The sequence below is a fragment of the Pseudomonas sp. NY15181 genome, from assembly GCF_048068055.1.
Lineage (GTDB): Bacteria > Pseudomonadota > Gammaproteobacteria > Pseudomonadales > Pseudomonadaceae > Pseudomonas.
On record NZ_JBLUPT010000015.1, the window covers coordinates 1 to 57,671 of the forward strand.

Annotated in this window: 44 protein-coding genes (1 of these 44 running past the window's edge); 20 read left to right on the forward strand and 24 right to left on the reverse strand. The window is 65.0% G+C overall.

Annotated elements, in window-relative coordinates; translation table 11 throughout:
* The 3 genes from ACNFBT_RS25365 to msrA form a co-directional block, all read left to right on the forward strand.
* Positions 1-111 (forward strand): 2-oxo acid dehydrogenase subunit E2 (locus tag ACNFBT_RS25365; protein WP_416747214.1); only part of this gene is annotated, 111 nt, incomplete at its 5' end.
* A gap of 269 nt (positions 112-380) precedes the next feature.
* Positions 381-3,080 carry a putative bifunctional diguanylate cyclase/phosphodiesterase gene (locus ACNFBT_RS25370; protein ID WP_416753468.1) on the forward strand — a complete coding sequence of 900 codons (2,700 nt, stop codon included), beginning with the start codon at positions 381-383 and terminating at the stop codon, positions 3,078-3,080.
* Between the two features lie 225 nt (positions 3,081-3,305).
* Complete coding sequence (gene msrA / locus ACNFBT_RS25375; RefSeq protein ID WP_416753469.1) at positions 3,306-3,953, forward strand: peptide-methionine (S)-S-oxide reductase MsrA; 648 nt, start codon at positions 3,306-3,308, stop codon at positions 3,951-3,953.
* A 201-nt stretch (positions 3,954-4,154) separates the two neighbouring features.
* Here the strand turns inward: msrA and ACNFBT_RS25380 are convergent, their stop codons facing one another.
* The gene (locus ACNFBT_RS25380) at positions 4,155-4,991 is read right to left on the reverse strand and encodes a 23S rRNA (adenine(2030)-N(6))-methyltransferase RlmJ (protein WP_416753470.1); all 837 of its coding nucleotides are present in this window, start codon (positions 4,989-4,991) and stop codon (positions 4,155-4,157) included.
* 133 nt (positions 4,992-5,124) lie between these two features.
* Between ACNFBT_RS25380 and ACNFBT_RS25385 the strand changes: the two genes are divergently transcribed.
* The 9 genes from ACNFBT_RS25385 to ACNFBT_RS25425 all read left to right on the forward strand — a co-directional run bounded on the left by ACNFBT_RS25385 (position 5,125) and on the right by ACNFBT_RS25425 (position 17,922).
* Positions 5,125-6,942: an acyl-CoA dehydrogenase gene (locus ACNFBT_RS25385; RefSeq protein ID WP_416753471.1), complete on the forward strand. Its 1,818-nt coding sequence runs from the start codon at positions 5,125-5,127 to the stop codon at positions 6,940-6,942.
* A 202-nt stretch (positions 6,943-7,144) separates the two neighbouring features.
* Positions 7,145-7,801 (forward strand): hypothetical protein, encoded by a 657-nt coding sequence (locus ACNFBT_RS25390; RefSeq protein WP_416753472.1) that lies wholly within the window; start codon positions 7,145-7,147, stop codon positions 7,799-7,801.
* A 101-nt stretch (positions 7,802-7,902) separates the two neighbouring features.
* Positions 7,903-9,645, forward strand: a complete 1,743-nt coding sequence (locus ACNFBT_RS25395) for a potassium/proton antiporter (RefSeq protein WP_416753473.1) — start codon at positions 7,903-7,905, stop codon at positions 9,643-9,645.
* An 83-nt stretch (positions 9,646-9,728) separates the two neighbouring features.
* The gene (gene mscK, locus ACNFBT_RS25400; protein WP_416753474.1) at positions 9,729-13,085 is read left to right on the forward strand and encodes a mechanosensitive channel MscK; all 3,357 of its coding nucleotides are present in this window, start codon (positions 9,729-9,731) and stop codon (positions 13,083-13,085) included.
* 58 nt (positions 13,086-13,143) lie between these two features.
* Complete coding sequence (gene selO / locus ACNFBT_RS25405; protein WP_416753475.1) at positions 13,144-14,604, forward strand: protein adenylyltransferase SelO; 1,461 nt, start codon at positions 13,144-13,146, stop codon at positions 14,602-14,604.
* A gap of 122 nt (positions 14,605-14,726) precedes the next feature.
* Positions 14,727-16,004 (forward strand): bifunctional O-acetylhomoserine aminocarboxypropyltransferase/cysteine synthase, encoded by a 1,278-nt coding sequence (locus ACNFBT_RS25410; protein WP_416753476.1) that lies wholly within the window; start codon positions 14,727-14,729, stop codon positions 16,002-16,004.
* 51 nt (positions 16,005-16,055) lie between these two features.
* Positions 16,056-16,490 (forward strand): thioredoxin TrxC, encoded by a 435-nt coding sequence (gene trxC / locus ACNFBT_RS25415; RefSeq protein WP_416753477.1) that lies wholly within the window; start codon positions 16,056-16,058, stop codon positions 16,488-16,490.
* A 104-nt stretch (positions 16,491-16,594) separates the two neighbouring features.
* A complete protein-coding gene (locus ACNFBT_RS25420; protein ID WP_416753478.1) occupies positions 16,595-17,038 on the forward strand; it encodes a YiiD C-terminal domain-containing protein in 444 nt (147 codons plus the stop codon).
* 77 nt (positions 17,039-17,115) lie between these two features.
* The gene (locus ACNFBT_RS25425; protein WP_416753479.1) at positions 17,116-17,922 is read left to right on the forward strand and encodes a universal stress protein; all 807 of its coding nucleotides are present in this window, start codon (positions 17,116-17,118) and stop codon (positions 17,920-17,922) included.
* A gap of 50 nt (positions 17,923-17,972) precedes the next feature.
* Here ACNFBT_RS25425 and ACNFBT_RS25430 read toward each other — a convergent pair whose 3' ends face one another.
* Both ACNFBT_RS25430 and ACNFBT_RS25435 read right to left on the reverse strand, forming a co-directional pair.
* Positions 17,973-18,740 carry a ParA family protein gene (locus tag ACNFBT_RS25430; protein ID WP_275608978.1) on the reverse strand — a complete coding sequence of 256 codons (768 nt, stop codon included), beginning with the start codon at positions 18,738-18,740 and terminating at the stop codon, positions 17,973-17,975.
* Positions 18,741-18,817: 77 nt separating this feature from the next.
* A complete protein-coding gene (locus ACNFBT_RS25435; RefSeq protein ID WP_416753480.1) occupies positions 18,818-19,726 on the reverse strand; it encodes a LysR substrate-binding domain-containing protein in 909 nt (302 codons plus the stop codon).
* A gap of 172 nt (positions 19,727-19,898) precedes the next feature.
* Here ACNFBT_RS25435 and ACNFBT_RS25440 point away from each other — a divergent pair, with 172 nt between their 5' ends.
* A complete protein-coding gene (locus tag ACNFBT_RS25440) occupies positions 19,899-21,218 on the forward strand; it encodes an MFS transporter (protein WP_416753481.1) in 1,320 nt (439 codons plus the stop codon).
* Between the two features lie 244 nt (positions 21,219-21,462).
* Entirely contained in the window at positions 21,463-22,854 is a 1,392-nt protein-coding gene (gabP, locus tag ACNFBT_RS25445; RefSeq protein WP_416753483.1) for a GABA permease, read from the forward strand.
* 331 nt (positions 22,855-23,185) lie between these two features.
* Here gabP and hemE read toward each other — a convergent pair whose 3' ends face one another.
* The 11 genes from hemE to ACNFBT_RS25500 form a co-directional block, all read right to left on the reverse strand.
* Positions 23,186-24,250 (reverse strand): uroporphyrinogen decarboxylase, encoded by a 1,065-nt coding sequence (gene hemE, locus ACNFBT_RS25450; RefSeq protein ID WP_416753484.1) that lies wholly within the window; start codon positions 24,248-24,250, stop codon positions 23,186-23,188.
* A gap of 228 nt (positions 24,251-24,478) precedes the next feature.
* Entirely contained in the window at positions 24,479-25,897 is a 1,419-nt protein-coding gene (locus tag ACNFBT_RS25455; RefSeq protein ID WP_017520506.1) for an FAD-dependent oxidoreductase, read from the reverse strand.
* Positions 25,898-25,924: 27 nt separating this feature from the next.
* Complete coding sequence (gltB, locus tag ACNFBT_RS25460; protein ID WP_416753485.1) at positions 25,925-30,370, reverse strand: glutamate synthase large subunit; 4,446 nt, start codon at positions 30,368-30,370, stop codon at positions 25,925-25,927.
* A 451-nt stretch (positions 30,371-30,821) separates the two neighbouring features.
* The gene (locus ACNFBT_RS25465; protein WP_416753486.1) at positions 30,822-32,519 is read right to left on the reverse strand and encodes an AAA family ATPase; all 1,698 of its coding nucleotides are present in this window, start codon (positions 32,517-32,519) and stop codon (positions 30,822-30,824) included.
* Between the two features lie 6 nt (positions 32,520-32,525).
* Positions 32,526-33,632 carry a 3-dehydroquinate synthase gene (aroB, locus tag ACNFBT_RS25470; RefSeq protein ID WP_416753487.1) on the reverse strand — a complete coding sequence of 369 codons (1,107 nt, stop codon included), beginning with the start codon at positions 33,630-33,632 and terminating at the stop codon, positions 32,526-32,528.
* Positions 33,633-33,682: 50 nt separating this feature from the next.
* Positions 33,683-34,201, reverse strand: coding sequence for a shikimate kinase AroK (gene aroK, locus ACNFBT_RS25475; protein ID WP_416753533.1), 519 nt, complete (start codon positions 34,199-34,201; stop codon positions 33,683-33,685).
* An 8-nt stretch (positions 34,202-34,209) separates the two neighbouring features.
* On the reverse strand, positions 34,210-36,351 hold the full coding sequence (gene pilQ / locus ACNFBT_RS25480; protein WP_416753488.1) for a type IV pilus secretin PilQ: 2,142 nt from the start codon (positions 36,349-36,351) through the stop codon (positions 34,210-34,212).
* 53 nt (positions 36,352-36,404) lie between these two features.
* Entirely contained in the window at positions 36,405-36,929 is a 525-nt protein-coding gene (gene pilP / locus ACNFBT_RS25485; RefSeq protein ID WP_416753489.1) for a type 4a pilus biogenesis lipoprotein PilP, read from the reverse strand.
* Positions 36,926-37,600, reverse strand: coding sequence for a type 4a pilus biogenesis protein PilO (gene pilO / locus ACNFBT_RS25490; RefSeq protein ID WP_416753490.1), 675 nt, complete (start codon positions 37,598-37,600; stop codon positions 36,926-36,928). Before pilO ends, pilP begins: the two co-directional genes overlap by 4 nt.
* Positions 37,597-38,190 (reverse strand): type 4a pilus biogenesis protein PilN, encoded by a 594-nt coding sequence (gene pilN, locus ACNFBT_RS25495; protein WP_416753491.1) that lies wholly within the window; start codon positions 38,188-38,190, stop codon positions 37,597-37,599. The genes pilO and pilN overlap by 4 nt, the downstream gene beginning before the upstream one ends.
* Entirely contained in the window at positions 38,190-39,254 is a 1,065-nt protein-coding gene (locus ACNFBT_RS25500) for a pilus assembly protein PilM (RefSeq protein WP_207882126.1), read from the reverse strand. Before ACNFBT_RS25500 ends, pilN begins: the two co-directional genes overlap by 1 nt.
* Before the next feature lie 185 nt (positions 39,255-39,439).
* On the opposite strand from ACNFBT_RS25500, the gene ACNFBT_RS25505 reads away from it, so the two are divergent.
* Positions 39,440-41,878: a penicillin-binding protein 1A gene (locus tag ACNFBT_RS25505; RefSeq protein WP_416753493.1), complete on the forward strand. Its 2,439-nt coding sequence runs from the start codon at positions 39,440-39,442 to the stop codon at positions 41,876-41,878.
* A gap of 240 nt (positions 41,879-42,118) precedes the next feature.
* Here the strand turns inward: ACNFBT_RS25505 and ACNFBT_RS25510 are convergent, their stop codons facing one another.
* The 8 genes from ACNFBT_RS25510 to tkt form a co-directional block, all read right to left on the reverse strand.
* A complete protein-coding gene (locus ACNFBT_RS25510; RefSeq protein WP_416753534.1) occupies positions 42,119-42,613 on the reverse strand; it encodes a M48 family metallopeptidase in 495 nt (164 codons plus the stop codon).
* A 50-nt stretch (positions 42,614-42,663) separates the two neighbouring features.
* On the reverse strand, positions 42,664-43,434 hold the full coding sequence (locus tag ACNFBT_RS25515) for a class I SAM-dependent methyltransferase (protein ID WP_416753494.1): 771 nt from the start codon (positions 43,432-43,434) through the stop codon (positions 42,664-42,666).
* Between the two features lie 37 nt (positions 43,435-43,471).
* Entirely contained in the window at positions 43,472-43,891 is a 420-nt protein-coding gene (locus tag ACNFBT_RS25520; protein WP_416753495.1) for a hypothetical protein, read from the reverse strand.
* A 69-nt stretch (positions 43,892-43,960) separates the two neighbouring features.
* A complete protein-coding gene (gene fba, locus ACNFBT_RS25525) occupies positions 43,961-45,025 on the reverse strand; it encodes a class II fructose-bisphosphate aldolase (RefSeq protein ID WP_152226796.1) in 1,065 nt (354 codons plus the stop codon).
* Between the two features lie 105 nt (positions 45,026-45,130).
* The gene (locus ACNFBT_RS25530) at positions 45,131-45,466 is read right to left on the reverse strand and encodes an MliC family protein (RefSeq protein WP_416753496.1); all 336 of its coding nucleotides are present in this window, start codon (positions 45,464-45,466) and stop codon (positions 45,131-45,133) included.
* A gap of 159 nt (positions 45,467-45,625) precedes the next feature.
* Positions 45,626-46,789, reverse strand: coding sequence for a phosphoglycerate kinase (locus tag ACNFBT_RS25535; RefSeq protein ID WP_416753497.1), 1,164 nt, complete (start codon positions 46,787-46,789; stop codon positions 45,626-45,628).
* 28 nt (positions 46,790-46,817) lie between these two features.
* Positions 46,818-47,864, reverse strand: a complete 1,047-nt coding sequence (epd, locus tag ACNFBT_RS25540; protein ID WP_416753498.1) for an erythrose-4-phosphate dehydrogenase — start codon at positions 47,862-47,864, stop codon at positions 46,818-46,820.
* Between the two features lie 92 nt (positions 47,865-47,956).
* Entirely contained in the window at positions 47,957-49,954 is a 1,998-nt protein-coding gene (tkt, locus tag ACNFBT_RS25545; protein ID WP_416753499.1) for a transketolase, read from the reverse strand.
* 223 nt (positions 49,955-50,177) lie between these two features.
* On the opposite strand from tkt, the gene ACNFBT_RS25550 reads away from it, so the two are divergent.
* The 3 genes from ACNFBT_RS25550 (at position 50,178) to ligB (ending at position 54,203) form a co-directional block, all read left to right on the forward strand.
* Positions 50,178-51,179, forward strand: a complete 1,002-nt coding sequence (locus ACNFBT_RS25550; RefSeq protein WP_416753500.1) for an ArsR/SmtB family transcription factor — start codon at positions 50,178-50,180, stop codon at positions 51,177-51,179.
* A gap of 17 nt (positions 51,180-51,196) precedes the next feature.
* Positions 51,197-52,387, forward strand: a complete 1,191-nt coding sequence (metK, locus tag ACNFBT_RS25555) for a methionine adenosyltransferase (RefSeq protein ID WP_275609001.1) — start codon at positions 51,197-51,199, stop codon at positions 52,385-52,387.
* A 148-nt stretch (positions 52,388-52,535) separates the two neighbouring features.
* Positions 52,536-54,203, forward strand: a complete 1,668-nt coding sequence (gene ligB / locus ACNFBT_RS25560) for an NAD-dependent DNA ligase LigB (protein WP_416753501.1) — start codon at positions 52,536-52,538, stop codon at positions 54,201-54,203.
* 5 nt (positions 54,204-54,208) lie between these two features.
* Here the strand turns inward: ligB and ACNFBT_RS25565 are convergent, their stop codons facing one another.
* Positions 54,209-55,513 carry a ferric reductase-like transmembrane domain-containing protein gene (locus ACNFBT_RS25565; protein ID WP_416753502.1) on the reverse strand — a complete coding sequence of 435 codons (1,305 nt, stop codon included), beginning with the start codon at positions 55,511-55,513 and terminating at the stop codon, positions 54,209-54,211.
* Positions 55,514-55,689: 176 nt separating this feature from the next.
* Between ACNFBT_RS25565 and ACNFBT_RS25570 the strand changes: the two genes are divergently transcribed.
* Positions 55,690-56,433, forward strand: a complete 744-nt coding sequence (locus tag ACNFBT_RS25570; RefSeq protein WP_416753503.1) for a metallophosphoesterase — start codon at positions 55,690-55,692, stop codon at positions 56,431-56,433.
* Between the two features lie 3 nt (positions 56,434-56,436).
* On the opposite strand, the gene ACNFBT_RS25575 is transcribed toward ACNFBT_RS25570, so the two are convergent.
* Positions 56,437-57,405: an alpha/beta hydrolase family esterase gene (locus tag ACNFBT_RS25575; protein ID WP_416753504.1), complete on the reverse strand. Its 969-nt coding sequence runs from the start codon at positions 57,403-57,405 to the stop codon at positions 56,437-56,439.
* Between the two features lie 137 nt (positions 57,406-57,542).
* Between ACNFBT_RS25575 and ACNFBT_RS25580 the strand changes: the two genes are divergently transcribed.
* On the forward strand, positions 57,543-57,671 hold the 5' end (the start) of the coding sequence (locus ACNFBT_RS25580) for a DUF1090 domain-containing protein (RefSeq protein WP_416753505.1). Its footprint extends 258 nt past the window's final position; 129 of the gene's 387 nt are visible here — the first part of the coding sequence; it begins with the start codon at positions 57,543-57,545; its stop codon lies off the right edge, out of view.

A 57,671-nucleotide genomic window follows, 5' to 3' on the forward strand; every position in this document is an offset into this window, starting at 1 on the left:
CTGCCGCTGTCGCTGTCCTACGATCACCGCGTGATCAACGGGGCCGCCGCCGCGCGCTTCACCAAGCGTCTGTCCGACCTGCTGGGCGATATCCGCACCCTGCTGCTGTAAGTGTTGTAAGGGGGAGGCTCCGGTCTCCCCTTCCTCTCGACGAGCACGCCACGCTCGTACTCTCCAGCCCTGCCGGACGGTGGGGCTTCTTTTTATCCGCACTATTCCGACCGCCGCCGCCCCTGCGCGCCCCTCGCCTCAACTTCGTCGTGTGACGGCCGATACAGTCCTGGCTTGTCAGCGCCCCACGCCTCATGCAAATCTTGCCAACGCCCATAGAATTCGGCCGAGGCAATGCACCTCGCCCGTACCTGGAAATCACGCCGCGCATGAAGAGTCATCCCGATGCCGCCAGCCGTTCGGTGGCCGAGGTTGTCACGCAACTTCCCGTCCCTTCGCGGCTGGGGCTGTTGCGCTTCGAGCGACTGAACGAAGCCAGCTGGACCCTGCTGTTCCTCGACCCGGGCTGCGAGCGCCAGATCGGCGTGCCCGCCCAGGACCTCTGCGGCATCCTCGACGCCCCCTACGCCAGCCTGATGGAGCCCGAGGCCCGCCACCGCCTGCATGAGCAGGTCCAGCAGCAACTGCTTCAGGATGGCCACTATCAGGTGCGCTACTGCCTGCACTCGCCGCGCGGCCCTTTGAACATCCTGGAAGTCGGCGAGGCCTTCCAGCAGCATGGCCGGCAACTGCTGCACGGCTACCTGCTGCAGGACGAAGGCGATGCCCAGGGCGCCGAGGCGGACCCACGGCTGCTGGATCTGGAAGCCCAGAACCTGCGCCTGAAGATGTCGCTGGAGATGTACCAGCGCTCCCAGGACGAACACCTGCAGCACCTGGTGCGCTCGCGCACCCAGCAGAACCTGATCGTGCGCCTGGCACGGCACCGCTACCTGTCCAGCGACCCACTGCTGGAAGCCGCACAGCTGATCGTCCAGGCTGCCTGCGAAGTCTACGACGTGGCCCGTGCCGGTATCTGGCGCCTGCATCCGGACAATCGCCTGGAGGCGGTTACCGTCTACCGTCGCGACATCGACCAGTACGAGAAGCCGCAGGACATCGACGCCAGCAGCTTCCCCCACTACCTCGACGCAGTCCACAGCGGCCGCGCCATCGACGCCCATAACGCCATCCAGGACCCGCGCACCCAGGAACTGGCCAAGCGCTACCTGCGTCCCCAGGGCGTCAACGCCATGCTCGACGCCACCATCCGCATCGGCGGCGAAGTGGTCGGGGTGCTGTGCCTGGAGCACGTCGGTGAAGTGCGCATGTGGCAGAGCGACGAGATCGCCTTCGCCGGCGAGCTGGCCGACCAGTACGCCCAGGTGCTGATGAACCACGAACGGCGCAACGTTTCCAGCGCCCTGCACCTGTTCCAGCGCGCCGTCGAGCAGAGCGCCAGCGCCTTCCTGCTGATCGACCGCGACGGGCTGGTGGAGTACGTCAACCCGAGCTTCACCGCCATCACCCAGTACGGCGCCGACGAAGTGCGCGGCCGCCGCCTGCCGGAACTCCCCGCACTGACCAACCTGGCGGAACTGCTGTTCGACGCGCGCTCCGCCCTGGTCAACCAGAACAGCTGGCAAGGCGAGTTCCGCAGCCGCCGCAAGAACCTCGAGCCCTACTGGGGCCAGCTGTCGCTGTCGAAGGTGCACGACGACAAGGGCGAGCTGACCCACTACATCGGCATCTACGAAGACATCACCCAGAGCAAGCTGGCCCAGCAGCACATCGAGAAGCTCGCCTACCGCGACAACCTCACGGGTCTCGCCAACCGGCACTTCTTCATCAGCGCCCTGGAAGAGCGCCTGCAGGCCGGCAGCCAGCATTCGCTGGGCCTGCTGCTGGTGGATATCGACAACTTCAAGCGGATCAACGACAGCCTCGGCCACCAGACCGGCGACAAACTGCTGTCCAACCTGGCCCGGCGCCTGCGCAGCAGCCTGAGCGACACCACCACCCTGGCGCGTTTCGCCAGCAACGAATTCGCCGTGCTGCTGGAGGAGTCCGTGGCCGGCCGCGGCGAGAAGATCGCCGAACAGATTCTCGACGTGCTCGACAAGCCGCTGTTCGTCGACAACCAGCTGATCAGCATCACCGGCTCCATCGGCATCGCCTACGCGCCGCAGCACGGCTACGACCCGCAGACCCTGATGAAGCACGCCGGCCTTGCGCTGCACAAGGCCAAGGCCAACGGCAAGCACCAGGTGCAGACCTTCACCGAGGCGATGACCGCCGAGGCCAGCTACAAGCTGTTCGTCGAGAGCAACCTGCGCCGCGCGCTGGTGCAGGACGAGCTGGCGGTGCATTACCAGCCCAAGCTGTGCCTGCGCAGCGGCCAGCTGCTCGGCCTGGAAGCGCTGCTGCGCTGGCAGCACCCGGAAAAGGGCATGATCCGCCCCGACCAGTTCATCAGCGTGGCCGAGGAAACCGGCCTGATCATCCCCATCGGCAAGTGGGTGATCCGCCAGGCCTGTCGCCAGGTGCGCGAACTGGCCGCCAAGGGCCTGGGCGAGCTGCACATCGCGATCAACCTGTCGCCCAAGCAGTTCAGCGACCCCGACCTGGTCGGTTCCATCGCCGCGATCCTCAACGAGGAAGGCATCCCCGCCGGGCAGATGGAACTGGAACTCACCGAAAGCCTGCTGCTGGACGCCACCGACGACACCCGCCAGCAGCTCGAGCGCCTGAAGAGCCTGGGCCTGACCCTGGCCATGGACGACTTCGGCACCGGCTACTCGTCGCTGAGCTACCTGAAGAAATTCCCCATCGACGTGATCAAGATCGATCGCAGCTTCATCAAGGACATCCCGGACAACCAGGACGACATGGAAATCACCTCGGCGGTGATCGCCATGGCCCACAACCTCAAGCTGCAGGTGGTCGCCGAAGGTGTGGAGACCGCCGCCCAGCTGGCCTTCCTTCGGCGCAACCGCTGCGATATCGGGCAGGGTTACCTGTTCGACAAACCGATTCCCGGCATCGACCTCTCCTCCAGCCTGCAGCGCTATCCCTGCCGCCCGAATTGAGCCCCGCAGCGAGGGCAAAACGCTGTAATCTTCCGCGAGTAGAAGAGTCTATTGCCGCCCATAGAGCCCGTTCACGATCTTGCGAGCTAGAGCAGAACAAGGCAAAAACAGGCGAGGACGCGGAGTTTACGAGCTGTAAATGAGCAGTCCGAGCCTGTTTTTAACGCAGTTATGCCGACGCGCAGCAGGTCGTGAACAGGCTCCTACTCAAAGGAGACGAATGCCATGACCCTGCGCTCGCAAATACTTGCCCACAAGCTGGAGCTGCCCAGTTCCGCCCAGGCCCTGCCGGGCCGGGAAAGCCCGATGCCAGTGCCGGAAACGCATTACGTCAATGGCCGCCCGCTGACCGCGCCCTTTCCCGCCGGCCTGCAGCAGATCGTGCTGGGCCTGGGCTGTTTCTGGGGCGCCGAGCGGCGCTTCTGGCAGCAGCCGGGCGTATGGGTGACCGCGGTGGGTTACGCCGGCGGCCTGACCCCGAACCCGACCTACGATGAGGTCTGCTCCGGCCTGACCGGCCACAGCGAAGTGGTGCTGGTGGTCTACGACCCGCGCGAGACCAGCATCGAGGCGCTGCTCAAGGTGTTCTGGGAATCCCATGACCCGACCCAGGGCATGCGCCAGGGCAACGACACCGGCACCCAGTACCGTTCGGCGGTCTACTGGTTCGACCAGGCGCAGAAAGCCGCCATCGAAGCCAGCCGCACGGCCTTCCAGAAGGAGCTGAGCGCCAAGGGTTACGGCGAGATCACCACGGAAATCCGCGAGGTGCCGCCGTTCTACTACGCCGAGGCCTACCACCAGCAGTACCTGGCGAAGAACCCCAACGGCTACTGCGGCCTGGGCGGCACCGGCGTGTGCCTGCCGGCGTAACAAAAGCCCCTCACCCTAACCCTCTCCCGCAAGCGGGAGAGGGGACCGTTCGGCGCAGGAGGAAACGACTCAGTCAGCCGGCACGGACAGCTCCCTCTCCCTGAGGGAGAGGGCTGGGTTGAGGGGTACACGCCGGCACAGCGTTTCAAGAGGAATAATGGTTGCTCCCACAAAAAAGCCCCGGCATTGCCGGGGCTTTTTTCATTCCGAGATCAGCCAGTCCAACTGCCAACTGCCCTCGCTTTGCGCCAGCGTCTCCGCCAGCCACGGCAGCAGGCCGCGCAGCTCCTCGTCCAGCGGCCACGGCGGGTTGGCGATGACCAGGCCGGAGCCGTTCAGGCGCTCGGACGTATCCGCCGGGTGCACGCACAATTCGGCACGCAGCAGCTTTGGCGCCGAGCTCTTCTCCAGACGCTGGTAGAAACGCTTGAGCTGGCGGCGGTCCTTGATCGGGTACCAGATGGCGACCACGGTCTGGCGCATGCGGCCGATGGCCTCGTCCAGCGCGGCCACGCAACGCTCCAGGTCGTCGCCCTGCTCGAACGGGGGGTCGATCAGCAGCACGCCACGCTTCTCGGACACCGGCAGGAAGGCGCGCGGCAGCAGCCAGCCATCGCCCTGGTGCACGGCGATGCGGCGCTCGCCGCCCATGTTGGCCTTGAGCAGGCGGCCGTCCTCGGGGTGCAGCTCATTGAGCAGCACGCGGTCCTGCGGGCGGGTCAGGCGGCGCGCAAGCTCCGGCGAGCCGGGATAGAACTCCAGGCCGCCGTCGGGGTTGAGGGCACGCACCACATCCAGGTAGTCCTGCACCAGCTCCGGCAGGTCATCGCGCTCCCACAGGCGGCCGATGCCCGACTCCCATTCGCCCGTGCGACTGGCTTCGTCACCCAGCAGGTCGTACAGGCCGACGCCCGAGTGGCTGTCGAGGTAGGCGAAGGGCGTGTCCTTGCGCGCCATCAGCGCGAAGATGCGCGCCAGGGCGATGTGTTTGAACACGTCGGCATGGTTGCCGGCGTGATAGGCATGGCGGTAGTTCATGGATGGCAGACTCCTCAAGGCGCGCAGTGTAGCCGTAGTCGAGGTGTTTTAGCCCTTTATCACGCTCGTGGATGATTCTGTGCGAGGTTCATTCACCAGACTAGACTGCGGCCATTCCCACGGAGGTCGATCCATGTCCGAGACCCTGCTCAGCTCCCGCAACCTCGCTTTCGAACTCTACGAAGTGCTCGACGCCGAGGCCCTGACCCGGCGCGATCGCTTCGCCGATCACAGCCGCGAGACCTTCGACGCCGCCCTGGGCACCGCCCGTAGCATCGCCGAGGAACTGTTCGCCCCGCACAACCGCAAGAACGACGAGAACGAACCGCAGTACGTCGACGGCGGCGCGGTGCTGATCCCGGAAGTGAAGCCGGCGGTGGACGCCTTCAACGAGGCTGGCTTCCAGAACGCCTCGCGCAGCTTCGAACAGGGTGGCATGCAGCTGCCGCACCTGCTCTCGCGCGCCTGCTTCGCGCACTTCCAGTCGGCCAACATCGCCACCTCGTCCTATCCGATGCTGAGCATGGGCGCCAGCCATCTGATCGAGACCTTCGGCAGCGACGAACAGAAGCGCCTGTTCCTGCAACCGATGATCGACGCACGCTTCTTCGGCACCATGGCCCTGACCGAGCCTCACGCCGGCTCCTCCCTGGCGGACATCCGCACCCGTGCCGAACCTGCCGCCGACGGCAGCTACCGGATCAAGGGCAACAAGATCTTCATTTCCGGCGGCGACCATCCGCTGTCGGAGAATATCGTGCACATGGTCCTGGCCAAGCTGCCGGACGCCCCTCCCGGCGTGAAAGGTATCAGCCTGTTCATCGTGCCGAAGTTCCTGGTCAACCCGGACGGCTCCCTCGGCGCGCGCAACGACGTGACCCTAGCCGGCCTGTTCCACAAGATGGGCTGGCGCGGCACCACCTCCACCGCACTGAACTTCGGCGACCAGGGCGAGTGCGTCGGCTACCTGGTGGGCAAGCCGCACCACGGCCTGGCCTACATGTTCCAGATGATGAACGAGGCGCGCATCGGCGTCGGCATGGGCGCGATCATGCTCGGCTACGCCGGCTACCTGTACTCCCTGGAATACGCCCGAGAACGTCCCCAGGGGCGCCCGGTGGACGCCAAGGACCCGACCTCGGCGCCGGTCTCCATCGTCCAGCACGCCGACGTGAAGCGCATGCTGCTGACCCAGAAAGCCTACGTCGAAGGCGCCTTCGACCTCGGCCTGTACGCCTCGCGTCTGGTGGATGACAGCGAAACCCTGCCCACCGAGGAAGAGCGCAAGCAGGCCCACGAGCTGCTCGACCTGCTCACCCCGATCGTCAAATCCTGGCCCTCGGAGTTCTGCCTGAAGGCCAACGAACTGGCGATCCAGATCCTCGGCGGCCACGGCTACACCCGCGAATACCCGGTGGAACAGTACTACCGCGACAACCGCCTGAACCCGATCCACGAAGGCACCCACGGCATCCAGTCGCTGGACCTGCTGGGGCGCAAGCTGACGCAGAACAACGGCGCCGGCCTCAAGCAGCTGACCCGCCTGATCAACCAGTGTTGCGCACGCGCCCAGGCGCACCCGTCGCTGGACAAGCTGCGCGAGCCGCTGGAACAGCTGATGGCGCGCCTGTCGGCGACCACCCTGAGCCTGCTCGGCGACCTGATGCAGGGCCGCGTGGCACAAGGGCTGGCCAACTCGGCGCTGTACCTCAAGGTGTTCGGCCACGCGGTGATCGGCTGGCGCTGGCTGGAGCAGGCAATCCGCGCGGAGGAAGGCCTGGCGCTGATCCAGAACGGTGCTGGCAATGCCGCCGACACCGACTTCTATCGCGGCAAGCTGCAGGCTGCGCGCTACTTCCTGACCTGGGAAGTGCCCTCCTGCCACCACGAGCTGGCTCTGCTCGAAGCCCGCGACGACACTTGTTCGACCATGCAGGACGCCTGGTTCTAGTCCTGCATGTCCCTCCAGCCCCGGCCACGTCCGGGGCTTTTTTTGCCTGCGGCCTGGAATGGCCGGCGCTCCAGCCACCGACTGGAATTTTTCCCTCATAAACTACGGAAAGAACCGACAAGCAGCACCAAACCAGCCGACAGCGAAACCAGGGTGGCATGCCGTTGAATAGCGCCCGCGCAACTTCACGACTGTCACGCCAATGGCCATGCACACCTCGATGTTCCCTCGCCTGTCCCGCAACCTGCCCGTTCTGCTGCCCCTGCTCGCCACCGCGGCCGGGCTGACCTGCATGGTCTACCTGCTGACCCCTGACTCGGCGGACGCACTCCCCGGCGACAGCCCTTTGCGCGCCCCCGCACAGTCGCTGAACCCAGCCCCCATCTACAGCGAACCCAGCACCGAAGCCCTCGAGCACGCCGACCAATACCTGAAGATCATCGACAAGGCGATGAGCGACGGGCTGGCCGTGCTGCGCGGCGGCGATGGCCAATCCATCGCCTCGCAGAGCCGCTACTTCAATGCGCTGGTCAATGCCGGCTACGCCCAGTTCGGCTCCTCCTACTTCGAGCCGCTGGGCAGTTGCGGCGTCGCCGGCAGTTCCGCACGGAACCTCTGGCATACGCAAATCCGCGCCGTCAGCGGCACCCGCCAGGAGAACCTGTCCGGCGAAGTGCACAAGGCCCTCGTCACCCTGCAACACGACCGGGAAGCCTGCCTCTCGGCGGTCCGGCTGGTTCCCGACGAGGCGCAGCAGTGGGCGCCCACGACACTCTCCGCCCTCAACCCGGTCCCCGCCTGGAACAACGCCTCACCCTGGTCGGAAATCGTCGCCGAACGAAGCTCAACTAACCTTTGACAGCCTTGCAAATCCGCAGGTTAGAATCGCTTGGCATGCGGCCTGCATCCTGATCCCCAGTAGCGTCGCCACTCCCCCATACCCCAGGAGGTCGACACACTTTGGATGCCGTGGCCATCAACAGCTATTTCCTGATCGCTGCTGTGCTGATCGGCATGAGCATTCTGGTCAGCTCGCTGTCTTCGCGACTGGGCATCCCGATCCTGGTCATCTTCCTCGCCGTGGGCATGGTCGCCGGCACCGACGGCCCCGGCGGCATCGGCTTCTCCAACTACCCCATCGCCTACCTGGTGGGCAACCTGGCACTGGCCGTGATCCTCCTCGACGGCGGCTTGCGCACGCGGGTCGTGAGTTTCCGCGTGGCGCTCTGGCCAGCGCTCTCGCTGGCCACGGCCGGGGTACTGATCACCGCCGGCCTGACCGGCATCGCCGCAGCCTGGCTGTTCAAGCTGAGCTGGATGGAAGGCCTGCTGATCGGCGCCATCGTTGGCTCCACCGACGCCGCGGCGGTGTTCTCCCTGCTCGGCGGCAAGGGACTCAACGAACGGGTCACCGCGACCCTGGAAATCGAGTCGGGCAGCAACGACCCGATGGCGGTGTTCCTCACCGTCACCCTGATCGACATGCTTGCCCACGGCGAAAGCGGCATGAGCTGGAGCTTCCTCTGGCACTTCCTGCGTGAGTTCGGCATCGGCTCGCTGCTCGGCCTCGGCGGCGGCTGGCTGCTGCTGCAGGTGATCAACCGCATCCACCTGGCCAGCGGCCTCTATCCGTTGCTGGTGATCAGCGGCGGCCTGCTGATCTTCGCCGTGTCCAACGCGGTGCACGGCAGCGGCATCCTTGCCATTTATCTGTGCGGCCTGATGCTGGGCAACCAGCCGATCCGCTCCCGCCACGGCATCCTGCACATGCTCGACGGCATGGCCTGGCTCGCGCAGATCGGCATGTTCCTCGTGCTGGGCCTGCTGGTCACGCCCCACGACCTCTGGCCCATCGCCCTGCCGGCGCTGGGGCTGGCGCTGTGGATGATTCTCTTCGCCCGCCCGCTCTCGGTGCTGGTCGGCCTGATTCCGTTCCGTGCCTTCCATGGCCGCGAAAAAGCCTTCATCGCATGGGTCGGCCTGCGCGGCGCGGTGCCGATCATTCTCGCGGTATTCCCGTTGATGGCGGGTCTGCCCAACGCCCAGCTGTTCTTCAACGTGGCCTTCTTCATCGTGCTGGTCTCGCTGCTGGTGCAGGGCACCAGCCTGCCCTGGGCCGCCAAGCTGCTGCGGGTGATAGTGCCGCCGGACCCGGCGCCGATTTCCCGCGCTGGCCTGGAAGTGCACCCGACCAGCGAGTGGGAGCTGTTCGTCTACCACCTGAGCAAGGAAAAGTGGTGCATCGGCGCCGCCCTGCGCGAGCTGAAGATGCCCGAAGGCACCCGTATCGCCGCCCTGTTCCGCGGCACCCAACTGTTGCACCCGTCCGGTAGTACCATCCTCGAGGCCGATGACATTCTTTGCGTAATCGGTCACGAGCATGACCTCCCCGCCTTGGGCAAACTGTTCAGCCAGGCACCGGACCGCGGCCTGAGCGCGCGCTTCTTCGGCGACTTCGTCCTCGAAGGCGACGCCCAGCTCTCCGCCGTGGCCTCGCTGTATGGCCTGAAGCTGGAAAACGTGGACGGCGAGCAGACGCTGGGCCGCTTCATTGCCCACGAAATCGGTGGCCAGGCGATCATCGGCGACCAGGTGGAATGGAACGGCCTGACCTGGACCGTGGCCGCCCTGGATGGGAACAAGATCCGCAAGGTGGGGGTCAAATTCCCCGAAGGTCGACCCGGCCCCGGCCTGTTCCTCTGACCGCCTACCGGCGCTCGCTTGCGGGCGCCGGCCAGCCAGCACTAACCTCACTCCACTTTTCGCACGAGCCGCTGATCGCGACCATGTCATTCCTGCTGCGTACCCTGCTTACCGTCGTCCTCCTGGGCGGCTCGCTCACCGGCCTGCCCGCGCTGGCCGCCGACAACACCCCGCCCAGCGCCGACCAGGTGCAGCAGAGCCTCGACGGCCTGGCCGACCGCAAGCTGTCGGATGCCGACGCCAAGCTGGTCAAGGCGAGCCTTGAGAACACCCTCAAGCTGCTGGCGACCAAGGATGACAGCGAGAAGCAACTGGCCGAACTCAAGGGGCGGCTAGCCGACGCACCCAAGCTGATCAGCGAGAACCAGAAGGCCCTGAACCGTCTCAAGGGCAGCAGCGACAAACCGGCCGCGCAGCGCTACGCCGGTTACAACGCCACCCAGCTGGAAATGCTGCTCAACGAGCAGTCCACCCAGTTGGCCGCCTGGCAGAAGGAGATGGCCGACGCCAAGGGCGATGCGCTCACGGCGCAAACCCGCCCCGAGCGCGCCCAGGCCGACCTGAGCCGGAACCAGACGCGCCTGCTGGAGATCGCCGGCCTGCTCAAGGCCGGCAAGGAAAGCGGCAAGCCGCTGGGTAACGAGCATCGCGACGAACTGCTGGCCGAGCAGGCCGCGCTCACCGCGCAGAACCAGCTGCTGCGTCAGCAGCTGGCGGGCAACAACCTGCTGCTCGACCTCGCCTCCAGCCAGCGCGACCTGTTGGCCGAACGCATCGGCCGTGAGGAGCACGAGACCCTCGAACTGCAGACGATGATCAGCGAGAAGCGCCGCGAACAGTCCGAGAAGACCGTCGCCGCGCTGTCCAAGGACGCCGACCAGGCCGCCGGCACCGACAGCCTGCTGAGCCAGGAGAGCGCCACCAACCTCAAGCTCTCGGACTACCTGCTGCGCACCACCGACCGCCTCAACACCCTGACCCGGCGCGACCTCGAAGCCAAGCAGCAGTTGGACAACCTCACCCAGGGCGAGCAGGCGCTGGACGAGCAGATCAACGTCCTGCGCGGCAGCCTGCTGCTGGCCAAGATCCTCTACCAGCAGAAGCAGTCGCTGCCGGTGATTAGGACCGACCGCGACCTGGCCGACGAGATCGCTGACCTGCGCCTGTACCAGTTCGAGCTGAACCAGAAGCGCGACGAGCTGAACAACTCCGAGGTGTACATCGACAACCTGCTGGCCCAGCAGCCGCAGGAAAGCATCACCCCGCAGTTGCGCAAGGACCTCTCCGAGCTGGTCAATACCCGCCTGGAACTGATGGAGCGTCTCAACCACGAGCTGAACGCGCTGCTCAACGAAGCGATCACCCTGCAGCTGAACCAGAAGCAGCTCAAGGAAACCGCCGACAAGCTGCGCGCCACCCTCGACGAGCAGATGTTCTGGATTCCCAGCAACCGCCCGCTGGACCTGTCGTGGTTCAAGATGACCCCGACTCTGCTGCATCACCAGCTGTCCGAAGTGCCCTGGGGCTCGGGCGTGAAGGAGCTGGGCGCAGGCCTGATCGACCGGCCGTTCCTCTTCCTGCCGCTGCTCCTGCTGGTCGCCGGCCTGCTGTGGAAGCGCCGGTTCCTCTACGACAAGCTCGAATCGCTGAACGACGACATCGGCCACTTCAAGCGCGACAGTCAGGCGCACACCCCCCTGGCCCTGCTGCTCGCCGTTTTGCTGGCGCTGCCCGGCACCCTGGCGCTGGCCATCGCCGGCCTGGCCCTGCTGCTCGACGCCCGCGGACAGAACGCCACCCTCGGCAGCGCCCTGCTGGAAATGGCGCAGGTCTGGCTGGTGTTCTACACCGCGCACCGCATCCTGCGTCCGGGCGGCATCGCCGAGCGGCACTTCCACTGGAGCCAGCCCCAGGTGCAGTTCCTCGGCAAGCTGATGCGCCGCCTGGGCCTGGTGGTGATGTCGCTGGTCGCGGTGGTCACCGTCGCCGAGCACCAGCCGGCGAGCCTCGCCGATGACGTGATCGGCATCGCCATCGTCCTGTTCGGCTACGCCGCAATGACCTGGATACTGGGCCAGCTGCTGTTCGGCAGCCCCTCCAGCGAGCGCCCCTCGATGATCAAGATGATCGTCGGCCTGGGCTTCACCGTGCTGCCGGTGGCGTTGTTCCTGGCGGTGGGCTTCGGCTACTACTACACCGCGCTCAAGCTCACCGACCGCCTCATCGACACCCTGTTCCTGCTGATGTTCTGGATGGTGGTGGAAGCCACCTTCGTCCGCGGCATGGGCGTGGCCGCGCGGCGCCTGGCCTACCAGCGCGCGATGACCAAGCGCCAGGTCCCGCCCAAGGAAGGCATCGAGGGCGGCGAAGTGGTGGAAGAGCCGACCCTGGGCATCGAGCAGATCAATGAGCAATCGATGCGCCTGATCCGCCTCGGCCTGCTGATCGGCTTCGTGGTCACCCTGTACTGGGTCTGGGCCGACCTGATCAGCGTGGTCTCGTACCTCGACAACGTCACCCTCTACCAATACACCAGCGGCACCGGCGACGCGGCGTCCACGACGCCGATCAGCCTGGGCGACTTCCTCATGGCGCTGGTGATCGCCGCGGTGACCGTCGCCCTGGCGCGCAACCTGCCCGGCCTGCTGGAGGTGTTGGTGCTGCAACGCCTGACCCTGGCCCAGGGCAGCGCCTACGCCATCACCACCCTGCTCTCCTACGCCATCAGCGGCATTGGCTTCGTCAGCGCGCTCTCCACCCTCGGGGTGAGCTGGGACAAGCTGCAATGGCTGGTGGCAGCGCTCTCGGTCGGCCTGGGCTTCGGCCTGCAGGCGATCTTCTCCAACTTCGTCTCCGGCCTGATCATCCTCTTCGAGCGTCCGGTACGGATCGGCGACGTGGTGACCATCGGCACGCTGTCCGGCACCGTCAGCAAGATCCGCATCCGTGCCACTACCATCACCGACTTCGACCGCAAGGAAATCATCGTCCCCAACCAGACCTTCATCACCGGCCAGCTGGTGAACTGGTCGTTGAGCGACACGGTGACCCGGGTGACCATCAAGATCGGCCTGGCCTACGAAAGCGACCTGCCCCTGGCGCGCAAGATCATGCTCGACGCTGCCCACGCCAACTCACGCATCCTGCGCGACCCGGAGCCGGTGCTGTACTTCACCACCATCAGCGCCAGCACCTTCGACTACGAACTGCGTTTCCACGTGCGCGAACTGGGCGACCGCAACCCGGCGGTGGACGAAACCCTGACCCGCATTGCCCTGGCCTTCCGCGAGAAGGGCATCGACATGGCGTTCAACCAGGTCGACGTGTTCGTGAAGAACCTCCAGGGTCAGGAAGCCCAACTGGTCATCGGCCAGCAGCCCTCTACCACGCCGGTTCAGCTCAAACCGGCGCAGGACAAGCCCGACGCGAGCAAGGCCTGAGGGTGGACGCCTCCGGATAAATCCGAGCACAATGCTCGGACTTATCCGGAGTCACCCAGTGAAAAAGCTCGACGAACTCGCCTTCGATAACCGCTTCGCCCGCCTGGGCGATGTCTTCTCCACCGAAGTCCTGCCCGATCCCATCGCCGACCCGCGCCTGGTCATCGCCAGCCCGCAGGCCATGGCGCTGCTCGACCTCGACCCGAGCGAAGCCAACGACCCGGTGTTCGCCGAAATCTTCGCCGGCCACAAGCTGTGGAACGCCGCCGATCCGCGGGCGATGGTCTACTCCGGGCACCAATTCGGCGCCTACAACCCGCGCCTGGGCGATGGCCGCGGCCTGCTGCTGGGCGAAGTGCTCAACGACGCCGGCGAGCACTGGGACCTGCACCTCAAGGGCGCCGGGCAGACACCCTACTCGCGCATGGGCGACGGCCGTGCGGTACTGCGCTCCTCGATCCGCGAATTCCTCGCCAGCGAATACCTGAACGCGCTGGGCATCCCCACCAGCCGCGCGCTATGCGTCACCGGCTCCAGCACCACGGTATGGCGCGAGACCAAGGAAACCGGCGCGATGCTGCTGCGCCTGGCGCCCAGCCACGTGCGCTTCGGCCACTTCGAGTATTTCTACTACACCAAGCAGGAAGAGCACCTGAAGACCCTGGGCGAGTTCGTCCTGCGCGAATACTTCCCGCAGTGTCAGGAGGCGGAAAAGCCCTACCTCGCCCTCTTCCGCGAAGTGGTCGAGCGCAACGCCGAGATGATCGCGCTCTGGCAGGCCTACGGTTTCTGCCACGGCGTGATGAACACCGACAACATGTCGATCCTCGGCATCACCTTCGACTACGGCCCCTACGCCTTCCTCGACGACTTCGACGCCAACCACATCTGCAACCACTCCGACGACACCGGTCGCTACTCGTTCAGCAACCAGGTGCCCATCGCCCATTGGAACCTCGCCGCTCTGGGCCAGGCGCTGACGCCCTTCGTCGAAGTCGATGACCTGCGCGCCACCCTGGACCTGTTCCTGCCGCTCTACCAGACGCACTACCTCGACCTGATGCGCCGCCGCCTGGGCCTGACCACAGCGGAAGATGGCGACCTGGAGCTGGTGCAAGCGCTGCTGCAGGCCATGCAGAAGGGCGCGGTGGATTACTCGCTGTTCTTCCGCCGCCTCGGCGAGCAGGCACCGGAGCAGGCGCTGGCGGTAGTGCGCGAGGACTTCGTCGATCTGGCCGCCTTCGACGCCTGGGCCGCCGAGTACAGCGTCCGCGTCGAACGCGAAGGCGGCAGCCAGGACGATCGGCGCGCGCGGATGCACGCGGTCAACCCACTCTACGTGCTGCGCAACTATCTCGCCCAGGAAGCCATCACCGCCGCCGAACAGGGCGACTACAGCGTGGTGCGCCGACTTCACGAAGTGCTGAGCAAGCCCTTCGAGGAGCAGCCCGATGCCGAGGCCTTCACCCGCCGTCCACCGGACTGGGGCAAGCACCTGGAGATCAGTTGTTCCTCCTGAGGCGGTTATAAGCTCAGCGAAAAGCGATCTAGCGGCGCCCCGGCGGTATTGCTCCCGGTCATTGACCAGGAGTCGGCGCCGCTCGCATCCTCGGGCCTTTCTGCCACAAGGATGCTCGAACAATGAAACTGGAAACCCTCGCCATTCATGCCGGCTACAGCCCCGACCCGACCACCAAGGCCGTGGCCGTGCCCATCTACCAGACCAGCTCCTACGCTTTCGACGACACCCAGCACGGCGCCGACCTGTTCGACCTGAAGGTCGCCGGCAATATCTACACGCGGATCATGAACCCGACCAACGCGGTGCTGGAGGAACGCGTCGCGGCGCTGGAAGGCGGGGTCGGCGCGCTGGCGGTGGCCTCGGGCATGGCGGCCATCACCTATGCCATCCAGACCGTGGCCGAGGCCGGCGACAACATCGTCTCGGTGGCCAAGCTCTACGGCGGCACCTACAACCTGCTCGCCCACACCCTGCCACGCTTCGGCATCCAGACCCGCTTCGCGCCCCATGACGACATCGCCGCCCTCGAAGCGCTGATCGACGAGCGCACCAAGGCGGTATTCTGCGAATCCATCGGCAACCCGGCAGGCAACATCGTCGATCTCCAGGCCCTGGCCGATGCCGCGCACCGCCACGGCGTGCCGCTGATCGTCGACAACACCGTCGCCACGCCGATCCTCTGCCGCCCCTTCGAGCACGGCGCGGACATCGTCGTGCACTCCCTGACCAAGTACATCGGCGGCCACGGCACCAGCATCGGCGGCATCGTCGTCGACTCCGGCAAATTCCCCTGGGCCGAGAACAAGGCCCGCTTCCCGCTGCTCAACACCCCGGACCCGTCCTACCACGGCGTCACCTACACCGAAGCCTTCGGCCCCGCCGCCTTCATCGGCCGCTGCCGCGTGGTGCCGCTGCGCAACACCGGCGCCGCCCTCTCGCCGTTCAACGCCTTCCTCATCCTGCAGGGCTTGGAAACCCTGGCCCTGCGCATGGAGCGCCACTGCGAGAACGCCCTGAAGGTCGCGCAGTACCTGCAGGACCACCCGCAGGTGAGCTGGGTGAAGTACGCCGGCCTCGCCGACCATCCCGAGCAGGCACTGGCGCTGCGCTACATGGGCGGGCGGCCGGCGGCGATCCTCTCGTTCGGCATCCGGGGCGGGCCGGAAGCCGGTGCGCGCTTCATCGACGCACTCAAGCTGGTGGTACGCCTGGTGAACATCGGCGACGCCAAGTCCCTGGCCTGCCACCCCGCCTCCACCACCCACCGCCAGCTCAACGACGAGGAACTGCAGAAGGCCGGCGTGCCGCGCGACATGGTGCGCCTGTCCATTGGCATCGAGCACATCGACGACATCCTCGCCGACCTCGCCCAGGCGCTGCAGGCTGCCGAGGCTTGAAACCCGGACCGCGAGGCTCCACCTTGGCGTCATAGCCTCTGGAGCCTCGCCATGTCCGAATCCCTGATCATCCCCTGCCCGCACTGCAACGGCCTCAACCGCGTGCCCGCCGAGCGCCTGGGCGACGCACCGCGCTGCGGCCGCTGCCAGTCGCCGGTCATCGTCGACCGCCCCTTCGAGCTGAACGAGGCCAGCTTCGCCGCCCAGGCCAAGGGCGACCTGCCGTTGCTGGTGGACGTCTGGGCCGACTGGTGCGGCCCGTGCAAGGCCTTTGCGCCGGTGTTCGAGCAGGCTGCCACGCGCCTTTCCGGCAAGGTGCGCCTGGCCAAGCTGGACAGCGACGCCAACCCGAACCTTTCCACGCGCTTAGGGATCCGCTCGATTCCCAGCCTGATCCTGCTGCGCAACGGCCAGGAAGTGGCACGCCAGAGCGGCGCCATGCCGCTGCCGCAACTGCTCGACTGGCTGGCCCGCAACGGTATCTGACGCCCCGCCCGCTGAGCGATCCGGTCAATCCGCGCGGTCATTGCCAGACCGCGCGGCGCAGCTAGTCTTGGGCAGACGATAAACAGGCGAAACGGAGCGCGCCCATGCCCTACCCCGAAGAATTCATCCGCCAGCTCACCGAAGAACACATCGCCTTCGTCAAGCGCACGGGCCTGAAGGCCGAGGTGCTGGAGCCGGGCCACGTGCGCCTGCGCATGCCGCTCAAGGGCAACGAGAACCACATCCACAACATGTACGCCGGCGCCCTGTTCACCGTGGCCGAACTGCCTGGCGGCGTACTCATGATGACCAGCTTCGACGCGCGACGCTTCTACCCGATCGTCAAGGAAGCCGGGCTGCGCTTCCTGCGCCCGGCCGCCAGCGACATCACTGTCGACGCCCGGCTCAGCGAGGACGAAATCCGCCGCATCGGCGAGGAGGCAACCAACAACGGCAAAGCCGACTTTGTGCTCGACCTGCAACTCAAGGACGAGGGCGGCACCGTCGTCGCCGAAAGCCACGCCGTCTATCAGCTGCGCAGCCGCTGACGACGGGCCGTTGTCCTGTATCAAGGTGAAATTTCCTACGTGGCGCGACAGTGAGAGCGCCACAGAGGGATGCCACCATGTACAGGAACCTGCTCGTCGCCCACGATCTCAGCGTGGAAGCGGACATCGCGGTGCGCCGCGCCGCCCAGCTGGCCCGCCAACACGGCGCCAGCGTCACGCTGCTGCACGTCATCGAGGAATACTTCCCCGACCGCATGATGGACACCGTCCGTGAGGCCGCCGAGGTCGCCCTGCGCGACGCCGCTGCGGCCAACGCCATCGCCGACTATCAACTGCTGATCCGCCAGGGCCGCGCCGCGACCGCCGTCACCCAGGCTGCGCAGGAACTCAAGGCCGACCTGCTGCTGATCGGCGCGCATCACCAGCAACTGCTCGAGCGCTTCGACGGCACCACCCTGGAGCGCATCGCCCGCCATTGCCGCGTGCCGATCCTGCTGGCGGTGGATGAATCCGCCGAACCCTACGCCCGGGCGTTGGCCGGGATGGACCTCTCGCTATGCTCCTGCCAGGCCTGGCGCGCCGGCTATCGCCTGCTACCCGCCGGCGCGGAACTGCTTGCGCTCAATGCCTACCAGCCGGGAAAGGCCGAGCGCGCCGACGAACATCTGGAGACCCAGCGCGCGCTGCTGCGTCAGACACTGCAGGACGAACGGGCACAGTTGCCGGCCGAAGGACCACAGTTGCTTTGCGCGGTGCAACAGGGAAACTTCCAGCAGGCGCTGGAGACGGCCCTGGGGGAATGGGCGCCGGACCTGCTAGTCCTCGGTAGCCGCAGCCGCGGCGCCATCGAGCAGGCCATGCTCGGCAGTTCGACCCGCTACTTCCTGCGCCGGCCGCCCTGCGACATTCTCATCTCACAGTGAGGCGGCGCTAAGCACGCTCCCCGGGCGGGAGCGCTTGATCCGCCGGAAACTCAGGCTTCCAGCAGGTTGTGCAGTTCGACGAACTGCTGGGTCAGCTTGTGCCGCGGATCGAGGAAGATCAGCGGCGTGCACGCCTGGTGCGATTCGCGCATCTTCACCGAGCTCATCAGGTACACCGGCAGTACCGGCAACTCCTCTTCCACCAGCTCATCCAGCAATTGCTGCGGCAGGGTGGCGCGCGGCTGGAACTGGTTGACCACGATGCCTTCGACTTCCAGGTCCTCGTTGTGGTCTTCCTTCAACTCCTCGATCTCCTGCAGCAGGCCGTAGAGCGCCTGGCGGGAGAAGCTGTCGCAGTCGAAAGGGATCAGGCAGCGATCGGCGGCGATCAGCGCCGAGACGGTGTAGAAGTTCAGCGCCGGAGGGGTATCCAGGTAGATCCGGTCGTAATCCTCGGCCAGCTCGTCCAGCAATTTGCGCAGCTTGTTGATCTTGTGCTTCTGCTCGAGCTTGGGCTGGAGGTCGGCCAGCTCCGGGCTCGCGGTGACCACGTGCAGGTTGTCGAAGGGCGTCTCGTAGATATCGACCTTGCCCTTGCGGCTGAAGGGGCCGGACGAGAGTGTCTGCTTGAAGAAGTCGGCGATCCCCACCGGCAGGTCCTCGCCGGTCAGGCCGGTGAGGTAATGCGTCGAGTTGGCCTGGGCGTCCAGGTCCACCAGCAGCGTGCGATACCCCTCCGCCGCACTGACCGCCGCCAGGTTGCAGGCGATGCTCGACTTGCCCACTCCACCTTTCTGATTGAACACCACGCGCCGCATGAGCCTGCCTCCGAAGCCATTCGAGTGTCCGGATTCTATGCAATGGCCATGACAACGGCGAGCCCTCCGTCGAACGGTCAGGCTTTCGCGTGCAAGACGGCTGCTTCGCGGGTCAGCAGATCGATGAAGGACTGCGCCAGCGGCGAGTGTTCGTCGCGCCGACGCACCAGCCACACCGAACTGGTCGCCCCCGGATCGAGCAGGGTGCGGTAGACCACGCCGTCCACCCGCGTACGTCGGAACGAGGCCGGCAGCATGGAAACACCCAGCCCGGCGGCCACCAGGCCGATGATGGTCATGGCCTCGCCGGCTTCCTGGGCGATGCGCGGGCTGAAGCCGGCCTGTCGCGACAGGGCGATCAACTGGTTGTAGAGGCCGGTACCGTAGCTGCGGGGAAAGAACACGAAAGGCTCGTCCGCCAGCGCGGCGATCTCCAGGCCGTCCTGGCTGGACTCGGCCAGCGGGTGGTCGGCCCGCAGCACCGCCACCAGCGGCTCGCTGAACAGCTCCACCGCCTCCAGGGTTTCCGGCAGCGCAATCGGCCGGATCAGCCCGACCTGCACCCGATCTTCCAGCAGGGCCTGCACGGCCTGGCCGCTGCTCAGCTCCTGCAGCTCCAGGTGAACGTCCGGGTAGGCCTGGCGGAAGGCCAGGATGCTGCGCGGCAGGGTCGAGGTGAAGGGCGCGGAGGCGGTAAAGCCGATCTTCAGCTCGCCCAGTTCGCCCTGGTGCGCTCGGCGCGCCAGCAGCACCGCGCGATCGACCTGCTGCAGCACCAGCCGCGCCTCGGTGAGGAACATCTGCCCGGCCTCGGTCAGCGCCACCCGTCGGTTGGTACGCTCCAGCAGGCGCGCGCCGATCTCCTCTTCCAGCGCCTGGATCTGCTGGCTCAAAGGCGGCTGCGAGATGCCCAGTTGCTCGGCGGCCCGGCCAAAGTGCAGCTCTTCGGCCACGGCGATGAAGTAACGCAGATGCCTCAGTTCCATGTCGCCACCATTGAGTCGAAGTAGATATCAAACAGGTCGATTAATATATTGGAAATAATAAAGACCGCTCCTTATCCTTGCCAGCACAAGCCCAATAACAACTCCAGAATCTTCTGTCATCCCCGCTGCACGGGCCTTTGTCGTCCCTGCGCGAGCCTTATCGAGGTGAGTTGTGAGTCAATCTGCGTTGCGGGCTCCAGAACCAGTCGAACCCGAGTTACTCAATGCCGCGCGCCAGGCGAATGCCAGCGTCGTCAGTGCCGTCGAAGAGATCGAGCGCTACATCGAGAAAGGCACCCCGGCCTTCATGCGCACCTCCCTGGCGCTGTTCGCCGGCGGCTTCGCCACCTTCGCCCTGCTCTATTGCGTCCAGCCGATGATGCCGGTGCTGTCCAAGGCGTTCAGCCTGACCGCCGCGCAGAGCAGCCTGGTGCTGTCCATCTCCACCATCACCATGGCCTTCGGCCTGCTGGTCACCGGGCCGATCTCCGACGCCATCGGCCGCAAGTCGATCATGGTCGCTTCGCTGATCCTCGCCGCCCTGTTCACCCTCGGCAGCGCAGTGATGCCGACCTGGCACGGCGTGCTGGTGATGCGCGCGCTGCTCGGCCTGTCGCTGAGCGGTCTCGCGGCGGTGGGCATGACCTACCTCTCCGAGGAAATCCATCCGCAGCACCTTGGCCTGTCCATGGGGCTGTACATCGGCGGCAACGCCATCGGCGGGATGAGCGGGCGGTTGATCAGCGGCGTGCTGGTGGACTACGTGAACTGGCACGCGGCGCTGGCCACCCTGGGCGTGCTCGCCCTGGCCGCCGCGCTGCTGTTCTGGCGCATCCTGCCCGAGTCGAAGAACTTCCGCCCCGTGCCGCTCAAGCCGCGCCAACTGGCCGAGGGCTTCCGTGGGCATTTCCGCGATGCCGGCATGCCCTGGCTGTTCCTCGTCGGCTTCCTGGTGATGGGCGCCTTCGTCACCCTGTTCAACTACATCGGCTACCGCCTGCTGGCCGATCCCTACCACCTGAGCCAAGCGGTGGTCGGCGTGCTCTCGGTGGTCTACCTGTCGGGCATCTACAGCTCCGCCTGGGTCGGCTCCCTGGCTGACCGTCTGGGCCGGCGCAAGGTGCTCTGGGCGATGATCGCACTGATGCTCAGCGGCCTGCTGATCACCCTGCTGCAACCGCTGGCGCTGGTACTGATGGGCATGCTGGTGTTCACCTTCGGCTTCTTCGGCGCCCATTCGGTGGCCAGCAGCTGGATCGGTCGTCGCGCACTGAAAGCCAAGGGCCAGGCGTCGTCGCTGTACCTGTTCAGCTACTACGTGGGCTCCAGCGTCGCAGGCACTGCGGGCGGGGTGTTCTGGCACCACTACGGCTGGAACGGCGTGGGCCTGTTCATCGCCAGCCTGCTGGCAGTCGCACTGCTGGTGGCGCTTCACCTGGCCCGTCTCGCAGTGTTACCGCGCGACCTTCCCGCACCGGCCAAGCACGGGTAGCCTCTACACACATCTTGTAAAACATATCCATAAACGACATTAGACGGTCGTACCAGGATAATTACATGCCTCCCTGCGACACCCCTCATGCGGGCGTTGTAGCACTTCTTCCCACTCTACGACTAAAGTCGTAACAAAATATGGCGCGATCCTTGCATCAAGAAAAACGCACGACTTGTTGGAATCCTGAAACGGACCTCGGCTCCCGCAGTACGCAATTCCCTCCTGTAGTTGTAGGTAAAGCATGAGCAGTACTCCTTCTTCCGGCCTTTCCCAGGGCCTGAAAAATCGTCACGTCACGATGCTTTCGATTGCCGGCGCCATTGGCGCGGGCCTGTTCGTAGGTTCCGGCCATGCCATCGCCGAGGCCGGTCCGGCGGTAATGATTTCCTATCTGGTCGCCGGCCTGCTGGTGGTTCTGGTGATGCGCATGCTGGCCGAGATGGCCGTCGCGCAGCCCGACAGCGGCTCCTTCTCCACCTATGCCGACCGCGCCATCGGCCACTGGGCCGGCTTCACCATCGGCTGGCTGTACTGGTGGTTCTGGGTCCTGGTGATCCCGCTGGAAGCCAACGCCGCCGCGGCGATCATCCACGCCTGGTTCCCCGGCGCGCCGATCTGGGTGCTGGCCTTCGTGATCACTTCCGCACTGACCGTGACCAACCTGTTCAGCGTGAAGAACTACGGTGAGTTCGAGTTCTGGCTGGCGCTGATCAAGGTCGTCTCGATCATCGCCTTCCTGATGCTGGGCTGCGCAGCCATCTTCGGCTTCTCGCCCAACAGCGAAGTTTCCGGCATCAGCCACCTGACCAGCGAAGGCTTCATGCCCAAGGGCTGGGGCGCCGTGCTCGCCGCGCTGCTGACCACCATGTTCTCCTTCATGGGTTCGGAAATCGTCACCATCGCCGCCACCGAGTCCAAGGACCCGGCCCAGCAGATCACCCGCGCCACCAACTCGGTGATCTGGCGTATCGCGCTGTTCTACCTGCTGTCGATCCTGATCGTGGTCTGCCTGGTGCCGTGGAACGACCCGCGCCTGGTGAGCATGGGCTCCTACCAGACCGTGCTGGAACACCTGCACATCCCATACGCCAAGCTGATCGTCGACATCATCGTGCTGGTCTCGGTGACCAGCTGCCTGAACTCGGCGCTCTACACTGCCTCGCGCATGATGTACTCCCTGAGCAAGCGCGGCGACGCGCCGAAGATCGCCCAGGTGACCAGCGTCAGCCGCACTCCGGTGTACGCCGTGCTGCTGTCCACTGCCATGGCCTTCCTCTGCACCTTCGCCAACTACCTGGCCCCGGCCGAAGTGTTCAACTTCCTGCTGGCCAGCTCCGGCGCCATCGCCCTGCTGGTGTACCTGGTGATCGCCCTGTCGCAGCTGCGCATGCGCAAGAAGCTGCTCGCCCAGGGCCATCAGCTGAAGCTGAAGATGTGGCTGTTCCCCTGGCTGACCTGGGCGGTGATCCTGTTCATCGTCGGCGCGCTGGTGATCATGCTGATCCAGCCGGATCACCGCATGGAGGTCGTCGCCACCACCCTGCTGACCATCGTGGTGGTCTGCTCGGGCCTGCTGGTGTCCAACCGCCGCAAGTCCCAGCGCGCCGCCGGCCTGGTGGGCGATGCTGCGTGATGCTCTCTGATGGGGCTTGATGCTCCATGAGGGAACGAAAAAGCCCCGCTGTGAAGCGGGGCTTTTTTATTGTCGAGGTGCACGGAATCAACCTGTAGGAGCGGACCCTGTCCGCGAAATCCCCCGCGGATGAATCCTCTCCCTTCGGGAAACTCCGGCAGCTTGCTCCTGCGTAGGAGCAACACGGTGCGCGATTCATCGGCAGGTCCGGCGCCCGGTCGGTTCGCGAGCAAGCTCGCTCCTACAGGGTGATGCCCAGTCCTTGCTCGCGAACCTAACCCGGAAAAGAAAAAGCCCCGCATCTGCGGGGCTTTTCATTCTGGCGTCAGGCTCAGTGATACTGCGCCGACAGCTCGTGCACCGCCTCGAAGAAGGCGCCGGCGTGGGCCGGATCGACTTCCGGAGTGATGCCATGGCCGAGGTTGAACACATGGCCATTGCCATTGCCGAAGGCGCCGAGGATGCGCGCGACTTCGGCACGGATGGCTTCCGGCTTGGCGTAGAGCACCGCTGGGTCCATGTTGCCCTGCAGGGCAACCTTGTCGCCGACGCGGACGCGGGCGCTGCCGATGTCACAGGTCCAGTCCAGGCCCAGTGCTTCAGCGCCGGTGTTGGCCATGGACTCCAGCCACAGGCCACCACCCTTGGTGAACAGGATCACCGGGACGCGGCGCCCATCGTGTTCGCGAATCAGACCGTCGACGATCTTCTGCATGTAGGCCAGGGAGAACTCCTGGTATGCAGCCGCCGACAGCGCGCCGCCCCAGGAATCGAAGATCTGCACCGCCTGGGCGCCGGCGAGGATCTGGCCGTTCAGGTAGTTGGTGACCGACTGCGCCAGCTTATCCAGCAGCGCGTGCAGGGCCTGCGGGTTGTCGTAGAGCATCGCCTTGGTCTTGCGGAAGTCGCGGCTGGAGCCGCCTTCGACCATGTAGGTGGCCAGGGTCCAGGGGCTGCCGGAGAAGCCGATCAGCGGCACGCGGCCGTTCAGCTCGCGGCGGATGGTGCGCACGGCGTCCATCACGTAGCCCAGGTCCTTCTCCGGATCGGGGATCGGCAGGGCGTCGATGTCGGCCTGGGTGGTCACGACCTTCTTGAAACGCGGGCCTTCGCCGGTCTCGAAGAACAGGCCCTGGCCCATGGCGTCAGGAATGGTGAGGATGTCGGAGAAGAGGATCACGGCGTCCAGCTGCGGGTAGCGGTCCAGCGGCTGCAGGGTCACTTCGCAGGCCATCTGCGGGTTCATGCACAGGCTCATGAAGTCACCGGCCTTGGCGCGGGTGGCGCGGTATTCCGGCAGGTAGCGGCCGGCCTGGCGCATCATCCAGACAGGGGTGACATCGACGGGCTGCTTGAGCAGGGCGCGGAGGAAGCGATCGTTCTTCAGGGCAGTCATAACGGCATCCGGAAAAAAAGTGCGGGCATTTTCGCAAAGCCCAAACGAAAAGGCACGGCGGGTGCCGTGCCTTTTGTCCATCGCGACAGTTTGTCGCTGCGACCCTTTGTGATTTAAGCGTCGCGAGCGACGCTCCGGCAAGGCGGAAACAGGCGAGGAAGTGGAGTTTGCTGCAGCAAATGAGCATTCCGAGCCTGTTTCCAACGCCGCCTGAGCTAGCGCAGCAGCTTAAACGCCGAGGTAGTCCAGGATGCCTTCGGCGGCGGTCCTGCCTTCGAAGATCGCGGTCACCACCAGGTCGGAACCCCGGACCATGTCGCCACCGGCGAAGATCTTCGGGTTGCTGGTCTGGTGCTTGAACTGCGCCGCGGCCGGGGCGATGACGCGGCCCTGGCTGTCGATTTCCACCTGGTGCTGGTCGAACCACGGGGCCGGGCTCGGACGGAAGCCGAAGGCGATCAGCACGGCTTCCGCCGGGATGATCTCCTCGGAACCCGGGATCGGCTCGGGGCTGCGACGGCCACGGGCATCCGGTTCGCCGAGACGGGTCTCGACCACCTTCACGCCTTCCACCTTGTCCTCGCCGACGATGGCGATGGGCTGGCGGTTGAAGAGGAACTTCACGCCCTCTTCCTTGGCGTTCTTCACCTCTTTGCGCGAGCCGGGCATGTTCTCTTCGTCACGGCGGTAGGCGCAGGTCACACTCTTGGCGCCCTGGCGGATCGAAGTACGGTTGCAGTCCATCGCGGTGTCACCACCACCCAGGACCACGACGCGCTTGCCCTTCATGTCGACGAAATCTTCCGGCGACTTCTCGAAGCCCAGGTTGCGGTTCACGTTGGCGATCAGGAAGTCCAGCGCATCGTGCACGCCGGGCAGGTCCTCGCCGGGGAAGCCGCCTTTCATGTAGGTGTAGGTGCCCATGCCCATGAACACGGCATCGTACTCATCGAGCAGTTGCTCCATGGTGACGTCCTTGCCGATCTCGGTGTTCAGGCGGAACTCGATGCCCATGCCGGTGAAGACTTCACGACGGCGCGAGAGCACCTGCTTCTCCAGCTTGAACTCGGGGATGCCGAAGGTCAGCAGGCCGCCGATTTCCGGGTTCTTGTCGAACACCACCGGGGTCACGCCGTTGCGCACCAGCACGTCGGCGCAGCCCAGGCCCGCCGGGCCCGCGCCGATCACGGCGACGCGCTTGCCGGTGGGTTTGACCTTGGACATGTCCGGGCGCCAGCCCATGGCGAAGGCGGTGTCGGTGATGTACTTCTCCACCGAGCCGATGGTGACCGCGCCGAAGCCGTCGTTCAGGGTACAGGCGCCTTCGCACAGGCGGTCCTGCGGGCACACCCGGCCGCAGACTTCCGGCAGGGTGTTGGTCTGGTGGGACAGTTCGGCGGCGGCGAGGATGTTGCCTTCGGAGACCAGCTTCAACCAGTTGGGGATGAAGTTGTGCACCGGGCACTTCCACTCGCAGTACGGGTTGCCGCAGCCCAGGCAGCGGTGCGCCTGGTCAGCCGCCTGCTGCGGCTTGAACAGGTCGTAGATTTCCACGAACTCGCGCTTGCGTTGGCGCAGGAGCTTTTTCTTCGGATCCTTGCGCCCGACTTCGATGAACTGGAAGTCGTTATTCAGACGTTCAGACATTTTCAGACCTCATCAAACTTCAGGCGCTTATTGCGGGTTGGCACGGGTGCTGGTCAGCAGGGAACCGAGGCTTGCGGCCTTGGGTTTCACCAGCCAGAACCGACGCAGGTAGTCGTCGAGGTTCTCCAGCAGATGTGCGCCCCACTCACTCGCGGTTTCCGCCACGTACTCGACCAGGACCTTGCGCAGGTGGCTGCGGTAGGCCTCCATCGCTTCGCCGCTGATGCGCTGGATTTCCACCAGTTCATGGTTCACGCGGTCAACGAAGGTGTTGTCCATGTCGAGGACATAAGCGAAGCCACCGGTCATGCCGGAGCCGAAGTTGTAGCCGGTCTTGCCCAGTACGCAGATGAAGCCGCCGGTCATGTATTCGCAGCAGTGGTCACCGGTGCCTTCCACGACCGCATGGGCGCCGGAGTTGCGCACGCCGAAGCGCTCACCCGCGGTACCGGCGGCGAACAGCTTGCCGCCGGTGGCGCCGTACAGGCAGGTGTTGCCGACGATGGCCGACTCCTGCGACTTGAACGGGCTGCCCTTGGGCGGGGTGACGACCAGCTTGCCGCCGGTCATGCCCTTGCCCACGTAGTCGTTGGCGTCGCCTTCCAGGTACAGGTGCAGGCCGCCGGCGTTCCACACGCCGAAGCTCTGACCCGCGGTGCCCTTGAAGCGGAAGGTGATCGGCGCCTTGGTCATGCCCTGGTTGCCGTGGACCTTGGCGATCTCGCCGGAAATCCGCGCACCGATGGAACGGTCGCAGTTGCAGATATCCAGCTCGTATTCGCCGCCCTTGGCGCCCGCGATGGCGTCACGGGCCAGCTCGACCATCTTCTCGGCCAGCAGGCCCTGGTCGAACGGCGGGTTCTTCTCGACTTCGCAGAACTGCGGTTTCTCGGCCGGGATCAGGTCGCTGCCCAGCAGCGGCGTGAGGTCGAGGTTGCCCTGCTTGGGCGTCTCGCCCGGGAGGATTTCCAGCAGGTCGGTGCGGCCGATCAGTTCTTCCAGGCTGCGCACGCCGAGCCTGGCCAGCCACTCACGGGTTTCGCTGGCGATGAAGGTGAAGAAGTTCACCACCATGTCCACGGTGCCGATGAAATGATCCTTGCGCAGCTTGTCGTTCTGGGTGGCGACGCCGGTGGCGCAGTTGTTCAGGTGGCAGATGCGCAGGTACTTGCAGCCCAGGGCGATCATCGGCGCGGTACCGAAGCCGAAGCTCTCGGCGCCGAGGATGGCCGCCTTGATGACGTCCAGGCCGGTTTTCAGGCCGCCGTCGGTCTGCACGCGGACCTTGCCGCGCAGGTCGTTGCCGCGCAGGGTCTGGTGCGCCTCGGCGAGGCCCAGTTCCCATGGGGAGCCCGCGTACTTGATGGAGGTGATCGGCGATGCGCCGGTACCGCCGTCGTAGCCGGAGATGGTGATCAGGTCGGCATAGGCCTTGGCCACGCCAGCGGCGATGGTGCCCACGCCAGGCTCGGACACGAGCTTCACCGATACCAGCGCCTGCGGGTTGACCTGCTTGAGGTCGAAGATCAGCTGGGCGAGGTCTTCGATGGAGTAGATGTCGTGGTGCGGCGGCGGCGAGATCAGGGTCACGCCGGGCACGGCATAGCGCAGGCGGGCGATCAGGCCGTTGACCTTGCCGCCGGGCAACTGGCCGCCCTCGCCGGGCTTGGCGCCCTGGGCCACCTTGATCTGCAGGACTTCGGCGTTGACCAGGTATTCCGGGGTCACACCGAAGCGGCCGGTGGCCACCTGCTTGATCTTCGAGCTCTTCAGCGTGCCGTAGCGCGCCGGGTCTTCGCCACCCTCACCGGAGTTGGAGCGACCGCCCAGGCGGTTCATGGCTTCGGCCAGCGCCTCGTGGGCCTCCGGCGACAGCGCGCCGAGGGAGATGCCGGCAGCGTCGAAGCGCTTGAAGATGGCTTCCAGCGGCTCGATCTCGTCCAGGCTCAGCGGCTGCTCGACAGTCTTCACCTTGAGCAGGTCGCGCAGCATGGAGACCGGACGCTGGTCCACCAGCGCGGTGTATTCCTTGAACTTGGCGTAGTCGCCCTGCTGCACGGCGGCCTGCAGGGTGTTCACCACGTCCGGGTTGTAGGCGTGGTATTCGCCGCCGTAGACGAACTTCAGCAGGCCGCCCTGCTGGATCGCCTTGCGGTTGTTCCAGGCTTCGTTGGCGAGCAGCTTCTGCTCGTTCTCGATGTCGATGAAGCGCGCACCCTGGATGCGGCTCGGGGTGCCCGGGAAGCACAGGCCGGTAACCTCGTCGGACAGGCCGATGGCTTCGAACAGCTGGGCGCCGCGGTAGGAGGCGATGGTGGAGATACCCATCTTCGACAGGATCTTCAGCATCCCCTTGGAGATGCCCTTGCGGTAGTACTTGAAGACCTCGTAGAGGTCGCCCAGCACTTCGCCGGTGCGGATCAGGTCGGCCAGCACCTCGTAGGCGAGGAACGGGTAGACGGCGGACGCACCGAAGCCCACCAGCACCGCGAAGTGGTGCGGGTCACGGGCGGTGGCGGTTTCCACCAGGATGTTGGAGTTGCAGCGCAGGCCGGTCTGCACCAGGCGGTGGTGTACGGCGCCGACGGCCAGGGCCGCGTGCACCGGCAGCTTGCCGGGGGCGATGTGACGGTCGGACAGCACCAGCAGCACCTTGCCGGCGCGCACGGCTTCCTCGGCCTGGTCGGCGATGTTGCGCACGGCCGCTTCGAGGCCGACGGACTCGTCGTAGTTCAGGTCGATGTGGTGACGGTCGAAGCCCGGACGCTCCAGGTTCATCAGGGTCCGCCACTTGGCCGGGGAGATCACCGGGGTGGTCAGGATCGCCTGGTTGGCGTGGTGCGGGGACTCTTCGAAGATGTTCTGCTCGATGCCCAGGCAGGTTTCCAGGGACATCACGATCGCTTCGCGCAGCGGGTCGATCGGCGGGTTGGTGACCTGCGCGAAGACCTGGCGGAAATAGTCGTACGGCGAGCGGATGCGCTTGGACAGCACCGCCATCGGGGTGTCGTCGCCCATCGAGCCGACCGCTTCCTGGCCCTGCTCGGCGAGCGGGCGCAGCACCTGGTCACGCTCCTCGAAGGTGACCTGGAACATCTTCATGTACTGCTTGAGCTGGTCGCCGTCGTAGCTGGCCACGCCCTGGTCATCGTCCAGGGTCGCCTGGATGCGCAGCGCGCTCTGGCGCAGCCACTGCTTGTACGGGTGGCGCGACTTCAGGCGGTTGTCGATGTCCTCGGTCTGCAGCAGCTGGCCGGTCTCGGTGTCCACCGCGAGGATCTGGCCCGGGCCGACACGGCCCTTGGCGATGACGTCCTCGGGCTTGTAATCCCACACGCCGATTTCCGAGGCGAGGGTGATGTAGCCGTTCCTGGTGGTGACCCAGCGCGAGGGACGCAGGCCGTTGCGGTCGAGCAGGCAGACGGCGTAGCGGCCGTCGGTCAGCACGACGCCGGCGGGGCCGTCCCACGGCTCCATGTGCAGCGAGTTGAATTCGTAGAACGCGCGCAGGTCGGCGTCCATGGTCTCGACGTTCTGCCAGGCCGGCGGAATGATCATGCGCAGGCCACGGAACATGTCCATGCCGCCGGTGACCATCAGCTCGAGCATGTTGTCCATGCTGGAGGAGTCCGAACCCACGCGGTTGACCAGCGGGCCGAGTTCGTCCAGGTCAGGCATCCACTCGTTGGTGAACTTGCCGCGACGGGCCTGGGCCCAGTTGCGGTTGCCGGTGATGGTGTTGATCTCGCCGTTGTGCGCCAGCAGGCGGAACGGCTGGGCCAGCGGCCACTTGGGCAGGGTGTTGGTGGAGAAGCGCTGGTGGAAGACGCAGATGGCGGTCTTCAGGCGCGGATCTCCGAGGTCCGGATAGAAGGCGGCGAGGTCCGCCGGCATCATCAGACCCTTATAGATGATGGTCTTGTGCGAGAAGCTGCAGACGTAATGGTCGGCGTCCTCGGCGTTGGCCACGGAGGAACGGCGACGGGAGCTGAACAGCTTGACCGCGAATTCCTGGTCGGACAGGCCTTCGCCACCGACGAACACCTGCTCGATCTGCGGCAGGCGCTCCAGCGCCAGGCGACCCAGGACGCTGGTGTCGATCGGCACCTTGCGCCAGCCGACCAGCTTCAGGCCGGCACGCTCAATCTCGCGATTCATGTTCGCGCGGGCGGCTTCGGCTTTCACCGGGTCCTGGTTGAAGAAGACCATACCGACCGCGTACTGGTCCGGTAGATCGGAGCCGAAGGACTCAAGGGCCACGGCGCGCAGGAACTGGTCGGGCTTCTGGATCAGCAGCCCGCAGCCGTCCCCGGTTTTCCCGTCCGCGTTGATCCCACCTCGGTGGGTCATGCAGGTCAGTGCTTCGATGGCGGTTTGCAGAAGTTCATGGCTTGCCTCGCCCGTCATATGGGCGATCAGGCCGAATCCGCAGTTATCCTTGAACGTCTCAGGATGGTACAGACCTGCTTTCATAGGGAACTCTCACCGGCAAAACTTTTTTAATTTCCAGGGTCTGCTGACGTTTCGCCATCGCCCTGTTTCGCCGTTGCTGGCTCGATTCCCGCGCACCCCAAAGGCACGGGCCGCATCTATCGTGCAGCGCCGTTCAAGCCCCTGGTTCACCTGGAATGACGTCAACCGCGTCGTTTGCCACGTCTTACCCTACGCGGCGGCGGTTGTGTCCTGGCCATGACGAAACGTCAGCAGACCCTCTATCAAGCACTTCGCCTGTCTACTCGCTCAAGCGGCAAGTTTCCGATAGGCAAAGGGAGGTCATTGTACACACGCAGAAAGCGACGTCACTTATTTTTTTGACGCACTGCCGACACCGAATGTCGCATTTCTGAAAGTTCAGCGCAAAAGAAAAAAGCCGAAACCCGGTGAATGGGTTTCGGCTTTTTCATTTTTGCGACATTGCGACTTTTCAGCGCGCCCCGGCGATGTCCTGCTGGATGCTGGAGAAGGGTCGCGCCCAGGGCTTGGAAGCCTGGATCTTCGCCGGCAGTTTCTTGATCGCGGCCTGAGCGGCGGCGCGGTCGGCGAAGCTGCCGTAGGTCACGACATAGAAGGGCTTGCCTTGCAGGCTCTTGCGGAAGTAGCGGTAGTCGCCACCGCCCTGCTGGCCGATGAAGGCCTTGGCGCTCGCTTCGGAGCCAGTACCCAGCACCTGTACGGAGTAATGCGAGCCGGCCTGGGACTGGTACCAGCTGCTGCCGCCGGCGCTGCCGGTGGCCGCTGCGGGCTTGCTGGCCGCGGCCGGTTTGGCGCTGGCAACGGTGCTTGCAGGCTTTGCGGTTGCCGGCTTGGCCGCCTGGGCAGGCTTGGCCGGAGCGGTGGCGGCAGGCTTGACAGGTTCCGGACGCGGAGTCGCGGCCTGGGTCGGCGCGGGCTTCGGAGTCGGTTGAGCCACCGGCTGCAACGGGGTCGACGCCGGCGGCACCGGATTCAGCGGAGTCGGGCCGTTGTTGGCCAGCGGGGTCACCGGCGGAGCGCTGGTCGTCACGGTCGGCGGAATGGCTGCGGACGGCATACCGCCATCGTCGGCATCTTCCTGGCCGCCAGCCTGAGCCATCGGCTCGCGAATCACCGGCTGGCTCTCGCCTACCAGGGGCAGCGGCAGCGGCTGATTGGAGCCGGCGAACTCGACCGACGGGCCGGCGCCCTGGGCGTCCGGCTGCGGCTGGACCCCCGGTTGCGGGGCAGCGCCGCCCAGTGGCAGTTGGGACGAGGTTTGCGCGGCAGTATTGTTCGCGGTTTCCGGCTTGCTGGTCTTACCCTGCATGAACCAGGCGGCAACGACGCCGATGGCGACCACACCGAGGATGGCCAGGTGTTTTTTCGGCAGCTTGAAGCCCGAGCCAGTCGCCTTGCGGGCACCGCCACGGTCAGCCAGCATCGCCTCGATCATGGCGTCGCGGGCGGTCTGGTTGATGGTGCCCGGCCAGCCGCCAGACTGCTCATGAATGTCGGCCAGCAGGTCGGCGGAAATAAGCTCGATCCCCTGCCCAGCACCTTCCAGTCGCTGTGCCAGGTACTCGCGGGTTTCTTCTTCGCTGTAAGGCTGCAGCTCAATGGCGTGGAAGCGCTCCTCGCCTTCGGACAGCACTTCCAGGCGCGACAGCAAGGCCGGCTCACCGAACAGGAATACGTGCAGACGCGCTTCGGTATTTCCGGCCGCCAGGAGCAGCAGCACTTCCAGTGCGTCGTCGCGCAACTGCTCGGCATCGTCCACCAGCAGGTAGACGTCCTGCCCGGTGATCGCCAGTTGGGCAACCTTCGCCAGTATGGGTTCGAGGCTGGTCTGGGTGATGCCCAGACCCTGGGCCAGTTGGCGCAGCAGCGTAGCTTCGTCGGTTACCGAGCGACCGGAGATGACCACGCTGGACACCGCGTCCTTGTTGGTGCTGGCCACCAGCGCCTGGCGCAGCAGCGTCTTGCCGCTGCCCAGTGGGCCGGTTACGGCCAGCAGTAGGTGGCTGTAGCGTGCCAGGTGGTGCAGCTGCCCCAGTACAGGCTTGCGCTGCGCCGGGAAGAACTTGAAGCCGGGAACCCGCGGTGCGAACGGGTCATGGCTGAACTGGTAGTGGGCCAGGAAGGCCTCGTCGGCATGCAAACTGGACATGGGACCTCAGTGTTCTCCTGCCTGACCGACCAGTGCCTGGTAGTCAGCGCGCAGTGTTTCTTCCAGAATCTCACGGGGGAATTCAGCGGTCACGACCGCAGCCCCCAGCCCTTGGAGCAATACCAGACGCAAACGCCCATCGAGCACTTTCTTGTCGACGGCCATGTGCTCGAGAAAATGCTCGGAATTCATTTCCTGCGGCGGAACGACCGGCAGCTTCGCGGCGGCCAGCAGGCGGATGCCGCGAGCACGCTCGGCATTTGTCAGCCATCCCAGCCGATGCGACATCTCAAGTGCCATCACGGTTCCCGCACCGACGGCCTCGCCATGCAGCCAGACGCCGTAGCCCATGTGGGTCTCGATGGCATGACCGAAGGTGTGACCCAGGTTGAGGGTGGCACGGACGCCGGTTTCCTTCTCATCGGCACCGACCACGCGAGCCTTGGCGGCGCAGGAGCGCTCGATGGCCTCGGTCAGCGCGGTCGGCTCCAGCGCCAGCAGGTCATCCATGTGCGCCTCCAGCCAGGTCAGGAAGGGTTCGTCGCAGATGAAGCCGTACTTGATGACCTCCGCCAGACCGGCAGACAGCTCGCGCGGAGGAAGGGTGCGCAGGGTGGTGGTGTCGATGACCACGGCCCGGGGCTGGTAGAACGCGCCAATCATGTTCTTGCCCAGCGAGTGGTTGATGCCGGTCTTGCCGCCCACCGAGGAATCCACCTGGGACAACAGCGTCGTCGGCACCTGGATGAAGTCGACGCCGCGCTGGTAACAGGCCGCGGCGAAACCGGTCATGTCGCCAATGACGCCACCGCCGAGGGCGATCAGTGTGGTCTTGCGGTCGTGGCGCGCGGCCAGCAGGCCATCGAATATCAGTTGCAGGGTTTCCCACTGCTTGTAGGCTTCGCCGTCGGGGAGCACGACCGTGGTGACCTTGTAGCCGGCCAGGGTCTTCTGCAGTCGATCCAGATACAGCGGCGCGATGGTTTCATTGGTGACGATGGCTACCTGGCGGCCGCGGATATGCGGCTCGAAGTAGCGCGGATCATCCAGCAGCCCTTCGCCGATATAGATCGGGTAGCTGCGATCGGCCAGATCGACGTTGAGTGTGCGCATGAAACCCCCAGGCAAGAAAGGGGACTAGGATACCGCAGATTGCAGCGCCGTTAATGGCGCTCCAACTCACGCAAACGCTCCAGTATCTCCAGAACCACGAGGCGTGGCGGCCGCTCGTCGGTTTCGATGATCACATCGGCGATCTCGCGATACAGCGGATCGCGCACCTGCATGAGGTCGCGGAGGATCTGGTCCGGATTGGGCTTCTGCAGCAACGGGCGATTCTTGTCGCGCGCGGTGCGGGAAATCTGCTGCTCGACCGAAGCGTGCAGGTAGATGACCTGGCCGCCGGCCTTGAGAATCTGGCGGTTGGCGTCACGCATCACCGCACCGCCGCCGGTGGCGATGACCATGCCACCTTCGGCGCACAGTTCGGCGAGCATCGACTGCTCACGCTCGCGGAAGCCCGCCTCGCCCTCGACATCGAATATCCAGGGGATGTTGGCTCCGCAGCGCTGCTCGATCTCTTTATCCGAATCCTTGAAAACGAGGTGAAGCTCTTTGGCGAGAAGACGCCCGATGGTGCTTTTCCCAGCTCCCATCGGGCCTACCAGAATCAAATTGGACACGACATTGATCAACGGCCGGCTGCAAAGGCCTGATTATTCATGATCCGCGGGGTAAGGAAAACCAGAAGCTCGTTCTTGCTGTCGGTTACCGTATCGCGACGGAACAGGCGTCCAATGAACGGAACGTCGCCCAGGAACGGAACCTTGTCGGTCGCCTTGGTCTGGGTGTTGGAGAACACACCACCGATCACGATGGTTTCGCCATCGTTCACCAGCACCTTGGCGTTCACCTCGTTCTTCTTGATTGGCGGTACGCCGTTGAGTGCGTTGGCGTAATCCGGCTCGTCCTTGTTGACCTTCACTTCCATGATGATGCGGTTGTCCGGGGTGATCTGCGGCGTCACTTCCAGGGCCAGCGCGGCTTCCTTGAAGGACACCGAGGTGGCGCCACTGGAGCTGGCCTCCTGGTACGGAATCTCCGACCCCTTGAGGATCTTCGCGGTTTCCTTGTCGGAGGTGACGACCTTCGGCTGGGAGACCACCTCACCGTTGCCACTCTTCTCCATTGCAGAGAGCTGCAGGTCTAGCATGGCGTGGTCGCTGAGGAAGCCGATACCGATACCCGATGTGCTGTTGGCGACACCCATATCAACGAACGGAACTGGTGCCACACCATCCTGTGCCTTGAAGTTGCCAATCGTATCGGTACCCGGCAGGAACAGCTTACCGTTGCTATCGACAGTACGGGCTCCATCCTTGCCGTAGAAATCCCAGTTCCCGGAGCTGAACGCGCCACCCCAGCGAACCCCCAGGCTCTTGCTGTAGTCCACGGCGGCTTCAACGATGCGCGCCTCGATCATCACCTGGCGAACCGGGATATCCAGCTGGGCAACGATGCGGCGCAGCTCATCCAGACGATCCTGAGTCTGGTAGGCGATGATTGCGTTGGTACGATCATCGACGGTGAGCGAGCCGCGATTATCCACACCCGCAGCCTGCGGAGCACCCGGAGCCCCTACACCGGTTACCGACTGGAAGAGTTTGGCGATGTCGGCAGCCTTGGCATAGTTCACCTGAATCAGCTCGCGACGCAGGGGGGCCAATTCGGAAATCTGCTTCTGAGCCTCGAGTTCCTGACGCTCACGCGCAGCGATCTCTTCCGCCGGAGCAACCAGCAGGACGTTACCCACCTTGCGCTTGTCCAAGCCCTTGGTCTTGAGCACCAGGTCCAGTGCCTGATCCCACGGCACATTCTGCAGACGCAGGGTAATGTTGCCCTGGACAGTATCGGACGCCACCAGGTTCAGATCGGTGAAGTCGGCAATCAGCTGCAACACCGAGCGCACGTCGATATCCTGGAAGTTCAGCGACAGCTTCTCGCCGGTATAGGCGAAGGTATCCTTCTTGTGCTTCTCGGCATCTTCCTGGGTCAGCGGCTTGATGCTGACGGTCATGCGGTTGTCGGTCTGGTAGACGAGGTAGTCATACAGACCGCTCGGCTCGATGGTGATGCTGGCCTTGTCACCCGCCGCGGAAGCATTGACGAACTGCACCGGCGTGGCGAAGTCCTTCACGTCCAGGCGCACACGCAGGTTGTCGGGCAATTGGGTACGCGGGAACTCCAGGCGGATCTTGCCGCCCTGCTCCTGGATGTCCGGACTGACAGTCGGATCGGACAGGTCGATCACGACGTTGCCTTCACCCTGTTCACCGCGCTGGAAGTCGATGTTGCGAATCGCTTTGCCCGCCGGCACGTAAGGCTTGGGCTGGGCGGGCTTGGCTACCGGAGCGGAGGCCGGCGCAGCAGAGGTGTAGGAGTTCGAAGTGGCACCCGCGCCACCGACCACGACGTACAGGTTCGAACCTTCCGATCGAGTGGTGTAAGGCACCAGAGTGGCCAGGTTGACGATCAGACGGGTGCGATCTTTCGCTTCAACCACCGTCAGGCTGCGAGCGTTGCCCACCCCCAGCTCGCGATTCTTGCTCCCCAGCTTGTTCTGCACACCCGGCAGATCCAGAGCGATGCGCGCCGGCTGCTCGATGGTATAGCCACGCGGCGTCGCCACCGGCCCGTCAAAGCCCAGTTTCAGCTCCACACGGTCGCCCGGCAAGGCTGCCACATCGACGCTCTGCAGGTTGGCGGCCAGCAATGCCGGCGCAAAAACTGCCGCGAGCAAGGAGATGCTCAGGCGGGAAAGCATTTTGTTCATCGTCTGAATCCGTCGTGCAGACTGCTGTTTGTTATCCATGTTCATCCCCGCCCTTAGGAGCGTTCCTTGAGGGCCAGGCTGCGCGGACGCTCGAGCCAACCACCCTCACCATCAGGAACGATTTCAATCACGTCGATCTTGCCCTCGCTGATCGCAACGATCTTGCCGTCGTTGCGCCCCAGGTAGTCGCCGATCCGTACCCGGTGCACCCCTCCCGCACCTTTCACGAGAGCGAACATCTGGTTATCCCTGGACAAGGTCCCCACCATCTCGAAGGTCTCGATATTGAAACCTTCCAGGAACTGCTTGACTCGGGTCTCGTCAGGCTTGACCACCTTGTTGCCCTTCTGCTTCACCGCCAGATCGATCTTCACCGGCGGCTGGAACGGGCTGCGCAATGCCGCGGCACTGTAGGTGAACGCTTCATACGGCTGGAACTTGGGCAGCGGCTCGATGGCCCCCTTGGGACGCGCACGGACTTCGTCCATATAGGCCTGCAGGTCGCTGAAGTCGCCTCCAGAACCACATCCATTCAAAGTCAGCAGCAGACAACTGCAAATTATCAGGCGCCCCCTCATTTCTTGGCTCCCGTTTTCGGGGCATTTACCTTTGCGCCCTTGTCGTTATTAACCTTCACACCCTTGTCGTTATAGCGATAGGTCTTGGCCAGGATGGTCATTCTCAGCCGGGACGTACTGTCAGTGCTGGCCGGTTTGATCTCGAAGTCGTGCAAGGTCACGATCCGCGGAAGGCTGGACACGCCGCTGACGAAGGTCGCCAGGTCGTGATAACCGCCCACGACACTGATCTGGATGGGCAACTCGATATAGAACTGCTGAGTCACTTCCGGCAGCAGCTTGATCTCCTCGAACTCGAGCCCACTCCCCAGGCCGGTGCGGGTGATGTCTTCGAGCAGCCCAGGCACTTCGGTGTCGCTGGGAAGCTGCCGCAGCAGTGCGCCAAAGGACTCTTCCATCTCCTTCATCTGCGTCTTGTAGGCCTCCAGATTGGCCGCCTGGAACGCCTTGGAGGAAAACTGCTGCTTGAGCGTCTCCTCTTCGGCGCGCTGCCGATCCAACTGCTCCCGCATGTCCTTCAGATGGAAGTTGTAGCCAAGCGCGAGGACCACGGCCATGAGCAGGATGCAGGCGATTACCTTGACCGCCGCCGGCCAGGAGCCGAGGTTGTTCAGGTCAAGATCGTTGATGTCGATCTTGCGCAAGCTCTCGAGGGAACTGGCCAGACTCATTTCTTGGCTCCTTGCGCAACGTTCTTCTGCTCCGGCTCTTCCGCTCCTGGCTGGGTCTGCAGAACCGTCAGCTGGAAGATGTTCGCCTGGTCCACCGCCCCCTGGGTCACCGCCTTCACTTCCGTCAGGTTCGGCGCCTTCAGCCACTCGGAGGCATCCAGGTTGCGCATCAGGTTGGACACCCGATTGTTCGACTCGGCCGCCCCTGCGATGGCAATGGATTTCCCAGTCATCTTCAGGTTGGTGAAATAGACGCCATCGGGCAGCGTGCGAACCAGTTGATCGAACACCCGGCCAATGATCGGGCGGTTGCCCTGCAGATCCGAGATGATCTTCATACGCTCCAGCAACTGCTGGCGGCGAGTCTTCAGCTCGCTGATTTCCTTGATCCGCGCATCGAGCACGGTGATTTCCTTGCGCAGGAAATCATTGCGCGCGTTCTGGTTCTCGATGGCCGCATTGAAATACTGGTCACCCAGGAAGACGAGCGCACCGGAGGCCAGCAGCACCGCCCCCAGAGTCACGAGGAAGCGCTGCTTGCGCTCCTCGCGCAGCTGTTCCCGCCACGGCAATAGGTTGATGCGAGTCATCAGTCGAAACTCCTCATCGCCAGACCGCAGGCAATCATCAGCGCCGGCGCATCACTGGCCAGCGCACCCGCATTGACCTTTCCGCTGAGCACCATGTCGGTGAAGGGGTTGGCCACGAGTGTCGGAGTACCGATCTTCTGCTGGATCAATCTGTCCAGGTCCGGAATGGAAGCCGTTCCGCCCGCCAGCAGGATGTAATCCACATCGTTGAACTGACCGGCCGCGAAGAAGAACTGCAGCGAACGGGAGACCTGCTGAACGACCGCGTCTTTGAACGGTTGCAGAACTTCACTGTCATAGTCATCCGGAAGACCGCCCTGCTTCTTGGCAAGACCGGCCTCTTCCACGGACAGACCATAGCGACGCTGAATCTCCTCGGTGAGCTGGCGCCCGCCGAACAGCTGCTCGCGCGTATAGATGGTGCGGCCGTGATGCAGCACGCTCAGCGTGGTCATGGTGGCGCCGATGTCGACCACTGCAACTGTGAGCTCGTCGGCATTGCCGCCCAACTGATCGCCAAGCAGACTGAACGCTCTTTCCAGCGCGTAGGCCTCGACGTCGACAACCTTGGCCGTCAAGCCCGACAGCGCCAGAGCCGCCTCACGCACTTCGACGTTTTCCTTCCGACAGGCGGCGAGGAGTACGTCAACGCGTTCGGCGTTCCGGGCGGAAGCGCCCTGGACTTCAAAGTCGATCGCGACCTCTTCGAGAGGATAGGGGATGTACTGGTCTGCCTCGATCTTGAGCTGGTTCTCCAGCTCGTCTTCCGAGAGACCGCCATCCATCTCGATGGTCTTGGTGATGACCGCCGAGCCGGCAACCGCGACCGCAGCCGTCTTCACGCCGGTGCGCGCCTTGGCGACCACACGTGACAACGCCTGGCCGACGCCCTCCAGCTCAGCGATGTTCTTTTCTACCACTGCATTGGGAGGGAGCGGCTCCACGGCGTAGGCCTCTACCTTGTAGCGGCCTCCCGAGCGGCTCAGTTCGAGGAGTTTGACCGAAGTCGAACTGATGTCTATCCCCAGCAGCGTGTTCGCTTTCTTATTGAATAGCCCTAGCACGACTGATTTCCTATCAGCATCCGAGACTTACGGACGATTTATGTTTCTTCACATTAGATACCAGACTTGACACCTGCGCAAATGGCTCGCCGGGAAAAAAACTGCTTATAATGTGATCAGCTTTTCCCTTTTTACCGCGCCATCCGCTTAACTCTTTCTTTTCTCTGGAAATCCAAGACCTTCCAATGCGCCTGCTGAAGTTTCTGTGGTGGACCTGCGTCACCATAATCTGTGGATTGCTGCTCAGTTTCAGCGGCGCCTACCTCTACCTCAGTCCCAACCTCCCGTCCGTGGAGGCTTTGCGCAACGTGCGTTTGCAGATGCCGTTGCGCGTGTACAGCAGCGATAACAAATTGATAGCAGAGTTTGGCGAGATGCGCCGCACGCCGATTCGCTTTGCTGAAATCCCCCAGGACTTCACCCACGCACTGCTATCGGCCGAGGATGACAACTTCGCCAATCATTATGGCGTGGACGTCAAAAGCCTGATGCGTGCTGCCGCGCAATTATTGAAGACCGGGCACATCCAGACGGGCGGCAGCACCATCACCATGCAGGTGGCGAAGAACTACTTCCTCACCAACGAGCGCAGTTTCTCCCGAAAGATCAATGAGATATTGCTGGCATTGCAGATCGAGCGGTCGCTGACCAAAGACGAGATCCTCGAGCTGTACGTCAACAAGATCTATCTCGGCAACCGCGCCTACGGCGTGGAGGCCGCCGCCCAGGTCTACTACGGCAAGTCGATCAAGGACCTGAGCCTGGCGCAGATGGCGATGATCGCCGGTCTGCCGAAGGCACCGTCGCGCTATAACCCGCTGGCCAACCCCGCACGCAGCCTGGAACGCCGCAACTGGATCCTGGAGCGCATGCTCAAGCTGGGGTTCATTGATCAGCCGCGCTACGAAGCCGCGGTCAAGGAGCCCATCGCGGCCTCCTACCACGTACAGAGCCCGGAACTGGCCGCCCCCTACATCGCCGAAATGGCGCGCGCCGAGCTGGTCGGCCGCTTCGGTGGTGACGCCTATACCGAGGGTTACCGCGTCTACACCACCGTGCGCAGCGACCTGCAGGACGACGCCAACAACGCGCTGCGCGATGGCCTCCAGGAATACGACCAGCGTCACGGCTACCGCGGTCCGGAAACCCGCCTGCCCGGCAAGACCCGCGATGCCTGGCGCCAGGCGATCGCCCAGCAGCGTCCGCTCGGCGGCCTTGAGCCAGCCATTGTGGTCCAGGTGGAAAAAAGCGGCGCCCTGGTAATGACCCGCGACGGCAAGGAGGAAGCCCTCGGCTGGGACGGTATGAAGTGGGCACGCCCCTTCCTCAGCAACAACAGCATGGGCCCGATGCCTCGCCAGCCGAGCGACGTGGTCCAGCCTGGCGACGTGATCCGCGTGCAGCGCCGCGACGACGGCGCGCTGCGCCTGGCCCAGGTGCCGGCCGCACAGAGTGCACTGGTCTCGCTGAACCCGCAGGACGGCGCGATCATGGCGCTGGTCGGCGGCTTCTCCTTCGAGCAGAGCAACTACAACCGTGCGACCCAGGCCAAGCGCCAGCCCGGCTCCAGCTTCAAGCCGTTCATCTACAGCGCCGCGCTGGACAACGGCTTCACCGCCGCCTCGCTGATCAACGACGCTCCCGTGGTGTTCTACGACGAGTACCTGGACAAGGTCTGGCGGCCGAAGAACGATACCAACACCTTCCTCGGCCCGATCCCGATGCGCGAGGCGCTGTACAAGTCGCGCAACATGGTGTCGATCCGCATCCTCCAGGGGCTGGGCGTCGAGCGCGCGCGCAACTACATCAGCCGCTTCGGCTTCAACAAGGACGAGCTGCCGCCGAACCTGTCGATGGCCCTCGGCACCGCGACCCTGACGCCGCTGGAAATCGCCTCCGCCTGGAGCACCTTCGCCAACGGCGGCTTCAAGGTTTCGCCCTACGTGGTCGAGCGCATCGAAAGCCGCGATGGCCAAGTGGTCTACCAGGCCAACCCGCCGCGGGTACCCAATGACGAGGCGCAGACTGGACAAGCCCAGGCCCAGGCTCAGCCCAGCGGAACCAACGAACTGGGCAACGACGACCCGAGCCTGGCCAAGACCACCATCGAACCGGCCGCCGCCGAGCGCATTATCGATGCCCGTACCGCCTACATCATGACCAGCATGCTGCAGGATGTGATCAAGCGCGGCACCGGCCGCCGCGCCCTGGCGCTCAAGCGTGACGACCTGGCCGGCAAGACCGGCACCACCAACGAGTCCAAGGACGCCTGGTTCTCCGGCTTCAACGCCGACTACATGACCACCGTCTGGGTCGGTTTCGACCAGCCCGACAGCCTCGGCCGCGCCGAGTACGGCGGTAACGTCGCCCTGCCGATCTGGATGCGCTACATGGGCGCAGCGCTGAAGGACAAGCCGTCGCACCTGCTGCCAGAGCCCGCCGGCATGGTCAGCCTGCGTATCGATCCGGTGACCGGCCGCGCAGCGGCTCCGGGCACACCGGGCGCTTACTTCGAGCTGTTCAAGAACGAGGACACGCCGCCCTCGATGAGCGAACTGGCACCGGGAAGCGCACCGGGAAGCGGCATGCCGGCAGAAGAAGAGGCACCGATCGACCTGTTCTGACTGACCGATAAAAGCCCCTCGCAAGAGGGGCTTTTACATTGAGAAGAATGATTCTCAAAGAATCATGGCATTTCGCCAAGGCATTGATTAATCTGCCACTTGCGGCGGCGAACAACCCCGGACGACCGACCCCATCCGGCGCGTCAGGGGCTTCCCGCAGCAACGCAACCGAGCGCCCAAATGCTGCGCAACCTGGGCGTGGTCTTGCTGCTCCCCTGGAGCCTGGGCCTCTTGCCTGTACTACTGAGGCAGATCGCGCCAGGTCAGGTAGACGCGTAAATCGAACTCAAGCTGGTGGTAACCCGGCAGCATGTGCTCGCACAGCTGGTAGAAGGCCTTGCTGTGGTCGCGCTCCTTCAGGTGTGCGAGCTCGTGGACCACGATCATCTGCAGGAACTCGGGTGCCGCGTCCTTGAACAGCGAGGCGACGCGAATCTCCTTCTTCGCCTTGAGCTTGCCGCCCTGTACCCGCGAAATCGCGGTATTCAGGCCGAGGGCACGCTGCACCACATCCAGCTTGTTGTCGTAGAGCACCTTGTCCACCGCGGGCGCAGTGCGCATGTACTGCTGCTTGAGGTCCATGGCGTAGGTGTAGAGCGCCTTGTCGCTCTGCACGTCGTGACGGCCGGGATAGCGGCGCTCCAGGTACTGGGCGAGGCGGTCCTGCTCGATGAGCTGGCGCACCTGATCCTGGAGCTGTTGCGGGTAAGCCTGGAGATAACGGAGCGGTTGCATGGGGGAGCGACTGGCGGGAAGTTCGGCCACCAGTCTACCTCATTCCCCGCTCAGCCCAGCGCGCGGGTGCTGTAGGCCTCGGTGCGGTAGGGGAAGGCCACCTCCGCGCGATCCTTCAGCGCCGGATGCGTGGCGATCAACTCCCGCAGCTGCTCGGCGACCCGCTGCTTCTGCTCGTCCGGCAGTGCGGCGATGAAGCTGACCGAGAGGATGCGCGCGACGACCACCTGCTCCGGTGGACCGATGTGCTGGTAGCTGAATTCGCGCAGACGCAACGGCGCGAAACGTGCTCCGGCAAAGGCCCGACGCCATTCGCCGGTATGGAAGCGCGGCGTGCTGCCCTCGTAGCGCTCGACGATGCGCGTCACCTCGGCGACCCAGTCGACCCTCTCGTCACGCACGTTCCAGACCAGCCCGAGATGGCCACCCGGACGCAGCACCCGATGGATATCGGCGAGCGCGCGCTCGTCGGCGAACCAGTGGAAGGCCTGTGCGCAGGTCAGCGCATCCACGCTCCTCGCAGACAGGGGAATCGCCTGGGCGGTGCCATTGAGCACCCACACTGCAGGTAAGGTCGCGCTCAGTTGCTCGCGCATGGCGGGCACCGGCTCGATTGCCGTGACCCGAGCGCCTGTGCGCTGCAGCAAGGCGGTGAACTTGCCGGTGCCCGCACCAAGGTCAACCACATCCTTGCCGGGGCCGATCTGCAACTCCTCGTCGAGCCAGCCCAGCAGCGCTTCCGGATAGTCCGGGCGCCCGTGGGCATAGGCTTTCGCTTCGCGGGCGTATCCCTCCCGCGCACTGCCATGTACATCCGTCATAGTGCCTCCAGAGCCAGCCCGGCCCGAGCGCAGATGCTCAGCGGAACCGGCAGGACTTGCCATCAAGATAGCTACGGTAGCAACTGAGCAGGCGTGCAGCCTTGATCCGACAACGCTTCTGCCGGCATTCACTGGAAAACTCGAAGCGGCCGCCATCGGGGTCGGCCAACTGGATGCGGATCGCCGGCCAGCCCTTCTTCGGCGCCTTCTCCGGAGTGCTGAGCACGCGGTTCTCGTTCTCCACCAGCGCGGCGCCCGCCTCGGCGTAGTCGAAGACAAACAGGAGGGTGCGCGAGGTCTTCAGCGTGCATTCTTCATGGGTCAGGCAGTTCTGCGCATCCACCGGCAGGATCACCGGCGGCTTAGACGGTGGCGCCGGCGATTGCGCCGGGCGCAGCGAACAGCCGGCCAGCATCACCAGCGACAGGGCGACGAGCCCGGCACGCAGCATCGACATGCCATCAATCTCCTTCTGGCGGATACGAAAGAGCCCCGCAATGCGGGGCTCTTGGCGAACAGGCCTGGATCAGTTGACCTTCGCTTCCAGCTCACCCTTGGCGTAGCGCTGGAACATGCCTTCCAGGGAAATCGGCTTGATCTTGGAGGCGTGGCCGGCGGTGCCGAAGGCTTCGTAGCGGGCGATGCACACATCACGCATGGCTTCGACGGTCTTGGCGAAGTATTTGCGCGGGTCGAACTCGCTCGGGTTCTTCGCCAGGAAGCGACGGATGGCGCCAGTGGAGGCCAGGCGCAGGTCGGTGTCGATGTTCACCTTGCGCACGCCGTACTTGATGCCTTCGACGATTTCCTCGACCGGAACGCCGTAGGTTTCCGGAATTTCACCGCCGAATTCGTTGATGATCGCCAGCCAGTCCTGCGGGACGGAGGACGAACCGTGCATCACCAGGTGGGTGCCAGGGATACGCGCGTGGATCGCCTTGATGCGGTCGATGGCGAGGATGTCGCCGGTCGGCGGCTTGGTGAACTTGTAGGCGCCGTGGCTGGTGCCGATGGCAATCGCCAGGGCGTCGACCTGGGTCTTCTTGACGAAGTCGGCGGCTTCTTCCGGGTCGGTCAGCAGCTGGCTGTGGTCCAGTACGCCTTCGGCGCCAACGCCGTCTTCTTCGCCGGCCATGCCGGTTTCCAGGGAGCCCAGGCAGCCCAACTCACCTTCCACGGATACGCCGCAGGCGTGGGCGAAGGCAACGGTCTGCTGGGTCACGCGGACGTTGTACTCGTAGTCGGCCGGAGTCTTGCCGTCTTCCTTCAGCGAGCCGTCCATCATCACCGAGCTGAAGCCCAGCTGGATGGAGCGCTGGCAGACGTCAGGGCTGGTGCCGTGGTCCTGGTGCATGCACACCGGGATATGCGGGAATTCTTCGATGGCCGCGAGGATCAGGTGGCGCAGGAAGGGTGCACCGGCGTATTTGCGTGCGCCAGCGGAGGCCTGCACGATCACCGGGGAGTCGGTCTTGTCGGCCGCTTCCATGATGGCGCGCATCTGCTCGAGGTTGTTGACGTTGAAAGCCGGAACGCCGTAGCCGAACTCGGCGGCGTGATCCAGCATTTGGCGCATGCTGATGAGTGCCATGGTTTTCGCTTCTCCCAGAAGTCGGGCTCGTTCAGTTATTCAAAAGCCTGCCCCAGGGGCAGGCGGTGTTCAAGTGTCCAGGCCTCGGCCTGGACAGTCGGCGCGTCAGCGCGCCTTGCAACCTCGGCCGATGAGATCATTGCTCTCGACCCAGTAGATCAGTCCCTGCTCGCCGGTGATGCTGAATCCGACCAGTCCGTCACTATAGAAAGCGCCAGCACCGCCGGGTTCCTCCTCCAGGTGATGAACCACGTCATCCTCGCCCAGGCGCAGGTCGACTACCGACTTGCTGACATCCACGTAACGCCAGATGACTTCGGCCTGGCTGTCGCAGGTCCAGCGATTCCAGCCTGTTTCCTTGCCGCCGGCACCACCGGACGAATGGCTGGAGCATCCAGCGACCAGTGACAGCGCGAGGGCCGGGACTACATAACGCAGCATCGGGCAACTCTCCCTTGAGGCGGCATACCCGCCGAGCATCCAATGTGCCAGCTTGCCCGGCCTACAGCAGGAACGCCAGCGCCGCCCACGATCAGACGGGGGCGGCGCTGTGCGGATGGGAGCGCGTCGACTGATCGACGGCTTCCGTCGGCGAACGCATCAGGCCTTGGCGCGCTGCTCCAGCACTTCGACGGCCGGCAGGACCTTGCCCTCGACGAACTCGAGGAAGGCGCCGCCACCGGTGGAAATGTAGGAGATCTGCTCACCGATGCCGTACTTGTCGATGGCCGCCAGGGTGTCGCCACCGCCGGCGATGCTGAAGGCGGAGCCTTCGGCAATGGCCTTGGCCAGGGTCTTGGTGCCTTCGCCGAACTGGTCGAACTCGAACACGCCCACCGGACCGTTCCACAGGATGGTCTTGGAGGTCTTCAGCAGCTCGGCGAACTGGGCGGCGGTCTTTGGGCCGATGTCCAGGATCATGTCGTCGTCGGCCACATCAGCGATGTCCTTGACGGTAGCAACGGCGGTCTCGGAAAATTCCTTGGCAACCACCACGTCCACCGGCAGCGGAACGCTGACCTTGGCGGCGATGGCCTTGGCGGTGTCGACCAGGTCCGCCTCGTACAGCGACTTGCCGACCTTGTGGCCTGCCGCGGCGAGGAAGGTGTTGGCGATGCCGCCGCCGACGATCAGCTGGTCGCAGATCTGCGCCAGGCTGTTCAGGACGTCGAGCTTGGTGGAAACCTTGGAGCCAGCGACGATGGCCGCCATCGGGCGCGCCGGGTTGCCCAGGGCCTTGCCCAGGGCTTCCAGTTCGGCGGCCAGCAGCGGGCCGGCCGCGGCGACCTTGGCGAACTTGGCTACGCCGTGGGTCGAACCCTCGGCGCGGTGGGCGGTGCCGAAGGCGTCCATGACGAACACGTCGCACAGGGCGGCGTACTTCTGCGCCAGCTCGTCGGCGTTCTTCTTCTCGCCCTTGTTGAAGCGCACGTTCTCGAACAGCACGACTTCACCCGGCTTCACGTCGACGCCGCCCAGGTAGTCCTTGACCAGCGGCACGGCGCGGCCCAGGGCCTTGGACAGGTAGTCGGCCACCGGCTGCAGGCTGTTCTCTTCGGAGTATTCGCCTTCGGTCGGGCGGCCCAGGTGCGAGCAGACCATTACCGCCGCGCCCTTCTCGAGGGCCAGCTTGATGGTCGGCAGCGAGGCCAGGATGCGCGCGTCGCTCTTGACCACACCGTCCTTCACCGGAACGTTGAGGTCTTCGCGGATCAGTACGCGCTTACCTTGGAGGTCGAGGTCGGTCATCTTCAACACGGTCATGACAGTCAGTCCTGTTGGGGCTGTTTGATTAACGTTCAGTAGCGGCGACGCGCAGGAAGTGGCCTGCTGTGTCGAGCATGCGGTTGGCGAACCCCCACTCGTTGTCGAACCAGGCCAGCACGTTCACCAGGCGGGGGCCGGAAACGCGGGTCTGGCTGCCATCGACGATGGCCGAGTGCGGGTCATGGTTGAAATCGCAGCTGGCGTGAGGCAGTTCGGTATACGCCAGCAGGCCTTTGAGCGGGCCTTCGGTGGCGGCCTGGCGCAGCACGCGGTTGATCTCCTCGGCCGATGTGTCGCGGGAGACCTGCAGGGTGATGTCCAGGGCCGAGACGTTCACCGTCGGCACCCGAATGGCTTTGGCCTGGATTCGCCCGGCGAGTTCCGGCAGCAGGCGTTCGATGCCGCGCGCCAGACCAGTGGACACCGGGATCACCGACTGGAAGGCCGAGCGCGTGCGGCGCAGGTCTTCGTGGTGGTAGGCGTCGATTACCGGCTGGTCGTTCATCGCCGAGTGGATGGTGGTGATCGACACGTACTCGATGCCCAGTGCTTCGTTCAGCAGCTTGAGCAGCGGCACGCTGCAGTTGGTGGTGCAGGAGGCGTTGGACACCAGCTTCTCGGCGCCGGTCAGGCCCTGCTGGTTGATGCCGAACACAACCGTGGCGTCGATGTCCGTCTCGCTGGCCATGGGCTGGGAGAACAGCACGCGCGGCGCGCCGGCAGACAGGAAACGTTCGCCATCGGCACGGGTGTGGTAGACGCCGGAGCATTCCAGCACCAGATCGACGTCCAGCGCGAGCCAGTCGATGGCCTCGGGCGTCGCCTCGCGGAACACCTTCACGCAGTCGCCGCCGATGTGCAGGCAGCCGTCGTCCACGCTCACCTCGCCGGGGAAGCGGCCGTGGGTGGAGTCGAAGCGGGTCAGGTATTCCAGGCTGGCCAGATCCGCCAGATCGTTCAACGCAACGATGGAGAAGTCAGCCTTGGCGCGGCGCTCGTGCAGGGCACGGAACACGCAGCGGCCGATGCGGCCGTAGCCGTTGAGGGCAACTCGGTAAGGGCGCTTGGACATTGTTATCCCTTGGTGATCTTCATAGGAGCAAGCCTGCTCGTGAATCGAGCGAAGCGTTTTCGCGAGCAAGCTCGCTCCTACAAGAACCGCGATCAGGCGTCGAGCAGCTCGGCGGCCACTTCCAGCAGGTTATCGACGGTGAAGCCGAAGTGCTCGAAGAGGGCGGCGGCCGGAGCCGATTCGCCGAAGGTGGTCATGCCGATCACGCGGCCTTCCAGGCCTACGTACTTGTACCAGTAGTCGGCGTGGGCGGCTTCGATGGCGATGCGCGCACCGACCTGCACCGGCAGTACGGCCTGCTTGTAGCCGGCGTCCTGCTGGTCGAACACGCTGGTGGACGGCATGGAGACCACGCGCACCTTGCGGCCTTCGGCGCTGAGTTTGTCGAAGGCCTGCACGGCCAGGCCGACTTCGGAGCCGGTGGCGATCAGGATCAGTTCCGGCTCGCCGTCGCAGTCCTTGAGCACGTAGCCACCGCGGGCCACGTCGGCCAGCTGGGCGGCGTCACGGGCCTGGTGCGGCAGGTTCTGGCGGGAGAACACCAGCGCGGACGGACCGTCGGCGCGCTCGATGGCGTACTTCCAGGCCACCGCGGACTCCACGGCATCGGCCGGGCGCCAGGTGTCCAGGTTCGGGGTCAGGCGCAGGCTGGCCAGCTGCTCGATCGGCTGGTGGGTCGGGCCGTCTTCGCCCAGACCGATGGAGTCGTGGGTGAACACGTACAGCACGCGCTGTTTCATCAGGGCGGACATGCGCACCGCGTTGCGGGCGTATTCCATGAAGATCAGGAAGGTCGCGCCGTAGGGGATGAAGCCGCCGTGCAGGGCCACGCCGTTCATGATGGCGCTCATGCCGAACTCGCGCACGCCATAGAACATGTAGTTGCCGCTGGCGTCTTCGGCGCTCACGCCCTTGCAGCCCTTCCACAGGGTCAGGTTGGAGCCGGCCAGGTCAGCCGAGCCGCCGAGGAATTCCGGCAGCAGCGGGCCGAAGGCGTTCAGCGCGTTCTGGCTGGCCTTGCGGCTGGCGATGGTTTCGCCCTTGTTGGCGACATCGGCGACGTAGGCCGCGGCCTTCTCGGCGAAGTCGGCCGGCAGCTCACCCGCGACGCGGCGCAGGAATTCGGCGGCGAGTTCCGGGTGCGCGGCCTGGTAGGCGGCGAAGCGCTGGTTCCACTCGTTCTCGTGGCTGGCGCCGGCTTCCTTGGCGTTCCACTCGGCATAGATCTCGGCCGGGACTTCGAACGGTGCGTGGTTCCAGCCCAGCGCGGCGCGGGTGGCGGCGATTTCGTCGTTGCCCAGCGGAGCGCCGTGGCACTCTTCCTTGCCCTGCTTGTTCGGCGAGCCGAAGCCGATCACGGTCTTGCAGCAGATCAGGGTCGGGGCGTCGCTCTTGCGGGCGGTGTCGATGGCGGTCTTGATCTCGTCGGCGTCATGGCCGTCGACGTTGCGGATCACCTGCCAGCCGTAGGCTTCGAAACGCTTCGGGGTGTCGTCGGTGAACCAGCCTTCGACCTCGCCATCGATGGAGATGCCGTTGTCGTCGTAGAAGGCGATCAGCTTGTTCAGGCGCAGGGTGCCGGCCAGCGAAGCCACTTCGTGGGAGATGCCTTCCATCATGCAGCCGTCGCCCAGGAAGGCGTAGGTGTAGTGGTCGACGATGGCATGGCCGGCGCGGTTGAACTGCGCGCCCAGCACCTTCTCGGCCAGCGCCATGCCCACGGCGTTGGCGATGCCCTGGCCCAGCGGGCCGGTGGTGGTCTCGACGCCTACGGTGTAGCCGTACTCCGGGTGGCCCGGGGTACGCGAGTTGAGCTGGCGGAAGTTCTTCAGGTCGTCGACGGTGACGTCGTAGCCGGTCAGGTGCAGCAGCGAGTAGATCAGCATCGAGCCATGGCCGTTGGACAGCACGAAGCGGTCGCGATCGGCCCACTGCGGGTTGCTCGGGTTGTGCTTGAGGTAGTCGCGCCAGAGCACTTCGGCGATATCCGCCATGCCCATGGGGGCGCCGGGATGGCCGCTGTTGGCTTTCTGGACGGCGTCCATGCTCAGTGCGCGGATGGCATTGGCTCGCTCACGACGGCTGGGCATCGCTGAATCTCCTGCGGGGGCTGCTTCGAAAGATCGAAGGGATGAAAAAGGCCAGCATTTTCGCCCAGCCAGGCCCTGTGGGGCAATGACAGATCGGCAGAAGGCTGATGCAGGGCACCCGGCCGAACCGGCCAACTGATCAAAAACCGCCCATCCGGCAATATCAAAACTTTTTGATACAGCTATTGCCCACACTTTGACCCACGACTAGACTGCGCGACCTATGAGCCTGCGCCTGCCCGAAATCCGCCACGACGACTGCGACCAGCTGGCTGCCCTGTGCAAGGCTGGTGGCGACCCGCTGCGGCTGAACGTGCTGCGCGCCCTGGCCAACGACTCGTTCGGCGTGCTGGAACTGGCGCATATCTTCGGCGTCCGCCAGTCGGGCATAAGCCACCACCTGAAGGTGCTGGCCCAGGCAGGGCTGGTGGCCACGCGGCGCGAAGGCAACGCGATCTTCTATCGCCGCGCCCTGCCCCAGGCCGACAGCCTCGGCGGCACGCTACACGGTGCGCTGCTCGAAGAGGTCGACAGCCTGGTGTTGCCGATCGATGTCAGTGAGCGCATCGCCAGCGTGCATGCCCAGCGTGCCGCGGTGAGCCGCACCTACTTCGCCCGCAGCGCGGAGAAGTTCCAGGCCACGCAGGACCTGATCGCAGGGCTGCCGCAATACCGCGAAAGCGTACTGGCGCTGCTCGACGCACTGAGCTTCGCCCCCGGCGCCACGGCGCTGGAAGTCGGCCCCGGCGACGGCGGTTTCCTCCCCGAGCTGGCCCGGCGCTTCGATGAAGTCACCGCGCTGGACAACAGCGCGGCGATGCTCGACATGGCGCGGCAACGCTGCGTCAGCGAAGGTTTGAACAACGTCCGGCTACGGCTGGCCGATGCCCTGCAGGACGCCGACGACGCGGCGGACTGCGTGGTACTGAACATGGTGCTGCATCACTTCGCCGCACCGGCGGAGGCCCTGAAGCAGCTGGCGCACCTGGTCAAACCCGGTGGCAGCCTGCTGGTAACGGAACTCTGCAGCCACGACCAGAGCTGGGCCCGCGAGGCCTGTGGTGATCTCTGGCTGGGGTTCGAACAGGAAGACCTGGCCCGTTGGGCCGATTCCGCGGGGCTCGCGCCCGGCGAAAGTTTGTACATTGGTTTACGTAATGGCTTTCAGATCCAGGTGAGGCACTTCGCCAAACCGGATTCGCGAAGCGTCCTCACCCACCGGTAAATGATAGGAACCGTTAGATGAGCGAATACTCTGTTTTCACCTCCGAGTCCGTCTCCGAAGGCCACCCCGACAAGATCGCGGACCAGATCTCCGATGCGGTGCTCGACGCCATCATCGCCAAGGACAAATACGCCCGCGTGGCCTGCGAAACCCTGGTGAAGACCGGTGTCGCGATCATCGCCGGTGAAGTCACCACCTCCGCCTGGGTCGACCTGGAAGAGCTGGTGCGCAAGGTCATCATCGACATCGGCTACAACAGCTCCGACGTCGGCTTCGACGGCGCCACCTGCGGCGTGCTGAACATCATCGGCAAGCAGTCGGTGGACATCAACCAGGGCGTCGACCGCGCCAAGCCTGAAGACCAGGGCGCCGGCGACCAGGGCCTGATGTTCGGCTACGCCAGCAACGAAACCGACGTGCTGATGCCCGCGCCGATCTGCTTCTCCCACCGTCTGGTGGAGCGCCAGGCCGAAGCCCGCAAGTCCGGCCTGCTGCCGTGGCTGCGTCCGGACGCCAAGTCCCAGGTCACCTGCCGCTACGAGAACGGCAAAGTGGTCGGCATCGACGCCATCGTGCTGTCCACCCAGCACAACCCGGAAGTCAGCTACAAGGACCTGCGCGAAGGCGTAATGGAGCTGATCATCAAGCACGTGCTGCCGGCCGAACTGCTGCACAAGGACACCCAGTTCCACATCAACCCGACCGGCAACTTCGTGATCGGCGGCCCGGTGGGCGACTGCGGCCTGACCGGCCGCAAGATCATCGTCGACTCCTACGGCGGCATGGCCCGTCACGGCGGCGGCGCCTTCTCCGGCAAGGACCCGTCCAAGGTCGACCGTTCCGCAGCCTACGCCGGCCGCTACGTGGCCAAGAACATCGTCGCCGCAGGCCTGGCCGAGCGTTGCGAGATCCAGGTGTCCTACGCCATCGGCGTGGCCCAGCCGACCTCCATCTCGATCAACACCTTCGGCACCGGCAAGATCAGCGACGAGAAGATCGTCCAGCTGGTTCGCGAGCACTTCGACCTGCGTCCGTACGCGATCACCAAGATGCTCGACCTGCTGCACCCGATGTACCAGCCGACCGCGGCCTACGGCCACTTCGGTCGCAACCCGTTCGAAATGACCTACGGCGACGACACCTTCACCGCCTTCACCTGGGAGCGCACCGACAAGGCCGCCGCCCTGCGTGACGCGGCCGGCCTGTAAGGTCCGTCCTCGGAAAAGCCCCGCCTCGGCGGGGCTTTTTCGTTTCCAGCGTCCGACACAACGCGCCGAATAATCCGCGCCCTCCTCGGCATCGCCCTCCCTGGGCAGCCTCTAGGCTGACGGTCTCCTCGCAGCACGGACGCTCGCCATGCCACGCCTGATCCTCGCCCTGGTGCTTTGCCTGCCGCTCACCGCCCCCGGCTGCCCGCAATGGACGCCCGAGCAGGCCGCCCATGAAGCACAGGCCCTGCAGACCCAGCTGGCGCAGTGGGAGGACGCCTATCACCGACAGGGGGCCTCTCCCGTCTCCGACGAGTTGTACGACCAGGCTAGGGAGCGGCTACGGCAATGGAGGGACTGTTATCCACAGCTCCCGACAACCGTCGATGCGCCACTGGCCAGCAGTGCCGGTGAAATTCGCCATCCGGCGGCCCATACCGGTCTCGACAAACTCCCGGATGCCGCAGCGGTGCGCGAGTGGCTGGCCAACCGCAGCGACCTGTGGGTACAACCCAAGGTCGACGGCGTCGCGGTCACCCTGGTTTATCGGGATGGGCAACTACACCGGGCAATCAGCCGTGGCGATGGCAGCAAGGGGCAGGACTGGACGGCTAATGCGAGGCAGATTCCCGCGATTCCCCAGCAATTGCCCGGCGAGCGCGGCCGGCTGGTGCTGCAGGGCGAACTCTACTGGCGCCTGCCGCAGCACGTTCAGGCCCGCCAGGGTGGCCAGGGCGCGCGCGGCAAGGCCGCCGGACTGATGGCGCGCAAGTCGCTCGGCAGCGAGGGCCAGGGCATCGGCCTGTTCGTCTGGGAGCTGCCGGACGGCCCGCTGGAGATGCCGGAGCGCTTGCAACGGTTGAGGCAACTGGGCTTTGCTGACAGCGCCGAGCTGACGAAGCCGGTCGCCGGATTCAGCGAGATCGAAGCCTGGCGCGAACGTTGGTACCGGCAACCGCTGCCCTTCGCCAGCGACGGCATCGTCGTCCGCCAGAGTCGGCGCCCTCCGGGCGAGCGCTGGAGCGCACGGACACCGGGCTGGGCAGTGGCCTGGAAGTATCCGCATCGACAAGCGCTGGCCGAAGTCCGCCGGGTCGAATTCAAGATCGGGCGCAGCGGCCGGGTAACGCCCGTGCTGCACCTGGAACCAGTGGAGTTGGACGGGCGCAGCATCCAACGCGTCAGTGCCGGCTCCCTGAAGCGTTGGCGCAGCCTCGACATCCGGCCCGGCGACCAGGTCGCCATCACCCTCGCCGGCCTGACCATCCCGCGTCTGGACGGCGTGGTCTGGCGCTCGCCAATGCGCAGCGACGTCGCAGCGCCAGCGGACGGACAGTACGGCGCCCTGACCTGCTGGCAACCAACGGCGGGCTGCGAAGAGCAGTTCCTTGCTCGGCTGGAATGGCTCGGCGGCAAACAAGGGCTCGCGCTGTCCGGCGTGGGCCCGGGCACCTGGCGGCGCCTGCAGGAAGCCGAACTGCTGCCGGGCATGCTCGACTGGCTGACGTTGACACCCGCTCAGCTGTCGCAATTGCCCGGCCTGGGCGAACGCAGCGCGCAGAACCTGCACCAGCAGTTCCAACTGGCCCGCCAGCGCTCATTCACGACCTGGCTGCGTGCGCTCGGCGCGCCCTCTGTCGACGCCCTGCCGGCGGGTGAAGACTGGACCGCCCTGGCCGCCCGCAGCGCGGAGCAGTGGCAGACGCTGCCGGGCATCGGCAAGGTGCGCGCCGCCCAGCTGGAAAGCTTCTTCAGCGCGCCGGACGTCATGCAACTGCGGCAACAACTGCATGACGTCGGCATCGCCGGTTTCTGAAAGACTCAGCGCATGCGGAACGCTTCCTGGTGGAAGCGGCCGCGTGGCATGCCCTGCCGGCGCAGATCACGCCGCAGCAACTCGGCCAATCCCTGCGGGCCGCAGAACCAGACGCTCGGCCAGCGCCCCTGGGGGCCGGGCTGGAGTTCGAGATCGCTGGCCTGCAGATGACCTTCGCTCTCGCTGTAGTGGATGCGCAGGTCGATGCACGGCAACACCCTGCACAGCTCACGCAGGCGACCCGCGTAGATCGCGTCCGAAGGGGCACGCACGCAGTACAGCAGGGTCACGTCCGGGCAGTCTTCGGGCTTGCCCTGCAAGGACTCCAGCCAGGCGAGGAACGGCGTGATACCGATCCCGCCGGCGATCCATACCTGGCGCCCGCCCTTGTCACGGCGGAAGTCGAAGCGGCCGTAGGGACCTTCCACTTTCACCGGGTCGCCCACCCGCAGGCTGTCCTGCAGGCGCTGCGTGTAGTCGCCCAGCGCCTTGATGCTGAAGCGCACCTCACCATTGCCCTGATCGGCGGACGACAGGGTGAAGGGATGCTGACCTTCCAGGCGGTCGTAGGTCAGGAAGGCGAACTGCCCGGCGCGATGCCGCCAGCGCCCCTGCAGCTTGCAGGTGACTTCCAGCATGCGCTCGCCGGGACGCTCGACCGCCACCACGACACCTTCATGGGTGCGCTTGCGACCGATCCGCCCGCCCAGCGACCAGAGCGCGCACAGGCTGCCCACGGCCGCACAGACCGCCACCAGCCAGCCGATCGGCTGCGCCCAGTAACCCGCCGGCGCCAGCACTACGGCATGGAAGGCCAGCACCAGGTAAACCACCGCGAGGGTTTTGTGCACGTAACGCCACAGGTGGTAGGGGAAGCGCTGCCAGAGCGTGATCACCAGCATCGCCGCCAGCAGCCAGGCGGACCATTCACCCAGGTCCTTGGCCGAGCCACGGAAGACGTCGAGGAACGTCTCCACCCGCGGCCCCTTGGCCGGCTTGGTGAAGAACTCCGCGAGCAGCGGCCCGCCCAGCTCCATCAGGTAGTGCAAGAGACCGAGCACGATGGCGAGGATGCCCGCCCACTTGTGCGCCTGGTACATGCGGTCCAGCCCGTCCAGCGGCCGCTCCAGCCACGCCGGACGCACCGCCAGCAGCAGGATGAGCGACATCAGGGCGAAAGCCGCGACACCGGTGAACAGGATGGCCTGCTTGCGGATGACCCAGATGTCCAGGGTGGCCGGCGGGTCGAGCAACAGGGCCAGGCCAAAGACCGCCGCGACGGCGGCCAGGATGATCCAGATGAGTTTCATGGCGGTCCTCCCAGACTGCTTTTCCAAGCGGAAACTGAAGGATTCCTCTGAATCATCCCTTAATTTCGTAAGGGATCTATCCCATGACTGGCCATGCCATGACACAGGTCAAGGGCTGGGCAATCCCGGCAAGCCGCGCGCAGAATGAACACCCTCCAGATGCTTCGTGACCGACCATGCGCCTGCGTATCCTCTCCGACCTTCACCACGAACATTTCCCAGGTGGCCGTACGCTGCCCGAGGCGTCTGCCGATGTGGTGATCCTCGCCGGCGACATCCACGAGCACCTCCAGGGGCTGCACTGGGCGCGCGAGGCGTTTCCCGACACCGAGATCGTCTACGTCGCTGGCAACCATGAGTTCTACCACTCCGACCTGCCGGAGCTGACCCAGGCCATGCGCAACCTGGCGCGGGCGCTGGATATCCATTTCCTGGAGAACGACGCCGTCGTGCTGGGGGACGTACGCCTGCTCGGCGCGACCCTGTGGACCGACTTCCAGCTCTACGGCGAACGCAGTGCGGAACTTGCCTTCGAACAGGCGCGCCTGCTGATGCCGGACTTCCGTTGCGTGGATTACTTCACCCAGCCCTTCACCCCGGAAATGAGCCGCGACCTTTGCGAAGCCTCCTGTGAATGGCTGGCGACCGAGCTGGCGCAGCCCTTCGCCGGCCGCACCGTGGTGGTCACCCATCACGCGCCCTGCGGCCGCTCGATCCCCGAGCCCTATGTCGGCGACAGCCTGTCGCCGGCCTTCGCCTCGGACCTCGAATCCCTGGTGGAGCGCTGCGACCTGTGGGTGCACGGGCATGTCCACGAGCGGGTCGACTACCGCATCGGCAATGCCCGGGTGGTGGCCAATCCCGGCGCCTATCCGGGAGAGGACAGCGGCTTCGATCCGCGCTGGGTGATCGACCTCTGAGCCTCAGTGCGGCAGTTCGCTGAAGAACCGCCAGATCTCCGCCGGGCCGTCCAGGTCCGGATCGGCCAGCCCCAGCAGGCGCGGCGGTCGATACACCGGCTGGGGCAGCAGGTGCCCGCCACCGTGCACCGTCACCAGCTCCACCGGCGCCGCGCCAGCCACGCTCCAGCGTTGCCGTTCCGTCCAGATCGGCCCGACCGAGGTCAGCCGGTCCAGGTCAGGCTGGCCGCTCTGGCCATTTCGCCGCGCCAGCTCCAGGGCGGATTCCTCCGCCGACAGCACTCGTCCCCGGTTGCCGAAGCCGAACAGCGTCACCACGCCACCCGCATAGGGGTTGATCGGGTCTCGCGTGCCATTCATCAACAGGGTTGCCTTGGGTTGCTGCGCGGACTGACAGGCGTCGTTGTCCGCGCTTGGCAGACTGGCGGCGACGGCGGCCACGCCATCGACCTTGTCGGCGGCTTCGGCCGCCATGCGCAGCGCCATCTGCCCGCCATTGGAATAACCGGCCACGAAGACCCGCGCGGGGTCGACCCTGCGCTCGCGCTGCAGGCGCACAATCATCGCCGAGAGGAAACCGACATCGTCGATGTTCAGGCGCCGCGCACTGTAGGTGGCGGCCTTGCGGCAATCGTTCCAGTGACCCTCGACCCCGTCGGGGTAAAGCACCAGGAAACCGTCGCGGTCCGCCAGCGCATCGAAACGATAACCGCTGTCACGGCGCATCCGCTCGCCGTTGCTCATGGAGCCGTGCAGCACCACCAGCAGGGCCGGCCGCTCGGCAAGCTGGCGCGGCGCATAGAGCACATAGCTGCGCCGCCGTTCAGCCAGGCGGATCGAGGAGTCCTCGCTGGTCCCGCTCAACGCAGGCCGCTGCCTCAGCTCCCCCGGCAGGTACCACCAGGCGCCCACCAGCAGCAGCGTCACGAGCAACGCGATGAGCCCCTGCACGACGCGAATTGCGATACGCATGGCGTCTCTCCTCGCCCGCTCCACGGGCTTCGTGAACGTCGGCCTTGTTCCAGGACATCACGCGCGGTGCCACTCCATGACAAACTCTAGCCGTCACATTCGAACGTCTTAGTCTTTGGTAACCCAGGAATCCGAAAATGTTCCGAAGCTCTGCCCTGATGGCCACCCTCCTCTCCCTCGGCTGCACCACGCCGCTGCTGGCCGGCGAACCGCTGACCGGCTGCGCCGCCAAGCAGGACGCCATTGAACGCCAGCTCGAAGAGGCC

Coding starts and splice junctions, on each gene's coding strand:
- fba (WP_152226796.1), bottom strand. CDS start 45,025: ATGGCACTCATCAGCATGCGCCAAATGCTGGATCACGCCGCCGAGTTC.
- gabP (WP_416753483.1), top strand. CDS start 21,463: ATGAGCAGTACTCCTTCTTCCGGCCTTTCCCAGGGCCTGAAAAATCGT.
- ACNFBT_RS25370 (WP_416753468.1), top strand. CDS start 381: ATGAAGAGTCATCCCGATGCCGCCAGCCGTTCGGTGGCCGAGGTTGTC.
- ACNFBT_RS25430 (WP_275608978.1), bottom strand. CDS start 18,740: ATGCGGCGCGTGGTGTTCAATCAGAAAGGTGGAGTGGGCAAGTCGAGC.
- ACNFBT_RS25570 (WP_416753503.1), top strand. CDS start 55,690: ATGCGCCTGCGTATCCTCTCCGACCTTCACCACGAACATTTCCCAGGT.
- aroB (WP_416753487.1), bottom strand. CDS start 33,632: ATGCGCACACTCAACGTCGATCTGGCCGATCGCAGCTACCCGATCTAT.
- ACNFBT_RS25390 (WP_416753472.1), top strand. CDS start 7,145: ATGGCCATGCACACCTCGATGTTCCCTCGCCTGTCCCGCAACCTGCCC.
- ligB (WP_416753501.1), top strand. CDS start 52,536: ATGCCACGCCTGATCCTCGCCCTGGTGCTTTGCCTGCCGCTCACCGCC.
- ACNFBT_RS25515 (WP_416753494.1), bottom strand. CDS start 43,434: ATGACGGATGTACATGGCAGTGCGCGGGAGGGATACGCCCGCGAAGCG.
- ACNFBT_RS25425 (WP_416753479.1), top strand. CDS start 17,116: ATGTACAGGAACCTGCTCGTCGCCCACGATCTCAGCGTGGAAGCGGAC.
- gltB (WP_416753485.1), bottom strand. CDS start 30,370: ATGAAAGCAGGTCTGTACCATCCTGAGACGTTCAAGGATAACTGCGGA.
- ACNFBT_RS25575 (WP_416753504.1), bottom strand. CDS start 57,405: ATGCGTATCGCAATTCGCGTCGTGCAGGGGCTCATCGCGTTGCTCGTG.
- ACNFBT_RS25505 (WP_416753493.1), top strand. CDS start 39,440: ATGCGCCTGCTGAAGTTTCTGTGGTGGACCTGCGTCACCATAATCTGT.
- trxC (WP_416753477.1), top strand. CDS start 16,056: ATGTCCGAATCCCTGATCATCCCCTGCCCGCACTGCAACGGCCTCAAC.
- ACNFBT_RS25465 (WP_416753486.1), bottom strand. CDS start 32,519: ATGTCCAGTTTGCATGCCGACGAGGCCTTCCTGGCCCACTACCAGTTC.
- metK (WP_275609001.1), top strand. CDS start 51,197: ATGAGCGAATACTCTGTTTTCACCTCCGAGTCCGTCTCCGAAGGCCAC.
- ACNFBT_RS25535 (WP_416753497.1), bottom strand. CDS start 46,789: ATGACCGTGTTGAAGATGACCGACCTCGACCTCCAAGGTAAGCGCGTA.
- ACNFBT_RS25550 (WP_416753500.1), top strand. CDS start 50,178: ATGAGCCTGCGCCTGCCCGAAATCCGCCACGACGACTGCGACCAGCTG.
- ACNFBT_RS25410 (WP_416753476.1), top strand. CDS start 14,727: ATGAAACTGGAAACCCTCGCCATTCATGCCGGCTACAGCCCCGACCCG.
- pilQ (WP_416753488.1), bottom strand. CDS start 36,351: ATGAACAAAATGCTTTCCCGCCTGAGCATCTCCTTGCTCGCGGCAGTT.
- ACNFBT_RS25565 (WP_416753502.1), bottom strand. CDS start 55,513: ATGAAACTCATCTGGATCATCCTGGCCGCCGTCGCGGCGGTCTTTGGC.
- epd (WP_416753498.1), bottom strand. CDS start 47,864: ATGTCCAAGCGCCCTTACCGAGTTGCCCTCAACGGCTACGGCCGCATC.
- tkt (WP_416753499.1), bottom strand. CDS start 49,954: ATGCCCAGCCGTCGTGAGCGAGCCAATGCCATCCGCGCACTGAGCATG.
- ACNFBT_RS25435 (WP_416753480.1), bottom strand. CDS start 19,726: ATGGAACTGAGGCATCTGCGTTACTTCATCGCCGTGGCCGAAGAGCTG.
- ACNFBT_RS25420 (WP_416753478.1), top strand. CDS start 16,595: ATGCCCTACCCCGAAGAATTCATCCGCCAGCTCACCGAAGAACACATC.
- ACNFBT_RS25520 (WP_416753495.1), bottom strand. CDS start 43,891: ATGTCGATGCTGCGTGCCGGGCTCGTCGCCCTGTCGCTGGTGATGCTG.
- mscK (WP_416753474.1), top strand. CDS start 9,729: ATGTCATTCCTGCTGCGTACCCTGCTTACCGTCGTCCTCCTGGGCGGC.
- pilP (WP_416753489.1), bottom strand. CDS start 36,929: ATGAGGGGGCGCCTGATAATTTGCAGTTGTCTGCTGCTGACTTTGAAT.
- ACNFBT_RS25380 (WP_416753470.1), bottom strand. CDS start 4,991: ATGAACTACCGCCATGCCTATCACGCCGGCAACCATGCCGACGTGTTC.
- pilO (WP_416753490.1), bottom strand. CDS start 37,600: ATGAGTCTGGCCAGTTCCCTCGAGAGCTTGCGCAAGATCGACATCAAC.
- msrA (WP_416753469.1), top strand. CDS start 3,306: ATGACCCTGCGCTCGCAAATACTTGCCCACAAGCTGGAGCTGCCCAGT.
- ACNFBT_RS25530 (WP_416753496.1), bottom strand. CDS start 45,466: ATGCTGCGTTATGTAGTCCCGGCCCTCGCGCTGTCACTGGTCGCTGGA.
- pilN (WP_416753491.1), bottom strand. CDS start 38,190: ATGACTCGCATCAACCTATTGCCGTGGCGGGAACAGCTGCGCGAGGAG.
- ACNFBT_RS25510 (WP_416753534.1), bottom strand. CDS start 42,613: ATGCAACCGCTCCGTTATCTCCAGGCTTACCCGCAACAGCTCCAGGAT.
- ACNFBT_RS25455 (WP_017520506.1), bottom strand. CDS start 25,897: ATGTCTGAACGTCTGAATAACGACTTCCAGTTCATCGAAGTCGGGCGC.
- hemE (WP_416753484.1), bottom strand. CDS start 24,250: ATGACTGCCCTGAAGAACGATCGCTTCCTCCGCGCCCTGCTCAAGCAG.
- ACNFBT_RS25385 (WP_416753471.1), top strand. CDS start 5,125: ATGTCCGAGACCCTGCTCAGCTCCCGCAACCTCGCTTTCGAACTCTAC.